The organism is Chloroflexota bacterium (assembly GCA_026706485.1).
Classification (GTDB): domain Bacteria; phylum Chloroflexota; class UBA11872; order UBA11872; family UBA11872; genus JAJECS01.
Genome location: JAPOYR010000002.1, coordinates 345,821 through 390,552 on the forward strand (window position 1 = coordinate 345,821; position 44,732 = coordinate 390,552).

Here is a 44,732-nt window from a genome sequence, read left to right on the forward strand (position 1 = left end):
CGATCGCGATAGGTTCCGCGGGAGAACCGGGGCGCGTGTCTGCTCGCATCATCTTCTTCCGTTAGGCACCGCTACCGCCGCGATGCCGGTTCATGGCTTCCTCGCACGTCGGCTCCCCGACGCCATCGTCGAGGCATTCAGGGCTGGGAGAAACCCATCGGAGATGGCCGACCAAGACCAACGATAACCGAAGATCGAAGGCCCTCGGACGAGCGGGTGCTCACACTAGCCTTCGTGACGGCGTCGGCCCCAAGCGGTGCCAAGGGCTACTCCCAGGGCAACTCCGATCGCCACGCCGACGCCGACGTTGCCCAGTGCCGCGCCGATGCCCACGCCTGCACCGGCTCCGAGTGCGATGCCTAAGCCGACGTGCCTACCTGAGCGCATGCCGCGTTGCCTCCATCGCCGATGGCGACATCATGCCCTCTTTCGGATAGACGCCCTGGACGCCGCCCGCCGCTCAAGTCGCGATAGCGCCGGGCAATTCGGACCCGGCGAGCGCGTTCATCCCGCCATCAAGCCGTTCATCCCGCCATCAAGCAAAGCCGAGAATGCGCTTCGGATTCTCGAGCAGGATGGTGTCGATCTGCTCTTGGTCGAAGCCTCGTTGCCGCATCATCGGCACCACATAGTTCAAGATGTGGGGAAAGCCCCAGCCACCGTAGCGAACCCGCGTCGACTTGCGGCAAATGTCGTGTGAGACCAGGATCTGCTCGAGGTGGCCCGCCTCCAGCAGCGCCAGGATCTCGTAGATGCGCTGGGTGTCGTTGGGGATATCCATGTAATCGTCGGCGGTCCAGTACGAAGGGAAGTGGCCCTCCCAACCGAAGACGTCGTATTCGAGGTAGCACCCGGTCCGCGCCAGTCGCAGGCGCTCCTCGGGGGTGCGCAGGCGGACGTCAATGTGGCACATGATGACGCGGCGCAGATCGGCGCCGGCGGCGGAGATGATATCCACTATTTCGAAGGGTGCGGCGCGGTTGCGGCCCGGATGAATGCTGAGGCATGCGCCGGTGTGCCGCTGCGCCCGGGCGGCGGCGCGCAGCACCTTGCGCTCGTTGTCCTCCAGCGGCCAGGAACAGCCGATCTCGCCGACGATGCCGGCCTTGACGCCGCTGTCGCCGACGCCGATTTCGATGTCCCGGACGATTTCCGCAAACACGTCGTCCTCGCTCTTCGCGGCAAGCTCGGGGGGATGACTCGGGGCGGTGTAATATCCCGATCCCATGATGATGTTGAGCCCAGTGGAGCGGGCGATCCGCGCCAGGCCTTCCGGGTCGCGTCCGACGCCGTTGATGGTGCAGTCGACGATGCTTTTGCCGCCCGCCACTTTGAAGAGCAGGGCTTCGTCTATGGCCTCGCGCTCGTCCAGCAGGCGCAGGTTGTCCAGATTCTCAAAGGAGTGGTAGCGCAACCAGCCCAGGTTCTCGATGCCGACCGGCTCGAAGGCCCGCCCCCGCTGGCTCGCCGCGGCGGGCAGCGCAAAGGCGCAGGACAGATCGACGAGCAGGTGTTCGTGAGGCAAGGTAATGCCCAGCTCGTCGCCGCATATCAAGCCCAGGACGGTCTGGACTTTTCCAACTCGTGAGGCATCGGCCATATCTGCACGCCTCCGCTATGTGCCCGCGAACTTCGCGAAGCCGGCACGAAATACCGCCCGCATAGCCGACGTTTTCAGGCTCTTGGGTCTGTCAAAGGCGGTGGGCGCGAGGGGACTCGAACCTCTGACCTCCACGATGTCAACGTGGCGCTCTAACCAGCTGAGCTACGCGCCCGCGGTGCAACCCGCCCGGCGGGTGCGCGTAGCATACTTCATCGGTTTCAGGCGCCAGACAGGCGCGCGGCGCATACTTGGGGTCTGCGAGATGGGGAATCTGCACGCATGAACACCCGCGATCCGGCGCCGGTGTCGGTGGCCGATCTGCGACGCCGGATTTCGGCCCTGCCGCGCTTTCACCTCACCGACCTGCCCACGCCGTTCGAGGAGCTGACCAATCTCCGCCAGGCGATCGGCGGGCCGCGTGTCTTCATCAAGCGCGACGACCTGACCCACAGCGCCCTGGGCGGCAACAAGAACCGCAAGTTCGAGTTCGAGGTGGCCGACGCCCTGCAGCAGGGCTGCGACGTGATCATGTGGGGCGGTGGCGTGCGCCAGTCCAACCATGCGCGCCAGTGCGCGGCGGCGGCGCGCAAGGCCGGGCTGGACGTCGTGTTGGTGCTGAACCGCGGCATCCACGGCGACGACCGGCAGGGCAACCGCCTGCTCACCGAGCTGCTGGGCGCCGACGTGCGGCAGGTGGACAGCGACGAGATGTTCGGCGTCGAGGAGGAGATGGACCGGGTCGAGCGGGAGCTGCGCGCCAAGGGCCGCCGTCCCTACATCGTCGGCTACAGCCCGCTCACCGCCGTTGGATATGTCGAGTGTCTGATTGAAACCGTGGAGCAGGCGGCCGAGCGCGGCGTCTCCCTCAGCCATGTCTACGTCGCGTCCGGCGGGGGCACGCAGGCCGGGCTTGAGCTTGGCGTGCGGGCGCTGGGCCTGGACCTCCAGATCCGGGGCTTCACGCCGCTGCGCGTGCCCGGCGGGCGCACGCCCGAGCAGGCCCGGATGGCGAACATGACAGCGGAACTCCTGGGGCTGGACTTGACGCTCGATGCCGCCGAGATTTCGAACACCGACGCCTACATGGGGCCGAGATATGCAGGGGCCACGCCGGACGGCATCGAGGCGATCAAGCTGCTCGCGCGGATCGAGGGCGTGTTCCTGGAGCCGGTCTATACGGCCAAGGCCTTCGCCGCGCTGCTGGACGACGTGCGCAGCGGCGATCTGAGCGAGCAGGACGCCGTGGCCTTCATGCACACCGGCGGCACGCCGCTGATCTTTGCCTACGCGGAGGAGCTCAGCGCCGGGTAGTCGCTCGCTTCATCATTCGGATGCGACCTGGCGGCCCAGCACGATGCGCTGCGTCCTTGGTTTGGCCGCAGGCGAATTGGCGGTGGATTCCCGCCTCCGCGGGAATGACTGAGGGGGCAATACCCTCACTCCAGCCCTTTCCCCACGGAGAGTCTTTCGTCGCCCTTCGTCATTCCGGCGGAAGCCGGAATCCAGGTCCGCTGAACCTATCCGCCCTGCCGTAGGGGCGACGCATGCGTCGCCCCCAACTTCTTTACGCAACGATCTCCTGCGGAAGCGGGTCTCAGCCCTACAGCCGCTCGGTGAACTCGATGACGTTGCTTTCGGGGTCCTTGGCGTAGACCACGCGCTTCCACGTGTCCGGCCAGTCCTGCGGCGATCCCCAGTAGTCCAGGCCCAGGCCCTCCAGGGCGGCGAGGATCGGGTCCAAGTCGTCGACGATGAAGTGGATGTGATTCATGCCGTGGCCATTGGGCCCCTTGGGCACGATGGCCGAGGGATGATTCGGATACTTGATCAGCTCGACGCCGTTGGGATGCTCCGGCGTGCCCAGGATCACGGCCTGCAACACAACGCCGGTGAGACCCGTGATGCCGTCGATGAACGGTCCCTCGCGGACGACGCGGCGGGTTTCCTGCAAGCCCAAGATCTCGCCGTAGAACCGCTCCATGAGCGGCAGATCGCGCACGACGACTCCCGTATGCCCTATCGTGATTGCCACAGCGTTCCTCCTGCACCCGTCTGTCGCCATTGTGGCGCACGCGGGTGGGATTGGCTTGCCTGATGGCCCTGTCGCGTGCGCACTTGCAGCTTGCCGTCGAGGCGGTCGACCGCATGGGCGGACCGCTGCGGCGAGTGATCGACGCGCACTTCAGCAACTTTTGCGTCGGCGCGGTGGCTCCTGACGCGCGCGATCGCACCGCGACGGGCCGCGCGGCCACCCACTTCTTTGAGTTTCGCGAGCCGTCCACCTGGGGACGCGCGACAGCGGAGCTGTTCGCCGCCCGGTCTGCGCTGGCGCGACCTGACCACGTAGCCGACGAGCAAGCCGCCTATGTAGCCGGCTATCTGGCACATCTTGCGGTGGACGAAGTCTTCGTCCTCTTCTGCGGTGAGTATGCGCGGCGCGCCGACAGGGCCGCTACCGTGGGACTCACCTACGCCCTGGAGCGCGGCTGGGACGACCCATCGGGGGCTCTGGCGCGGGCGGCGGGCTCGGTGCATCCGTTCGATCCGGGCGGGATCGACCTGATCGTCGCCGCGGAGCCACTGTCGAAACTGACGCGGTGGGTGCATCTGCTGGCGCTCGCGACCAGCCCGGCGGAGATTGTGCGTGTGTTCGACCGCGCCGACGGACGACCGGACGATCCAGCCGAGGCCGAGCGCATCGCCGCCGAGCGTGTGTCCACCGGGCGGGAGCTATTCGGCAACGACGTGGCGGAGCGGTTCGCGGCGCTGGCCGCGGACGAGATCGACCGGCGCCTGACGGCCTACGAGCGCGGCGACGGGGCGCGCTACGATTCGCCATCCCTGCGGGCCGGTTTCGAGACCGCGCCGCCAGCCGCATCCGGAGACGCCCGTGCATGACCTGGTGATTCGTGACGCGAGCATCGTCGACGGCACGGGCGCGCCCGGCTACCGCGGCAGCGTGGCCATCGACGGGACACGCATCGCTGCCGTGGGGCTGGTCCCGGATCGAGGCACGCGTGAGATCGACGCCGGCGGCCGCGTGGTCTGCCCGGGATTCATCGACGTGCACACGCACTCGGACCTGATGCTGCTGGCCGAGCCGGCGCACGAACCCAAGGTGCACCAGGGCGTCACGACCGATCTGCTGGGACTTGACGGGATCGGCTACGCGCCGCTGGCCGACGACTTGCAGACTTCCTTCCGCGACTACTTCGCCGCGCTCAACGGCGATCCGCCGATCAGCTGCGACTGGTCTACCGTCGCCGGCTGGCTGGACACGTTCGAAGGCGCGGCGGCCTGCAACGCAGCGCATCACGTGCCGCATGGATGCGTGCGGGCGGCCCTGGTCAGATGGGAAGACCGGCAAGCCACACCCGAAGAGCTGCGCGCGATGCAGCAGATCACGCACGAGGCGTTCCAGGACGGGGCCATCGCGCTCTCGACGGGCCTCGACTACAAGCCGTGCGCCTTTGCCGACACCGATGAGCTCGTGGCGTTGAGCGAGGTGGCGGCCGAATTCGGCGCGCCCTACGTGCCGCACATGCGCTACATCCTCGGCATGCGCGACGCCATCCGGGAGACCATGGCCATCGGCCGGCGGGCGGGATGCCCGGTCCACATCTCGCACTACATCAGCAGCGGTCAGCGCTGGTGGGAGAACCTGGACGAGGCGGACCGCGGCATCCGCGCCGGCGTGTCGCTGTCGTTCGACACCTATGCCTATCCCGCCGGCAGCTCGCTGCTGCACTTTTCGTTCCCTGACTGGGCGCTCGAAGGTGGGCCGCAGGAGATGCTGCGCCGCCTGGAGGACGCCGATACGCGGGCGCGGATCGCGACGGAGATGGCCAATCGCGCCGGCGACAACGCGCTTGAAGTCGACCGCGCGCTGCTGTCGAGCATGCCGGCCGGTCCCAATCGCCACCTGGAGGGCCGCATGCTCGGCGAGGTGGCCGACGAGCGGGACCGGGAGCCGCATGCGTTCCTCGTCGACCTGGTGCGGGAGGAGCGCGGGCGCGCGGCGTCGGTGTTCTTCAACGACCAGACGGACGACGACTTCGCGCAGATCATGCGCCATCCAAGCCACATGGTGGGCAGCGACGCCATCCTGCTGGGCGACGCGCCGCACCCACGCACCTACGGCACCTACCCGCGCTTCCTGGGTCGCTGGGCGCGCGAGCTTGGCGTCGTTTCGCTCGAAGCCATGGTGCGGCGCATGACGGGCATGCCGGCGGCGCGCTTTGGCCTGGTGGACCGCGGAATCCTTGCCCCGGGCATGGCGGCCGACGTGGTGGTATTCGACGCGGACACCGTCATCGACAACGCCACCTTCGAACAGCCGCGGCGACTGCCGACCGGCATCGACTACGTGATCGTCAACGGCACGCCCGTGATCGACGACGGCCGGCACACGGGCGCGACGCCGGGTCGGGGCTTGCGCCGGGGCCGGCCCACCGAGTGAACGACTCCGCGCCGGGCTACAAGGGCGGCGGTTGGTTCATGCGCCTGTGGTGGGCCGCGTGGCGCCGCGTGCTCTCGCGGCGCTGCGCCGCTTGCGACGGAGGGGGTCTGGAGGCCGGTCATTCCGGTCCGTTGCCCAGCGGGCGCCCCCACCGCTGCCCCCGCTGCTACGGCACCGGACGCGTCGCCTGGCCGTAGACCGCTCCGTTTGCCGGCGACCGCCGGCGATGCATGCGGCTTCGGGGTGCGGGCCGGTTGGAAACCGGCCCCTACCGGCCACGGCCCCATCGGGTCTGCGGTAGGGGCGAGTCTCCGACCCGCCCGCCCAGCGCCACGCCCGGCGTAGGCGCGACGCATGCGTCGCCCGGCCGTGCGTCTCGAATCGCGGGATCGTCACGGCGAGGGTGTCCGAAAACGTTGTTCAAGCGACCAATCGGGCGGTATAGTTGACATAACCGCGCCCCCAGGCGCGTCTTCCTTGGAGCAGGCGGATGTGCGGCATCGTCGGGTATCTCGGCCACGAGCCCGCCTCCGGCCACATCCTCACCGGCCTGCGCGCCCTGGAGTACCGGGGCTACGACTCGGCCGGCCTAGCCGTGCTGGGTCCGGACGGGATAAGCGTGCGTCGGCGGGCGGGTCGCCTGCACGACCTCGAGGCCCTGGTCGAGGCCCAGCCCGTCGAGGGCACGATGGGCATCGGCCACACCCGCTGGGCCACCCACGGCGCGGCGACCGACGCGAACGCGCATCCGCACCGCGATGGGTCGGGGCGCGTGGTCATCGTCCACAACGGCATCACCGATAACTTTGCCGATCTCCGCGACCGGCTGCTGGCATCCGGCCACGCGTTCAGCTCGGAAACCGACACCGAGGTCATTGCCCACCTGATCGGACTTGAGCTGGAGGCGGGCGCCGACCTGGCCAGCGCCGTCGGAGCCGCCGTGCAGCAACTCGAAGGGGCTCACGCCATCGTGGCGCTGTCGCCCGACGTGCCGGACGTGCTGGTCGCGGCGCGCCGGGGCGCGGCCGGGGGTCTCGTCGTGGGCCGCAACGGGGAAGCTTCATGTATCGCTTCGGACCTGGTGGCGGTGATTCGCCACACGCACAGAGTCCAAGTCGTCGAGGCCGACGAGATGGCCGTGGTGCACGCCGACCGTGCGGCGCAAATCACCGACCTCCGGCTGCGGCCGCGCACGCGGGCCATGATCGACATTCCCTGGGACCCGCTCTCGATTGCCAAGGCCGGCCACAAGCACTTCCTCGCCAAGGAGATCCACGAGCAGCCGACCACCCTGGCGTCGGTGATTCGCCCACGCATCACGCTCGATCCGATCGAGCTGAGGTTTCCGTCCTTCCGGCTGCCCATGCCCGCCGCCGAAATCGAGCGCGTGGTGCTGGTTGGCAGCGGCACGGCCTGGCACGCCGGTTTGATTGGGCGGGACTACATCGAGGACTTTGCCGGCTTGCCCGCGACCTGTGAGATCGCCTCGGAGTTTGCCTATCGCGCGAGCCCGCTGAGCCCGCGCACCCTGGTCGTCGCGATCACGCAGTCCGGTGAGACCGCGGACGTGCTGGCCGCCATTGGGCGCGCGAAGCGGGGCGGGGCAACGGTGGTGGGCATCGTCAACGTGGTGGGCAGCGAGGCGACGCGCCAGGCGGACGCGGTGATGTATATGCACGCGGGCCCGGAAGTGAGCGTGGCCGCGACGAAGACCTTCACCTCCCAGTTGGCGTCGCTACATTTGCTGGCGTGCCAGCTCGGCGTCGCCCGCGGCGTGCTCAGCCAGGAGGAACTGCGGCACCACCTCGCCGCGTTGGCGCACGTGCCGGAGCACGTCGAACGCGCGCTGACCTGCGAGCCGCAAATCGAGTCCCTGGCTCGCCGCTTCCACCGCTTCCGCGACTTCCTCTATATCGGGCGCGGTCAGGCGTTTCCGCTGGCGCTCGAAGGCGCGCTGAAACTCAAGGAAATCTCATACATCCACGCGGAGGGCTACGCCGCCGGCGAGCTCAAGCACGGCCCCATCGCCCTGGCCGAGTCCGACGTGCCGGTGGTCGCCGTCGCCACTGCGGGTCCCCTGCGGGACAAGACGCTCAACGCCGTCGAGCAAGTGCGGGCGCGCGGCGCCCCGGTGATCCTGATTGCCACCGAGGGCGACGAGCAGGCGGGCGCGACGGCCGACGAGGTGGTCTACGTCCCCAAGACGGCGGAGGCGGTGGCGCCGATCGTCACCGCGATCCCGCTCCAGTTGCTGGCCTATCACGTGGCCGTATGGCTGGGAGCGGACATCGATCAGCCGCGCAATCTCGCCAAGTCCGTGACGGTCGAGTAGCCGCCGTGCGAACGCAATGCACCTGGACCCGGGTGCCTGACTTGTCGCGGCCCGCGCCCGCGAAGCGTTGCATCGCGCTGGACCGGCGGGACTAAGTGGCCTCGCGGACGCAATTCCTGCTCCGGTCGCTGGCGATGCTGGCGCTGATCGCCGTCCTGGTGGTGATCATCCAGGAGGCCAGCGGTTCATCCACCCAGCAGGTGGCTCAGCAGCGCGTCGAAGAGTTGCAGCAGCGGATCAGCGCCGCCGAACTCGAGAATCAACGCCTCGACGAGCAGTTGCAATACGCCCGCTCATTGCCGGCGTTGCGGGAGATGGCCAAGCGCGAGCTCGGGCTGGTGAACCCCGGGGACCAGGCCGTGGTGCTTCAGGGCCAGGTGGAGGACCGCCCCCGACCGGCGCCGCTGCCGATCCCGACGGTGCCTCCGCCCGAGCCCGAGCCGATCGAGCTTGGGTATCTCGGCGGTTGGATGGCGCTCCTGTTCGGCGGCGACTGAGCCGGGCAGCCCCGCTAGACTGACCGACTATGCGCGTGCCCATTGCGCGGGTCGATCCGACGCTTCCGCTGCCGCGCTACGCCACGGGAGGTTCCGTCGGCTTCGACCTGATCACGCGCGAGACCACGCGCATCGAGCCCGGCGCGATCGGCCTTGTGCCCGCGAACGTCATCATCGCCGCGCCCCCCGGGTATATGGTCCTCGTCGCCGCCCGCAGCAGCACCCCGCGGCGAACCGGCCTGGTCGCGGCTCACGGCGTCGGCATCATCGACCGCGACTATTGCGGGCCCGACGACGAGATTCACGTCCAATTCTGGAACCCCACCGACAAGCCGATAGCAGTGGAACGCGGGGCGCGCATCGCGCAGGCCATACTGGTTCGGGTGGAGACGGCGGAGTGGGTGGAAGGCGAACCGGAGGGTGCGGAGAGCCGTGGAGGATTCGGCAGCACCGGCGACTAGCGATTTCCAAGATGCCGCGCCGCTAACCCGCCGTCAGGTTCGGCAGGTGCAGGATCGCGTCTATGCGGCGTTGGCGAACGCCGGCCTGGGTCCCGACGACCTGATCGTCGCCGCCGTCTCGGGCGGACCGGATTCCATGACCTTGCTCGACTGCCTGGTCGCCGCCCGGCGCCGGGGCGGGCCGGCCGTGCACGTGGCGCACCTGAACCACGGACTGCGCGCCGAAGCCGCGCAGGTGGCGGAAGCCGTCGTCGGCCATGCGCGCGACGCCGGCCTGCCGGTGACCGCCGGCACACCCCACGACTATCCGGTTGGCGAGACGGGGCGCATGCCGTCCGAAGACGCCGCCCGCCGCGCCCGCTGGATGTTCCTCAGAGACGTTGCACGGCGCGTGGGGGCCGTGCGCATCGCCACGGGCCACACCCGCAACGACCAGGCCGAGACCGTGATCATGAACTTGGCTCGCGGATCCGGGCTGCGCGGGCTTGCGGGAATGCGGGCGAACGATGGCGAGATCCTGCGCCCGCTGCTCGCGGTTTCGCGCCGCGACACCGCCGCCTACGTGCAGGCCCGGCACCTGGTCGTCGACCGTGATCCGCTGAACGAGACGCCAAGGTTCCGACGCAATCGCATCCGACATGAAGCTCTGCCGCTGCTGGACGACATCTATCCGGGGGCGGTGAACGCCATCGCCCGCGGCGCCGAAGTTCTCGCGGGCGAGATCGACGGGCTTCCGCTCTACGTGCAGTCCGCCGACGGCCGGCGCATGCCGCTGCATCCGGAGCGCGCGGCGGTGCCGGAGGGTTTGTTTCCCGCGACGTTGGTCGCCGCCGTTCGCGCTTTTGGCGGCCGGCGACAGCTTGGAGCGGCGCCGCTGGGCGCCGTGGCCCGTGCGCTGCGCGAGGACACTCATGGGCGTTGGGTCGATCTGACGGCCGACACGCACGCCTTTGTCCGCGACGGGGCCGTGGTGCTGTACCCGGAGCGGGCGCGCGACGCGACGTGGCGACCGCCGGTTTCGCTGACCGTGCCTGGCGAGGCGCGAGTGCCCGGCGGCTCGGTCGTTGCCGAGCTGATCGCGGGCGGCCCACCTTGGGGGCATGGCGTGGCAGTGGACGGGAGCACGCTCGACCACCAGCGGCTGCAGGGCCGCACGCTGACGCTGCGCGCCCCGGCGCCGCATGAGCGCGTGCACCCGGCTCGCGGCGAGGACACGCGCGACCTCGCACGGCTGCTCCGCAGCCGCGGGGTGACCGCCGACATCGCCGCGAGTATTCCGGTGCTCGACGTCGACGGCGCGGCCGTCTGTGTGCCCGGCGTATGGCGGGACCATGGCTTTGCGCCGCGTCCGGACGCACGCACCGTCGTGGCGCTGCATGCGCGCTGGGATGCGATTCGCCCGCCGGAAGCACGGGCGTGAATCCTACGGATGGCAGCGTTGGACTGCGCGAGACTCGAACCGTGGTCACCGCGCCGCGCATAACATTGCGAGCCGCTGCCCTGATATACAGTAGGCTGGGCTAAGTGCCCGCGTTAGCGCCGCGGCCCGTCGCATTCCCGCACGAAAGATTCTCGATTCATGAATAACCGACTCGTGCGCAACGGGTTCATGTATCTCGTGCTGGCCGTGGCGATCCTGGTCGTGCTGTTCGTCATGTTCAATCCGGGACAGCCGAATCAGCAGGTCGTGCCGATCAGCGAACTGCTGAGCCGGGTCGAAGCCGCCTCCGACAGCGGCTCGCTGCCCCGAATCATGGTGAGCGACACGCGCATCGTGGCCGCGTTCGACGGCAACGTCACCATCAGCGCCGTGGTGAACGAACGTTTTGACATCGACCAGGCGCTCGCCAACCGAGGCCTCAACGTCAACGGCCAGCAGGTCGCCGTCCAATACGAGACGCCCAGCCCCGCCCCAACCATCATCAGCATCCTGACCTCGATCTTGCCGCTGCTGATTTTCGTCGGGTTGCTGGTATTCATGATGCGGCAAGCCCAAGGCTCGAATTCGCAGGCGCTGAGCTTCGGCAAGAGCCGCCCCCGCATGGTGACGGGCAACCGCCCGCGCGTGACGTTCAAGGACGTGCAGGGCGTGGACGAGGCGAAGCAGGAGCTGGCCGAGGTGGTCGAGTTCCTCAAGTACCCCGAGAAGTTCACCAAGATCGGTGCCGAGATCCCGCGCGGGGTGCTGCTGGTGGGCCCGCCGGGAACCGGCAAGACGCACTTGTCGAAAGCCGTCGCCGGGGAGGCCGGGGTGCCGTTCTTCAACATCAGCGGCTCCGAATTCGTGGAAATGTTCGTGGGCGTGGGCGCCTCGCGCGTGCGCGACCTGTTCGAGAAAGCCAAGCAGAACTCGCCGAGCCTGGTGTTCGTGGACGAAATCGACGCCGTGGGCCGGCAGCGGGGCGCGGGCCTGGGCGGGAGCCACGACGAGCGCGAGCAGACGCTGAACCAGATTCTCGTCGAGATGGACGGCTTTGACACCGATCAGACCGTGATCGTGCTGGCCGCGACCAACCGCCCGGACGTGCTGGACCCGGCGCTCCTGCGGCCCGGACGATTCGATCGTCGCGTGGTGCTGGATCTGCCGGACATTCGCGGGCGCGAAGCCATCTTGCGCGTGCACGCGCGCGAGAAGCCCATCGAACAGGACGTGGACCTGGGAACCATTGCGCGACAGACGCCCGGCTTCTCGGGCGCCGACCTGAAGAACCTGCTCAACGAGGCGGCCATTTTGGCCGCGCGCCGCAACCGCACGACGGTGGGCATGTTCGAGCTCGAGGAGGCCATCGACCGAGTGATCGCCGGTCCCCAGCGCAAGAGCCGGGTGATGAGCGAGCACGAGAAGCGCGTCACGGCCTTCCATGAGATCGGGCACGCGCTGGTGGCCCATCTGCTGCGGCGCGCCGACCCCGTCTACAAGGTCACGATCCTGCCCCGCGGTCAGATGGGGGGCTATACCCGGTTCCTGCCGTCGCAGGATCGACACCTGTTGACCAAGTCGGAGTTCGAGGACCAGCTGGCGGTGGCCATGGGCGGCCACGCCGCCGAAGTGCTGGTCTTTGGCGAGATGACCACCGGGCCGAGCAACGACATTCAGATGGCCACCGAGATCGCCCGTCGCATGGTCACGCAGTACGGCATGAGCACCAAGCTCGGTCCCCGGGCGTTTGGTCGCCGGGAAGAACTGGTGTTCCTGGGACGGGACATTGCCGAGCAGCGCAACTACAGCGAGGCCGTTGCTGAAACCATCGACCGCGAGGTCTCCCAGTTGATCGATGACGCCCACCACCGGGCCCAGGACATGCTGGCGCGAAATCGTGGCCTGCTCGAGAAGCTGTCGGAGACCCTGATCGAGGTCGAGACACTCGACGCCGAGGCCTTCGAGCGCTACGTCGACGAATACCAGGGGCGCACGCCGGCGACGCAAAGCGATCCGCAACCCGCGCCGCCAGGTCCGTCGCCGGCGCCGGCAGCGCCGGCATCTCCCCCGGACCCGCCGGCGGAGCCTACACCCGCGCCCAAGCAGCGGCCCGCGGAGGGCGCCGCCGGCTAGCCGCCTGGCATCGGGGCACGGGCCGGCGGCCCGCGCCGGATTACTCCGCGTCGGCTCGACGGCGCCATAGCAGCCACATCAGCCCGTTGGCCAGCGCGTAGCAGGCCGCGGTGACCATGACGGCAACCGCCAGCGCCCGCTGCTCGGCCAGCACGCCGCCGATGGCGGCCGCGCCGGCCCAGGCCAGGTTCCACGCCAGCAACAGGCAGGCGTTGGTGGCGGGACGCGCGGCCTCGGTGACCCGCTCCATGTAGAGGGCGCCGCGCACCGGGGCCGTCATGTTCATAAGTGCGCCGCGGGCAAGAAACGCGAGGGAGCTTCCCAAGGGCCACGGCAGCAGGCCCATGGCCAGCAGCAGCGGAATCGAGGCCGACTGGGCAACCACAATGGCCGCGACCTTGCCCAGATGCCGCGCCGCGATTGGGCCGAACACCGACGCGCCCAGCCGCGTCATGAGACCGGCCCCGGCAAGCAGGCCGAACTGCGCCTCCGTGAGACCCAGTTGGCGGGTGAAATACACGTTGAGGAATGGAATGGTGAGACCGGCCCCGACGGCGATGACCACGTGCACGACGAGCAGGCGAGCGATCGCATTGACCTGGCCGCGCAGGGCGCCGAACGCCGATCGATCGATCCGAGCCGAGGGCGCGCGCAGCGCCAACAGCGGAAAGAACCCCAGCCCGCCGTAGAGCGCCGCCGCGCTGAGCACGGCGAAGAACCCGAGCCACACCGGCCATCCCGTCGCGTCCGCCAGGGCGCGCGGCGCCCACCCGCCGACGGCGTTTCCGGCAAAGCTCATGCCGAGGAACACGATGGCCGCCACGGTGAATAGGTAGCTCCGACCCTCGTCGTCGGCGCTGCCTGCGTACAGCGGGGCGATGACGACGTTCCAGAGCGCGCCGCCCAAGCCTCCCAGGGCCGCGCCGGCCACCAGGTAGCCGTAGCCGAACGGCGTCACCTGCAGCGCCGTTCCGACGCCAAGGAGCACGGCGCCGCCGAGGATCACCGGCTTCGCGCCTACGCGAAGCGCCAGCAGTCCGGCCGGAATCGCCGCCAGCCCGGCGGCCAGGCTGGCGCTGGTGACCAGACGACCGGCATCGGCGGCGGTGAAGCCCAGCTCCAGCACATAGAGGTTGTAGGCCACGCGGAAGACGCCGGCGCTGAACGCCCCGAGCAAGGTGCTCAGCAGCAGCAGGCGCGCATTGCGTGAGAAGCGACGCATCTCCCGCGCATACACCGCGCCGTCCGCGACCAGGGCGCGCCACGTGCGCCGGACGTGCGCCGCCAGCCGCCGGGGCGGCGGTGAGGCTAAGGGCCCGTTGCGCGGCGCTGGCGCCATAGGGTACGGGCGCGCATGACCGGCAGCTTGACCAGACTTCGATACTGATTGCGCGCGTGGTCGGCCAATGCCGGGCGCGGGTGCTGAACGCCGCCGCGCGCGGGCACCGTGGCGCGTGCGCCGATCGCGGCGCGAAGCTCGGCCGCCGTGTGGCCGGGAAACAACGTCAGGGCGCGGCCGAGATCTCCGAAGTGGGCGTCGGTGGCGCCAAGGGCCGCGCCCACCCGCTCGGCATGCGTCTCCTGAAACCGGCGCGCTTCGGCGCGGGCGCCTTCCCGAAAGTACTGGTTCTCGGTCTCAATGCCGTCGAATCGGACGTGCGCCAGCGCGCGCAGGAGTCGCTTGGCGGAAATGGACGTGGGCACGCCCAGAAACGGGTGCGCCACGATGGCCAATCCGCCCTGCGCCTGGATGGCCTCCACGGTCTCGACTAGCGGGCGGAAGATCGGGACCGGGCGCTCCAGAAACAGCCCCACCACGTGATCCTGCCGCCGGGTGGTGACCTCCATCCCCACGATGATCTCGACCCGCGCGTCGGCGGCGGCCGCGATGTCGCGTGCTCGCAGCGCGCCGTCGATCGTGTCGTGATCGGTGACCGCCAGTACGTCCATTCCAAGCGCGTCGGCCCGTCGGACCAGGGCGCCCGGGGACGGCACGCCGTCACTGGCGCACGTGTGGGCGTGCAGCTCGGCCAGCCCCCAGCCTTGCGGCGGCGCAGGAGGCGCGTCACGCGGAAAGATGGGCCGCGGATCGGCCGGCCGCGAGTCGCCCGCCACTAACGTACGATCCGCATGTCGCGTGTCGCCCAAGTTGCCGCCCCGCACATGACCACCATGGAGCCTGGACCCCCTTGGAACGTCGAGGATTGTCCCGCCGCATATAACGGCACGCCCATTGCGTGGGACCCGGAACGGTATGACACCGCGGCGATGCCCTTCATTGTGGCGATCAAGCAGCATTTCTGGTCGTGGCGCATCCGACAATTCGCGGTTCGCACCGGCGTGCTCGAAGTTGAGGTGGACGTGCCCAGCGTAGCGCCGGACGGGATGACGATGATTGCGTTCGAGGCGGGCGACGCCACACCGGCGGATGTGAGTCAGGAGTTCCAGAGAGTGGTGGAGGCCATTGGCGGGGTGCTGCTCGACCACGTATGGAGATTTCGACTCGTCTTTTCGGATGGGAACCGCACGGAGGAGTTCAACTGGCGCGTCGGTGGGTGAGCCGCCCATAGCCGCCACGTAGCCGCTCGGGATTCTCGCGAGCGAGTACGATGCCATCGCCCGCATCGTGCGGGTGATGCCTCGTGCGGGGCCGGTGAAAGCACGTCGCGCGCCGTCTGCGCCATTGGGTCGTGTTGCCGCCAGGATTGGGCGCGCGCCGCTGCGCCTCCCGAACATGGGCGATCTGAATGCAGCGCTGGCCCCGGACGTGCGCAGGAACTTCCGCGCCACGCTCGTGCATTGGATCCTGGCGGGGGTCTTCGTCGGCAGCGTCGGCAGCTACATGACGGTCGTCGTACGCCGGATCGGCGGCGACGAATTCACGGTGGCATTGGCCGTTGCCGTGCAATTCATCGGCGGGATCCTGGCCATCGCCGGTCCTTACCTCCTTCGAGGATTTCGGCCCGAACGAGCGGTGGCTGCACTCTGGACGGTCGGACGCCTGGTCCTGGTCGCCGCACTGTTTATCGACGAGGCCGGCCCGTTTCTCGTGATGCTCCTTGCCTGGTCGATCATCGCCATGATGGGCGTCCCGCTTTACGTGGGCGTGACCCAGGCCGCGTTTCCCGCCCGGCTGCGGGGTCGGATCATCGGCGCGGGCCAGGCTGCCATGGCGGTTGTGGTGCTGCTGGTGTCGCCGGTGGCCGGCCGACTGATGGACGCGGTGGGCTACGGCCCGGTGTTCGCCGGCGGCGCCGTGGTCGGCGCGCTCGGGGCGCTGGCCCTCTTCCGCATCCGCGCGTGTCGCCGTCCGCCGATCGACCGCCCACCCCCGTGGCGTATGTTTCGGCAGACCCTGGCGAACCGACGCTTTCGCAGCTATACCGCAAGCTCGACCGTCGCCCTATTCGGCGACTTGCTGATCCAGCCAACCATCGCGATTGTGCTGGTCGACACGTTTGACGCCTCCTTCACCATCGTCGGCGTGCTGGCGCTGATCCAGAGCGTCACCTGGGCGGCGGGATATCTCCTCTGGGGCGCCGTGAGCGACCGGCGCTCCGGGCCGTTCGTCGTCTGGATGTCCAATCTGCTCAAGCTGGTAGTCGCGGCGCTCTTCATCCTGGCCATCCAGGCGGACAATCTGTGGCTGCTGGTGCCGGCATACGCGGCCATCGGGCTGAACTTCGCGGCCGGGGACGTGGGCTGGCAGACGTCACTGGCGTCGCTGGCGCGACCCGAGGACGTGGATGCGTTTGCCTCGAGCTTTTGGCTCATCCTTGGCGTTATGGGCATCGCCGGCCCGCTGGTCGGCGCCGCCGTGCTCGTGGCCGGCGGTCCGGTGGCGGCATTCGCCTCGGCGCTGGGTCTGGCCGCGGTGGGCAGCGTGCTCATGGCTCGCGTGGCGCATGGCTTTGTCCCCGCCGAAGAGCCCGAGCGCGAGGCCGCGGCCAGCGCCGAGGACTCTCGGCTGGCACACTGAATCGGCCCGCTGCTCAGCCCACCAGCCAGGCCCCGGAGGCGCCATGACCACCATCGCAGACCTGAAGCAACGCGTGGCGGACGCGATCGACGACCGACAGGACGAGATCATCGCGATCGGCGAAACCATCATGGGACGGCCCGAGTTGGGCTTCAAAGAGTTTGAGACCGCGGCGCTCGTGGCGCAGACATTCGCCGAACTGGAGCTGGAGCACCGCACGGGCCTGGCGATCACCGGCGTCTCCGCGCGGATCGACACCGGGCGTCCGGGTCCCACGTTGGCGCTCATCGGCGAGCTCGACGCGCTGACGGTGCCGGGACACCCGCGAGAAGATCCGGCTACCCACGCCGCCCATGCCTGCGGGCACAACGCCCAGATCGCGGGGCTCATGGGCGCGGCCGCGGCGTTGAGCGACCCGCGAGTTCAGCGTGAGTTGAGCGGCACGATCGTGCTCATGGCCGTGCCGGCGGAGGAGTATGTCGAGGTCGAGTACCGGTATGGTCTCCAGCTCGCGGGTGAGCTCGAGTTCTTGGGCGGCAAACCCGAGCTCATCGCCCGTGGCGAGTTCGACGACATTGATCTCGCCATGATGATTCACACCCACGCCCAGCCCGACCAAAACGGCATGGCCGCCGTGACGGCCTCGAACAACGGCTGCGTGGTCAAGCAGATTCGCTATGTCGGGGTGGCGTCGCACGCCGGCGCCGCGCCGGAACGGGGCGTGAACGCGCTCTACGCCGCCCAGCTTGGCATGGCCGGAATCAACGCGCTGCGCGAGACGTTTCGCGACGAGGACGCGGTGCGCGTGCACCCGATCATCACGCACGGCGGCGACCTGGTGAACGTAATTCCCTCGGACGTTCGGTTGGAAACCTATGTTCGCGGCAAGACGACCGACGTCATCGACGCGGCCTCGGCCACGGTCGACCGCGCCCTCAGAGCGGGGGCGATGGCCCTAGGCGCCGAAGTCGAGATCCGCAGCTTGCCCGGCTATCTGCCGCTGGTGAACAGCAGCGCCATGGCCGAGCTGTTTCTCGCCAACCAGCGGGATGTCCACGGCGAGGACGGGATAAAACGGTTGGGCCACCGCACCGGATCGACGGACATGGGCGACGTGTCGCACATCATGCCGGCCTTGCATCCCAGCATGGCGGGCGCCACCGGCACCAACCACGCCACCGATTGGGACATCGTCGATTCACAGATGGCCTACGTGGAGCCGGCCAAGGCCTTGGCCTGGATGGCCGTGGATCTGCTGGGCGACGGCGCGGGCGCCGCGCGGCGCATTGTGGACGACTTCGAACCGCTCATGACGCGCGACGAATACCTCGCGTACCAACGCAGCGTGATGCGCGAGGAGCGCTGGTCGCTCGGCGGGTAGCCGCCCGCCCGGCCCCGCGCCCGCGGGGCCGGCGAGGGCCGATCCCCTCAATTGCCGACCGTTGCCGGCTCGTTAGGGCCTGTGGAAGGTGATGTCTTGCAGCAGGTTCCCGTTCGTCCAGACCACCCAGAAGCCGCCGTCTCTGCCCAGACCCGGATACTGCGCGCCGCGCAACAAGAACGACGGACAGTTGAACGACGCTTGGTAGACGCCGTCGTGCACCCGCCAGTCGCTTCTCGTGCTACAGCCGGGCACCGGCACGTCGACTTCCGAGAGATCGTCGACGATCGAGGTCGCTTGAATGCCGACCCAGAGCCGCCAGGCGCCCTGTGCGTCGACCTGAACACTATGAATCCCAGCCTGGGCAACATTGATCGTCAGATTCGTCCGATACCCAACCCTTGCGCCATCGAGGGGGCGGATTTGCCCGCCGCCGGGCGATTGAAAGGTCACCGTGATCGGAGCCTGGGACCAGTTGCCGTACTCGAGCGAGATTCTGACATCGCCGGCAGGCAACCTCAGATCGCCGGTGCCGCCGTTGAAGCCGCTGATTTCTTGATAGGGAATCGTCGGATCAGCAGCCTCGAAAACGGTTCCCGTCGACGTTACGGCAAAGAACCTCCCGCTGCGGAACCAAACCGCCCAGAATTTCTCCTTGGTGTTGATGTCGGAATACGACGTACCGTCCAGCTTGGTACCGCGACAGTCGAAGTTGGCCCGGTGGACGCCCGGGGAGTCCTCGTGCCACTGCACCCTGGTCCGACAGTCGTTGAGCGGCAGCGGCACGGATGGGAGTCCGGGCTCATGGCCAACCCAGATTCGCCAGTCTCGGATGGCGCTCACCTGAAAGGCGTAGGAGCCGGCCTGCGGCACGTTGATGTCGATCTCACTGTAGTAAGGCACTCGGACGTTATTGAGCAAGGGGGTCGCTGCGCCGCCCTGGATCCCGTAGTTCACCGTCACCGGGCCGTCGCCCCAGCCGCCGAATTGAAGCCTGAGCGTAACCGTGCCCTGGGGCAGGATGAGGGTTCCAGCTCCGACGTTGAAGCCGCTGAAGTTTTGGTAGGGGATGCCAGCCGACGCTGGCGTCGAGGGCGTTGCGGGCGTCGTGCCCATGGAAGGCACTGCCGCCGGCAAGACTGCTCGCTGGAGGCTGGCCACGGAAATGCCGTACCGCGCCTCCCAGGTGGCAACGTCGAGGACGAAGTTGCCGTAGTTGGTCTCATTGATGCCGAAGATCTCCACGTCGGCGATGGACTGGATGTGGAACAGGCGCGGCTGCGGCCATTCGGTCTCCCACTTGACCAGATAGATCGGATCGCCCTGTTTCAACAGGCCGGCCGAAAGCCACGGATCGCCCTTCGGCAGGGCGCGCAGCCCCTCCAAGCTGACCTCGATGCGGGCATTCCAGTTGATATGCCGGCCGGACAAGGCGCGGGTGTCGCCGCCCCAGTGCAGGACGCCCTGGTCGTCGGCAATCCACAGATGCGGCGTGCCCTGCAGCGCCACCACGGTGCCGGGCAGAAAGACTTGCTGCGCGTGCGCTACCGGCAGCGCCATGAAGGCGCCGACCGCGATTGCCAGGACAATAAGGCTCTTGCGCCACCACCTTGGCTTCCGCATGCCAATCTCCTTTTTGCGTGGGTTCGAAAGAGCCAAGCGGCGCGCTGGCCCACGATCAGACCGACGGTGGAAATGCGTCAGGTCGCTTCTCACCCGTACGTCAGCACTCTCGCCGTTTAAGTAAACGCGAGGACACCTTGGTAACGTTCTAGTGCAACAGTTTACACAGCCGCCAAGCTACCACATGAACATGGCGAGGCCGCGAGACCCGAGACCTGGGAATCAACGGCACGCGAGGCCCGGGCAGCCCTCGCAAACGGCTAGAATCGCCGGAGTGGATTGGAGCCTGCGGAGGGTCGGTGAGGAACATCGGCCGCAGCCTGCTGGCGCTCGGGGTGCTTGTCGCCGTTGCCTGCGGCGAGGCCGAGGCGCCGCCCACGGGAGATTCTGAACCAACACCCAAAACCCAGGAGCGCGTGTTGACGTACGACGCCTATCCAGAGATGCAGATCGATTCCGAGGAGTCATACACGGCCGTGGTGACGACCAATCTCGGCCAGATGACTTTTGAATTGCTGCCGGCGGAAGCCCCGCTGGCCGTGAATAACTTCGTGGTCCTGGCGCGCAACCGGTACTACGACGGTGTGGTGTTCCACCGGCTGATTCCACGGTTCATGGCCCAGAGCGGCGACCCGACCGGCCTCGGCACCGGCGGGCCTGGCTACACCTTTGCCATCGAGCCGCCTCAACGCCCCTATGTCCGCGGGAGCCTCGCGATGGCCAACACGGGTCGGCCGCACTCGAACGGCTCGCAGTTCTTCATCGTGTTTGACGATCTCACGGCCCTGGGTCGGCTGTCGCCGGACTACTCGCTGTTTGGGCAGATGGTGGAAGGCGAAGACACGCTGGCGAAGATCGAGGCGGTCCCCGTTGGAGTGGCCGGCACCGGCGAACGATCTCGGCCGCAAGAAACCATCACCATCACGTCCATCGAGATTCACGAAGGCTAGGGCGGCCACGCTGGCATCGGTTGCCGCCGGATCCCCGGGTCGCCAGGCGCACCCGCACGAGACACCGGCGGCGCCACCCATGGTCGATGTCGAGCGAAGGACGGTATTCGGACTCGAATCGCCGCGCGGCGAAGCAGCGGAGGGACCGAATGGCTAGTCGCGCCCACGCGAGGCGTGCACGTCTGGCGACCTTTGGCCTGGGTCTCGTCGTGACCGGCGTGGATCAGGCCATCAAGCTCATGGTGGACGCGGTGCTCCCGCCCGGCGGGGCCACGATCGGGCCGGTGTTCACCCTGCGGCGAGTGAACAATCCCGGCGTCAACTTCGGGCTGTTCAGCGACCATCCCGCACCGATCCTGATCATCACCGTGGCAATCGGCGTGGGCTTCGCCGCCTACGTCGCCGCGCGGCCGCCGCGGCGGTGGTGGCAGATTGCCGCCTTTGCGCTGCTGATCGGCGGCGCGTTCGGCAACGTGATTGACCGTCTGCGCATCGGCGCGGTCTTCGACTATCTCAACATTGCGCCGTTCGTTGGCTTTTTGAATTTCGCGGACCTGGCCATCGGCGCAGGGCTGATCGTGCTGGTTGCGGACAGCCTGCGCGAGCGGCGGCCGGCGGCCAATCCTCCGGCCGGCGCCAACGGGGGTCCGGCCCCACCGGGCTAGGCTATGGGTACCCCCGGCGCGATTCGAACGCGCGCGCCCGGCTCCGGAGGCCGGCGCTCTATCCACTGAGCTACGGGGGCTGCGCTGTCATTCTAGACGGCGCAATCCGTGACGAAAGGGTCCGGAGCGCATGGAGACATGGCGGCTGCTCGTTGACCCGGCAGCGGCCGGCGCGCGGAACATGGCGATCGACCAGGCCATGGCGGAAGCCGTGCAGCGCGGCGACGCTCCGCCCACGCTGCGCTTCTACAGCTGGCGGCCGCGCGCGCTTTCCCTCGGCTATCACCAGCCGCTGCACCTCGTGGACCGCTCGCTGGCGCGGCAACGCGGCATCGATGTCGTGCGCCGGATCACCGGCGGCGCGGCCCTGCTGCACAGCGACGAGCTGACCTATGCAATCGCGGTTCCGCGGCGGCATCGGTTGGTGCGAGGCGGGGTGCGGGCATCCTATGCGGCGCTCACGCAGGGGCTTGCCGCCGGACTGGAAGCCTTGGGGCTGGCGCCGGAGGCCGGCGCTCCCGCCCATGCGGCCGAGGAGACGCTGCCAAGCCTCTGCTTTTGGTCACCGAGCGGGCACGAGCTGTGGGTGGCCGAACACAAGATGGTCGCCAGTGCCCAGGGCCGAGTGCACGGCGGCGTGCTGCAGCACGGCAGCCTGGTGATGTCTCACGACCTGGACCTTCACCCGCTCACCCGCACGACGGCGCCCAACGCTTGCCCGCCGGGTCTGCGCGATGTCTTGCCGCAGCCCACGACGATTGGCGAATTGGTGCAGACCCTCACGCAGGGTGTGGCCGAGCGGCTGCGCATTGCGCCCCAGCCGGGCGCGCTTTCGCCCGCCGAGCGCAATCGCAGCGACGAGCTGGTCAAGGTACGGTACGCGCACGATGCCTGGCTCGCCCGCTGCTGACTCGGGATCTCAAGTGTCGGTGCTCGCCCGCGGGATGGCGGTGCTCCGCTCGGCGCAGCTCATTCTGGATGCGGGCTGCGGCGCCGGTCGCGCCGCCGTCGAGCTAGCCGCCGGCGCTCAGGTGATTGCCATGGATCGCGACGCCGAGGCGCTGGCGCAGGCGCCGCGGCATCCCAACATCTGGTACCTGCGGGCCGACGCCGACCGGGCGCCGATTGCCACCGACGCGCTGGACGCCGTCTTCAGCTTCGGGCTGCTGCAGATGCTCGGTGTCGATGGCAACGAAGACATCCGGCGCGCGCTGCGGGAGTTTCAGCGCACGCTGCGACCCACCGGCGTGGCGGTGATGGGCACGCTGGCGGACTTCAGAACCCATGACTCCCCATTTCGCAGCCTCACCGGCGCCGAGGTGTCGCAAGTCATGCGCAACACCTTTAACCTGCGCGAGCTCATCGGTCTGATGGATAGCGATGCTGCGGGGATTCGCTCGCGCTATTGGTACATCCACGCCGTACCAATCACCGGCCCGACGCCCCGCCGGCGGTCGGCAAAGCCGCATCGGGCTCGCGCTGGCGCCAAACGGCGCCAGTAACCGCGTCGCAGATCCACAACCGGCCCTGCCGCAGCGTGAGCCCGTGCGGCTCGAACGGGTCGCCATCGAGATCAAGGCGCTCAAGCACGGCGCCGTCCCGCGCGCTGAGCCGCAGCACGGTGCGATCCGAAGTGAAGGCGCACCATAGCGCCTTCCCGTCCCAGCCCAGCCCGTGGGCGCGGTCCATGGGCACCGGAATGACCCGGCGCGGCGCCAGCGATTCGGCGTCAACCAGCGTCAGGGCGCGCTGATCCAGCGTCGTGAGCCACAAGCCCTCGGCGGTCCACTCCAGGCCGTGCACGTCGCTATCGCCGGGCGCGCGAAACTGGGCCAGCATCGCGCCTGTATGGGGATCAGTTTTGACGATCCGAGTGTGCGCCGTGTCCATGGCCGTCGGCGGGCGCGTTTTCGGCAGGCCGTTGGAGCACATCCACAGCGCGCCGTGGCCGAAGGTCACCCCACTCGACTTTCCGGCGCCCGTGGCGAACGACCGGATGACCGTGCCGTCGTCGGGCGCGACCAGAAACGCTCGGCCCTGGTCCTGATCGGCGATCCACAGGCCCTCGGCGGTGGCCTGCAGCCCGTTGGGATGCGCCACCGGCGCCTGGAACGCGTGGTCGAAACGCCGGGTCACGGCGAAGCTTCGGCAGCCAGCGTCTGGATGGCGCGGCGTCCGAGGATGCGCACGTCCTCGCTGATGTGGCTGGCCCCAAGGTCTTTCGACGAGAACCAGCGCTGCTCGCTGTGCTCCGCCGCGGCCAACCGAGGCTCTCCGCCCACGGCGTGACCGAAATAGATGAGGTCGATGTGAAAGTGCCCGGGTTCGATGGTCTCCAACAGAATCGTTTCGGGTCGCGGCAGGCCCCGCACGTCATCGTCGTCCACGGGCAAGGTGTCGCCCACGATCGCAATGTCGAGGCCAGCCTCTTCGCGCACCTCGCGGCGCAGAGCCTGCGTGGGATCCTCGCCGGCCTCGATGTGCCCGCCGATGGGCAGCCACTTCTTGAGCTTGCGGTGGTTGACCAGCAGCACCTTGCCGTCACGCACCAGGAATCCGGTGGCGGTGAAGTGTTTGTCCGGAAGGGCAGGGCGGCTCACGCCGCGATTGTAGGCAGCCGCCGCCCCGCCATGGTGGAGATGGGGGCGAGTCGAACGCCCCGTCCAGAGGCCGTCACCCCGCCGCGTCTACAGGCATAGCCGATCGCTATGGTTCTCGCCGGCTTGCCCGCCGTTCGGCCGCGGGCAACCCGACCAGTCCGCGTGTCTTAGCCGGCATATGCGGACGCCTCTGCCGGCGCAGCCTAGAGTGTTGGCGCCTGGTCCGGCCCGCTAGGCACGAGCCGGGCAGACGTCACGGCGCTTAGGCCGCGAGTGGGAGCGCTTCTTGCTCGCCAGTTACTTGGTTTGCCGCCTTTTTTTCGAGCGTGACGGCGTGCTCGACCTGCAGCAGCGGACCTCGGACTTCTGTCGAAACCCGGCATCCCCAGCGATTCAATGCTAGCGCATGCGCCGCGCGATCTCACGCGCATCGTCGCGAGCGCGAATCTTCTCCCGTTTGTCATAGGCGCGCCGCCCCCGCACCAGGCCAATCTCGACCTTGGCCCACCCTTTCTCAAGGTAAAGCCGCAGGGGCACGGCGGTCTGCCCGGCCTGGTTGGTGTGGCGCGCCAGCTCGTCGATTTCGGCCCGATGGAGCAGCAACTTCCGGGGACGGTCGGGATCGTGATTGGCGTCGGCGGCCGGCTTGTAGCGCGCGATATGCACGTCGCGCAGAAAGGCCTCGCCATCCTGGACGGCGACATAGCCCTCGCGCAGCGAAACCGATCCGGTGCGCAGGCTCTTGATTTCGGTGCCGCGGAGCTCCAGGCCGGCATCGAACGTGTCCAGCACCACGTAGTCGTAGCGGGCGCGCCGGTTGACGGCAAGAGTGCGATTCCGGCTGGTCGGGGGCGGCGTCGCCTGCCGCCGCCGGCGTTTACGCGCCATGCGAGTCCGTGCCGGACCGTGCGCGACCCTCGCCCGCAGGCGGGCTGGGCGCGGGGCTAGCCGGCGGCCGAGGCGCTTCCGACCGGGACCATGCCTTCAAGCAACTTCTCGAGCGCCATGGTGTGGCTGCACGTCTGCCAAACCATGAAGAACTCGCAGTCACAACTCCACGCACCGTCGGCCAGCCTGATCACATGATCGTTGTTGTCGCCATCGAACCGCACCGTCAACGCCTCGAAGTGGATGCGATGCGGTTCCTGGGCGTACTTGTGGGCTTTCTGGACCTTGCTGATCAGACTCGACTGCACGCGAGACCTCCTTAGACCGCCCCACTCCAATGAAAAAGCGCCCGGACGTGACCGGGCACCCAAGGCTCAGCGGCTCGATGCGTTGAAAACCGCACGCAAACCAAGCGCTGCTGATGCATGGACGATTATAGCGCCGAGCGTTCGCGCCGTTCCGGCTACCACCCATATTGCAGGCGAATGGAGAGCCGCTCCGGCAGGCCGAGGTCCGTCATGCGGCGCTGGACCTGGGCGACGTCATAGGTCGCGCGCTCGACCTGGAGGGTGCGGGCCTCGGGATCGAACAGGGCAAAGGCCGCGCGCGGATCGCCGTCCCGCGGCTGACCCACGCTGCCGGGATTGACGATCAGTCGATCGTCGTCGACCACGATGCGCTGCCCCGGCGTCGGGACCTCGGTGGTGAAGGCTTCGCTGCCGGTGGCCCCACTGCGCCACCGGAACACCAGCGGGACGTGCGTGTGCCCCACGAGGCAGATGTCGCTGGCGAAATAGCCGAAATTGGCAATCGCGATGCGCGCGTTGGTGATGTATTCCCACACCGGATCTTGGGGGCTGCCGTGGGCGACCGCGACGTCGCCGAACATTCCGGCCGGCTCGAGGTCGGCCAGATACTGCCGGTTGACCGGCGTGAGCACGCCGCCGGTCCACTCGCAGGCCGTGCGGGCATCGGCGTTGAACCGAATCAGGTCGGCCTTGCCGATGGACCCCCAATCGTGATTTCCGACCAGCGAACGCAGGGGCAGCTCCCGCAGGCGCTCAACGACCTCGTTTGGGGACGGCCCATAGCCAACCAGATCGCCCAGGCACCAGACCTCGTCGACGCTGCCGGCGGCACGGAGCACGGCGTCGAGCGCGGTGAGGTTGCCATGCACGTCGGCAATGACCAGGATCGTCAGGAGCGCGCTCCGTCATTCGGTGCGCCCAAGGCGGCGCTGGGGCCATTATGCGCGGGCCTCCCCAACGTGTACGGCGCACCGTCGATCGTCGATACTGGAGGCGCTGCCGTTGCGCGCGGCAGCCGGCGTGGAGGTGGAACCGTGCGACGCAATTCCGGGCAAGTCCTGGTCGGGCTGATCATCATCGCGGTTGGGCTGGCCCTGCTGCTCGACAACCTCGACGTGGGCGGCAGCCCGTGGCGGTTCTTTCCCTCGGTCATTGCCCTGATCGGGCTTTGGGCGCTCGCGCGCACCGGCTTTCGCCAGCCCGTCGCCCCGCTGCTGCTGATCGCGATCGGCGTGACCGTGCAGCTTTCGATCCTGGATGAAGTGCCGGAAGGGGTGCGATCGGCAATCTGGCCGGTCCTAGTAATTCTCTTCGGTCTGATGCTCATCTTTTGGCGCACGTCGCGCAGACGTGCCGTCGCCGGCGCCGGCGACAGCGGGAGCTATGTCGCCATATTCCACGGAGTGCAAGACCGGGTGAACGGTCCCCTTGGGCAGATTCAGGCCACGGCGGCTTTTGGCAGCGTGGAGCTCGACCTGCGCGAGGCCCGCATCGAAAACCCGCCGGCGAACATCGATGTCTCGTGCCTCTTCGGCGGCATCGAGATTCGACTGCCGCCGGACGCGGCGGTGCAGAACGACGTGCTGGGGCTGTTCGGCGGCGTCGAAGATCAGCGTCGGGCCGGCGCTGCCGATGCCGTCACGATCAACCTGCGGGGAGCCGTCATTTTCGGCGGGCTGCGGATACTGGACTAATCTCCAGCCGCCAGAACTAGCCTTCGCTCCGAGCCGGAGGCGTGAGTCCCCGCGCCTCGACCGCCGCGATGAACTGCGCCCCGCGGTCGAACTCGTGCGCGAATAGTCCAAACGAGGCGCACGCCGGCGAGAGCAGCAGCGCGTCGCCGGGCTCGGCCATGTCGAGCGCGGCCGTGACGGCGGCGTCCATGTCGTCAACCGCCACCGGCGCCAGCGATCCCAACTGTGGGATCAAGCGATCGGTGCCCGCGCCCGGAAGCAGCACGACGCCGCGTATGCCGGCGTCGCTCTCCAAGCGCCGCGCCAGCGCGCTGAAGTCGAGCCGCTTGTCCGACCCGCCGGCGATGAGCGCCCAGGGCCCCGGAATGGTGTCGAGGGCCGCCAGGGTCGCGTCCGGAATGGTGGCGGTGGTGTCGTTATACACGCGGACCGAGCCGATGGTCCCAAGAAAGTCCTGACGGTGCGCCACGCCGGTGAAGCCAGCGACGGCTCGGCGAATCGCTGCCTCCGGCACGCCGAGCTCCTGGGCGGCCAGCGCCGCCGCCGCCAGGTTCGCGCGGTTGTGCGCCCCGCGCAGCGCGGCGTCGCTCCAGCCCGGCGGCTCAGCCCCGGCGGGAACCCGGACGACGCGGCCCCGCGCGCGGTTCGCGAACCAATCGCCCCACCCCGGACCGGCGGGCAGCACGGCCCAATCGCCCGGCTGCTGGGCGCGGAGCAGCTCGGCCTTGGCGGCGGCATAGGCCTCCATCGAGTCATAGCGATTGAGGTGATCGGGCAGCAGGTTGGTGACAATGGCGCCCGATGCGCGCGCGCCGGCTCCCGCCAGGCCCTCCGTTTGCCAGCTCGACATCTCGAGCACCACCACCTCGTCGGGTTGAATCTCGTCGAGCTGGGTCAGCGCCGAGACGCCCATGTTCCCCGCGAGCCGCGTGGGCCGTCCGGCGGCGTGCAGCATGGCATGCACGGCGGCAGCGGTGGTCGTCTTGCCGCGGGTGCCGGTCACGGCCACCACTTGCGACGCGGGACACCAGCGCAAGAACATGGTGAGCTCCATCTCGATGCGCGCGCCGGCCGCTCGCGCCACGGCCAGCGCCGGTGCATCCAGCGGAACCGCGGGGTTGCGCACCACGATCTCGGCGTCGCGAAAGTCCTGGAGATCGTGACGTCCGAGGACGTAGCGCACGCCGCGCGTCCCAAGCTGCTCCAGGCTCGGCGCCAATTGGGACGCGTCGCGCAGGTCCGTCACCACCAGCGACGCGCCATGGCGCCGCAAGAACTGGGCCACGCCCAGCCCTCCGCCGTGCAATCCCAGCCCCATCACCACCACGCGCCGACCGGTCAGCGCGCGCGGGCTGTCAATCGGCAGCGGTCGTGGCCGGTCAGTCATGACGCACATCCGGCCGGACAAAGACCATCGCCCGGCGGCAGCCCTGAATTCGGGCTGTCACGACAAACGCTTATGACAAGTCGCGCGGCGCCTATCTGAAACGATAGAGACGGGCTGCATGCACGGCGGACATCGGTCGAACAGTTTGACATATTTTGATGCTTCAAAATAGTTCGCCATCGTCGATGCCCGACTCGCGAACGATAAACTTCTCGCCTTTCGCGAAGGTGAACTATTGACATTGGCGTAGTAAGGCTTACAGTTGAAGCAGCTTACGGCCCCGGCCGTAACGTTGCTGCATTTTCGGGCTTGGGGAGGCTCGCTCGTGGTCCGTCATTCCGACCGCTTCGAATAAGGCACCGCCGTCGCCCATCCATTTTGGATGGGCGATTGTCTTTATGTGGGCAGTCGGCCAGGACGAGGTCCGCGGGCACAAGTTGTCAGGGGGAGGCAATCAATGGCAGCGGAGTGCACCAGTTTTCGGACCGCCCTCGCATGGTATACGGAGCAGCTCAGCCGGCGTCGGCGTCTGCCCGCTCGCGACGTGCGGCGCCAGATCGGATGGATTGACGACTTCCGCACCTGCCTGCCCCGACGAACGAGTCCCATCGAGGTCAGCGTGCGAGACATCGTGCTCTACTTCGCCGACCACTGCGACTCGTTCGACGACCCGGTTGAGTGGTTCCACCGCTACAAGGCCATCGAGTCGTTCTACGAGGAAATGACCCGCGAGTTCAACCTGCCCTCCAATCAGATTCGCGGCCTCTACGACGAGTCGGACCTGGACCCCGAGCTGCTGACCCGCATGCCGACCACGCCGAGCTTCGCGCCGGTGGACTGGTCGCGTGAGGAGCGGTACGCCTACTAGCGACCGCGGTCCTGCCAAGGGCGTACCATCAACGCATGGCGCACGAGGCAGATTCGAGTGAGGCGCCGCTAACCGCCAGCGGTTTCCGAGCCCGCAAGGGCGGGGCTCCGCTTGTGTGCGTCACGGCGTACGACGCCCCATTTGCCCGCCTCGCCGAAGCGGCAGGGGTCGACGGGATTCTCGTCGGCGACAGCCTGGGACCCAACGTGCTGGGGCACGCGCGCGAGTTGCACGTGACCGTCGATGACATCGTGCACCACACCGCCGCGGTCACCCGCGCCGTCTCCGCCACCCTGGTCATCGGCGACCTGCCGTTCATGTCCTACGCCACGCTCGACGACGCCCTGCACAACGCCGCGCGGCTGGTGCGCGACGGCGGCGCGACGGCGGTGAAGCTGGAAGGCGGAACCGAAGTCGCCGGCATCACCGAAGGGCTGACGGCCCGCGGCATCCCGGTCATGGCGCACGTGGGCCTCACGCCGCAGTCCGTGCTCGCGACCGGCGGCTATCTGGCGCAGGGCGTCAACCTGGCGGGAGCGCAGCGCGTGGTGGACGGCGCGCGTGCCCAGGAGGCTGCGGGCGCGTTTGCGGTAGTCCTGGAAGCCATTCCGGCGCGTCTGGCCGCCGTCGTGACGGAACAACTGTCGATTCCGACGATCGGCATCGGCGCCGGCCCGAACTGCGACGGCCAGATTCAGGTGCTGCACGATCTGCTGGGGCTGACCAGCCGAACGCTCCCGCGCCACGCGCGGCGCTATGCCGACCTGGCCGGCGCCGCCCGCGAGGCGTTGACGCAGTACCGCGACGAGGTCACGCAGGGCGCGTTCCCGACCGCCGAGCATGGATTCAAGATCCGCCGCGGGGTGATCGACCGCCTGGAGCTTGACTAGGCCGTCTCAGCCCGCCAGCAGAATCCCGGCGTCGCGAGCAATCCTGCGGCGCAGCCCGCGCACCCAGGGACCATAGGACGCCGCGTCAGCCACGACCGCGTTCGAGGTGACGATCATCACCGCCGCGCTGGCCGCATAGCGCAAGGCCGCGCGCACCACGGCGACCGGGTCCACGATGCCGGCCGCCAGCGGGTCGACGTATTCGCCGGTCGTGACGTCGAACGCGCGCGGCGGATCGGCCGCCGCGACGGCATCGGCCACGACGGCGCCCTCGAAACCGGCGTTGCGGGCGATCGTCGCCACCGGAGCCGCCAGCGCGCGCCGCACCACGCGCCAGCCGTAGGCCTCGTCCGCGTGCGCGTCGGGCGGCGCGGTGAGGTCCCGCGCGGCGCGGGCCAGCGCGGCCCCGCCGCCGGCCACGATGCCCTCCTCCAGGGCCGCGCGGGTTGCGGCCACGGCGTCCTCGACGCGCTGCCGCGCTTCCTGGCGCTCGGCATCCGTCGCCGCGGCGACGTGAATCTCCGAAACCGCTCCGGAAAGATTCCGGATGCGCTCTTCCAGCTTCTCGCGGTCGAACTGATTCTTCGCGCGGTCACGGTAGAGCCACAGCAGCTCCGCGCGATCGGCGACGGCCTGCGGCTCGCCCGCGCCACCCATGACCAACGTCTCGGTGGTGTCGCTGCGCACCCGCGCGGCGTGTCCCAGGACGCTCACGGGCACCGATCCCCATGGGTCACCCGACTCGTGCGCCACCAGCGTGGCCCCGGTGAAGATCGCCAGGTCTTCGAGCATGGCGCGCTGGCGTTCGCCGAAAACCGGCGCGCGCACCGCGATCACGGACATTCGGCCGAGACGGTGGTTCTCGACAAGGGTGGCGAGGGTCTCACCGCCGACGGTCCTCGCCACGACGAGCAAGCGCTGTCCGCCGCCGGCCACATAGGCCTCCAGGAATGGGAGCATCGGCCCCACGCCCCCGAGCTCGCGGTCGGTCACGAGCACGTCGCAGTCTTCGAGCTCCGCGCGCATGCCGGCGCCCGCCGTGGCCAGTTGGCGCGAGGCCAGCCCGCGCTCCAACCGCATTCCCTCGACGGTGCGCGCCTCGGTGTTGAGTCCCTGGCCGAGCTCGACGGTCACCGCCGCGCCCAGCCCATAGCGGTCGAAGATTCCGGCGATGATCTCCCCCAGGTCGGCATCGTGCGCCGCCAGCCCGGCCACCCAGGCCGTCTCGCGCCTGGTGGTAATCGGCCTGGCCTGCTCGCGCACGGCCTGGTCGACTTGCAGGACGGCGGCCGCCAGCCCCCGTCGCAGGCGCATCGGGTCCGCGCCCGCGGCCACCAGCCGCTGCGCTTCATGGGTCAGGGCCTGCGTCAGCACGGCGGCAGTGGTCGTGCCGTCGCCGGCGGCGGTGTTGGTGAGCCGGCAGGCCTCCGTGACGATGGCGGCGCCGGTCTGCAGAAATCCGTTGCGGAGCTGGATGTCCCGCGCGACTGATACCCCGTCATGCGTGATCTTCGGGGGGCCGATCTCTCCCCGGTAGGCCACGTTGCGTCCTCGCGGGCCCATGGTGCACTTGACGGTATTGGCGACGATGTCGACCCCGGCCGTGAGCGCCAGCCGCGCCTCGAGGTCGTGCAGGATCGCGACGTCGCTCACGGGTGCGCCTCATTGGCATCGTCGGACCGGTCCAATTCGAAGTCGGCCAGCTGGCGTCGCTGCGCGTCGGTGAGGTCGCATTCGGACAGCAAATCGGGCCGTCGGTCGAGCGTGCGCCGCAGCGCGTGCGCCCGCCGCCAATCCGCCACGCGCCCGTGGTCGCCGCTGAGCAGCGTGGCCGGCACGCGCCGACCGCGAAACTCCTCCGGGCGGGTGTACTGCGGGTGCTCCAGCAAGCCCGCGGCATGGGACTCATCCCGCACCGAGTCTTCGCATCCGACGACGCCCGGAATCAGCCGCGAGGTTGCCTCGATGAGCACCAGCGCGGGCACCTCGCCGCCGGCGACGACGTAGTCGCCGATGCTGACTTCTTCATCGATGACCAGGTCGCGCACCCGGTCGTCGACGCCCTCGTAGCGCCCGCAGACGAGGATCAGGTGTCCCCGCTCGGCCAGGCGCCGCACGGCCGGCTGGGTGAGGGGCGGAGCCTGCGGCGAGAGCAGCACCGTCCACGAGTCCGCGGTGCGCAGCTCTTCGACCGCGCGCACGATCGGCTCCGGCTTCATGAGCATGCCCGGCCCGCCGCCGTAGGCGTAGTCGTCAACCTGTCGATGGGGCGGCTCCGCCCACCGTCGCAAGTCGTGGACGCGGACGTCGATCAGCCCGCGTGCGCGCGCCTTGCCCAGCAGGCTTGCCTGCAGCACAGGTTCCAGCATGCCGGGAAAGATGGTGACGACATCGAAGCGCACGGACGCCCTCCGGCTTTCTGACCTAGCAGCGGTCCTTCAAGCGTACGCCGGAAATCGGTGGCGCCGCGACGCGCCTCGGGCGGGCGTCCCGGCGTCGGCGACGATCGCGCCTAGCTGGCTTCCTGGATATCGAGCGCCAGCCGGCGTCCCTGGCTGATGGGCGCCGCCTGCATGACGGCCCGGATCGCGATGGCCACCCGGCCCTGCCGCCCGATCACCCGCCCCATGTCCTGCGGATCGACGAACAGCTTGTACACGTGCAGGTGGTGGCGGCGAAAGCGCTCCACGCGCACCTCGTCGGGCACCGTGGCCAGGTTTCGGCCGATGAATTCGATCAGCTCGTCCACGGGTCCGGGCTACTCGCCGTTGCCGGCCGGCGCGGCGGCCGCGGCCTCGCGCGCGATCTCCAGCAGCTTGCGCACGCGCTCGGTGGGCTGGGCGCCCTTGCGGATCCACTCCTCGGTGCGCGGGACGTCCAGCACCACGGTGGATGGCTCGGTGAGGGGGTCGTAGTGACCAAGCTCGTCGACGCGGCGGCCGTCACGACCCGAGCGGCGTTCGGCCACGACCACCCGATAGTGCGGGCGGTTTCTCCGACCAAGCCGCGCCAGGCGGATTCGCAACATACGACCGTGCTCCAAACATGAAGGCGAGAAAAATCGAGCAGCCGCAAGGCTGCCCTGGGCCGCCATTATGCTACATGGCGGCTACGACTGGGCGGACGACCCCCCACTGTCGGCCGGCGCCTCGCCGTCGTCGGGGGGCCTCGCCGCCGGGGGGCACGTATTCGGGAATCTGGCTCGTGTCCAGCGAACCGTCCTCGTTCGGCCCGACCTCCCACCGCTCGGGCCAGGCTAGGAAAAGCGACGCGAACTGGTCCTTGAACAGCACCTGGTCGCCGAGCGCCACGTGGCGGTAGATGACGGTTTTCATGCCCTCGCGGGCTGAGTCCGTTTGCTTGACCTCGCCTGGTTCAAGCTCGGGGTTCGCCACGACCACCGGCGGCGGCGGCTCGGCAATTTCCCCGCGCGACGAATCGAGCGTGACCTTGCGCCCGATGGGCGCGCCGAAGATCTTGAATCGCAGGATCAGCCGCACCGGGTCGAACTCGCGTCGAATCAAGAGGTAGTGGGGGGTGTCGTTCGTCGCCCGAAGGTCCTGCCGTGGCTGCCAGATCGCCGCATCGAATCCGGGCGGACTGTCTTCGCCCAATTCGTAGTACCCAACGCGATAGACGTGCTGCCAACGCTCATCGATCGGCAGCCCGGCCCAAAACAGCGCCCGGAAGAGCGTGGTGGAAACCTGGCAGATGCCGCCACCCACGCCAGGCTCGGTGCGCGTGGGCGCGATGACCAGGCCCTCCACGAAGCCGTTGGCAACCGTGATCGGCCCCACCGTCTCGTTCAGGGAGAAGGACTGACCGGGCGCGATGATTGCGCCGTCGATGAGCCGAGATCCGTGGTCGATGTTGTGGATCCGGTTGTCTTCGGAGCCCCAGAAGATCGACTCGCCGACGGCGATGACGTTGTCGAACTGCAGCGCCTTGGCCGTCAGCCGACTGATGTCGGGCTTGACGATGACGATCGGCGCCTGCACCGCCGACTCGCCGCTGGCGAATGCGGTCTGCACGCGCGTCCAGAGTTTCTCGACGTCGACCTGCCGGCCCGCGCGGCCCTCGTCGAGCGGGACGACTTCACCCGACGCGCTCATCTGAATGCGCGGGTCGGCCGGAGCGACTCGGAGACGATCCGCAACTTGCCGCGCGAGGCGCTCGAAGGACGCATAGTCCAGCGAAATCTTGATCTCCGGATCGGCGGCGGGGCCGTCGATCGCGACATCGGCAACCAGCGAGTCCCGCGCGACCTTCCAGCTCGCCCACGGCGTGTTGATCCCGATGTTCCCGTCGAGCAAGCCGGCGGCATCGGCGGCGATTGGTTCGAGCTGATCTTCAACCACGGCGGGCGCGATGGCCTCGGGCGCCAGGTCGACGACCAATCGCGTCGGCGGCCGCAAATTGGCGGCCACGCTTTCCGCATAGCCCGCGGGCGCGAGCTGTCGGCCCTCGCGCGACGGGTCGACGACCAGGCGGCGCCGGCCCGCCTGCTCCTCGATCCGCAGCACGCTGTCCACCGGGTCGAGGTGCACCGAGACGGCGATACGCTCCAAATACGCCTCAAACACCGTCGGGTCGAAGTTGACCACCGTGTGCCCCTCGAAACCCTCCGGTCCGGTGGCCGCACGGCCGAGGACCTGATCGGTCAGCGCCGCCTCGCGACGCCAGGCGTAGGCTTCACGAATAGGCGTCATGAAGTCCACCGAGATGCCGATTTCATGGGCGGCGGGCGTCCAGGTCCGCCCGCCAAGGCGCAGGACGATGGGACTCTCGATGTAGGGCGCCCACCGGGCCCGCGCGCGCGCCACGGCCTCGTCGAAGGTGAGGCCGGCCAGATCCTCCCCGTCAACGACCGCGCCGGGGCGAAACTGGCCGGCGAGCGTTGCTTCCCGCACGGCCACGAACGCGGTCCAGCCTGAGGCGGCAGCAGCGGCGGCGCCAATGCCACCGGCAGCGGTGGTGATGAGCATCTGGCGACGGGTCATGGAGCAGGTGGGCTCACAGCGCCATGGATGAATTCAGTATAGGAACGATGTCGCCGTTTAAGGTGTTATTTGTAACTTGAACGGTGGCCCGCGCTGCGCGCAGCGTGGGATCCGCCGCGGATGAGTCGCCCCGGCACATCGTTTTCTCCGCCCAGGGTCCGGCCCCCTCTCCGTGGAGAATTCCTCTGCAGAATCCAGCCGGACTTGGGGATGACCGAGCGCATCCTGTCCGCCCCCAGATTCAATGAAGGGTGGATTCCCGCCTTCGCGGGAATGACGAGCTGCTCCGGCTCCCTCTCCCACGGGGAGAGGGTTGGGGTGAGGGGTCCCGCCGCGCCCCCTTTCAACGCCTCAACGCCCGCCTTGTGGTAACGTGGCGTCCCGCGCCCAGCATGGGCGCAGCGGTTTCCTGTGCCATCTCCCTGGTGGGCAGATGGCGTCCCGGCAAGCAGCAATCGCATGGCAAGCCTCATCGACGAGTTCGAACGCGCCCAACTGCGGGACGAGATTCCCGAATTCCAGGTCGGGGATACGGTCCGCGTCCACGTGACGGTGCGCGAAGGCGACAACGAGCGCGTGCAGGTCTTCGAGGGCACGGTGATTCGCCGCCGCGGCGGCGGGGTGAATGAAAACTTCACCGTGCGGCGCGTGACCCACGGCCTCGGCGTCGAGCGCACGTTCCTGCTGCACTCGCCGATCGTGCGCGACATCGAAGTGACGCGCCGCGGCAAGGTGCGACGCGCCAAGCTGTACTATCTGCGCGACCGCGTCGGTCGGGCCGCTCGGGTCAAGGAGCGGCGCGCCTAGCAACGTCCGAGGGGGTGAGTGGTTCCCGCCTCCTCCCAGCCTCGGATTCGCGACCTCCCCCACGAGCGTGCGCTGTTGCAGCGCGGCGTCCGGCGCATCGCCGGGGTCGACGAGGCCGGCCGCGGAGCCTGGGCGGGGCCCGTGACGGCAGCCGCGGTGATCCTTCCGCCAGCCGCCTATCAGGACCGCCGATTGCTCTGGGGCCTGACCGACTCCAAGCAACTCAGCGCCGCCGATCGCCGCCGCTGGAGCGCCCGCGTGCGCACCACCGCCATCGCCGCCCGCGTGGCCTATGTCTCACCGCGTTTGATCGACCGCATTGGCATCGCCGCGGCCTCGCGACTTGCCATGCTGCGGGCACTGGACGCGCTGCCGGTGGCGCCCGACCACGTGATCGTGGACGCCTTTCCTCTTCCGGCCGATTGCCGCTACGCCAACGCGCAAGACGCCATCGTGCGCGCCGACGCCACCTGCCTGTCCGTCGCCGCCGCCTCGGTGTGCGCCAAGGTCGCCCGCGACGAGTTGATGCGGCGCCTCTGCATCCAACATCCGGCCTACGGCTTCGGTCGTCACAAGGGCTACGGCACGGCGGCGCACCGCGAGGCGCTGGCCGCCGAGGGGCCGTCGCCGCTGCACCGCGCCAGCTTCCGCCCGGTGGCCGAGTGCCGGCGCGTCGCCCCGGCCGCATAGCCAACGACGCGCACCCGTGATCGCTTGGGCCGCTCGGCTGTTCGCCAGGCTGCGTCGCGCCTTTCCGACCCGCCGGGCGCCCATCGAGGATCGGGCCGCACTGGGCCGGTGGGGCGAAGACCTGGCCGCGCGCGAGCTACGGCGACGCGGGTATGACGTGCTCGAGCGCAACCAGCGCGTCGGCCGCGGCGAAGTGGACCTGGTGGCGCGCCAGGGCGAAACCGTGGTCCTCGTCGAGGTCAAGACACGCCGCACGGGCGCCTTCGGCGAGGCGCGGCATGCCATCTCCACCGCCAAAGCCCGCCGGCTCGTGGCCCTGGGCCGGCGCTACGCCCAGTCCGTCGGCGCGACCGATTGGCGCATCGACGTGGTCGCCATCGACGTCGCGCCCGACGGCAGCCATTCGGTGGACGTCATCGAAAACGCCATTGCGGGCTAGCGCCCGCCCACGGGCCGTGCCAACAACGGCAACCGAGGTGTCGCGGACCGCCCCACCGATGAATGCGCGCGCGACTAGTCGGCCGAGGCGAGGACCAGGTTTGCCGAATTCAGAGACCCTCCGGCTGACAATGCCAAAGCGCCCCGGAGTAGCGGAAGGTCCGGGGCGCTTCGGCTCAGCCGTCTGATCTACTGCTTGGTGAGCAAGAGCGCCCAACGGCCCTGCGATCCGGCATCGACGCTGACAACGGCTTCCCCAGGGCTAAGCTCCAGAATCCCGGATCCGACACGCAGAGAGGTGTTGCCGCCGACCCACCTGCTGGTCGCGTCGGCGATCAACTCGCTGCCACCGCCCACGGCCTCGACCTTGACGATGAAATTCGCTGCACTGCCGGAGTCATCCTGATTGTCGGCCACTTGGTATATGACGGCCCAGTGTCCTTCAGTGAGCGTGACGCTGCGGGTCGCGGTTCCCTTGCCGACAAGCGTAATTACGTTGCCGGCGATTGGTAGTTCGCCTGGGGCGGTGACGGTATAGCCCAGCTCGCGGAGCCCACGGATGGCGGAGTTGCGCTGGTCAGTGGCCCACGTAACGCAAGGGTCCCAGCCTCGTCGCTCGGCAAACCCGCGGTAAAAGTCGGAGTGGTAGGGGTGCATTTGCCCCAGGTAGGTGCCGTTAGGCCAGGCCGGCGAGTCTTGGCAGAAGTCCTCGCCTTCGTAGTTCAGCGCCAGCACCACGCCCGCCGTCAAAACAGCCATCAATCCCGCAATAGCCAGCGGCACAACGATTCGTCGCATCTCCGTCTCCCTACAAGTCAGCGGCCCCCAGGAGACCGCCAAGCGACTTCCCATAGCGCCAGGGTTCCCCGAAAGGCAGGCCGACCGCAAACGTAGGGCGCGTGCTGCCAGTGCGGAAGCCCACGAACCTGATGCTGAGCGGAGTGTTGGCAGCAACTCCCGCGACGGCTTGTCAGAGCGCTGAGGCCACCCGGAGCGTGCCAGGCTATCGATTCAGTCCTCCGCGAGAGCCGCCTGCCCAGAGGCAACCCACCGCCGTTGTACACGCCGCGGTTACGCTCCAGTCGTTACCATCGCGGCATGGTCCGGGCGACAGTTGCGCGTTGGTGGCGCCTCGGGGCCGTGCTCCTGGGCCTCGCGGTCTGGGCCACGGTCAGCCCCGCGCTTGCTCAAGATGCGGACTACGCGGTGCCCGGCGGTCATGTCTACACGCAGGCCGCGGGTGACGCCCCGCCCGGCGCCGGATTCCTCGTGAGCGATGCCGACGGCATCCCCTTCTGGACCCGTTTCCAGGAGCTGGGCGGACCGCACGTCGTGGGCTATCCCGTGAGCCAGCGCTTCGAGTGGCTCGGCTTCACCGTCCAGGTGATGCAGAAGCTGGTGTTCCAGTGGCATCCGGCCACGTCGGAGGTGATGTTCATCAACGTCTTCGACGAGCTCAATCGCGCGGGCCTCGACGACGAGCTGGCTCGGCTGCTCGTGCCGCGGCACCAGACCTTTCCCGAGGAGCAGGGGCTGTCCTGGAACGAGGTCATCGGCCGCCGCTGGGGCTTCATGGATGCCAGCCCGCCGATACGGGACGCGTACTTCGGACCCGACGACCCCTTGCGCTGGTTTGGCCTGCCGACATCCGAAATCGTGCACTACGACGGCATGAGCTCCATCCGTGCGCAGCGGGCCGTGATCCAGCTTTGGCACATCGACACCCCCTGGGCGCGCGCGGGGGAGGTGACCATCGCCAACGGCGGCGATCTGGCAAAGCAGCTTGGCCTATTCCCGGAATCGGTCTTGCAGCCGCGCCGCGAGGGTGCCGAACCCGCCCCAACGGCCGCACCTGAGCCAACGGCCACACCTGAACCAACGGCCACACCTACCCCAACGGCCTCACCTGCCCCAACGGCCTCACCTGCCCCGCCGGTCAGCGTCAGCGGGGACGCGGTCGTGGACCGCATGAACGAGGTGCGCGCCGACCTGGGGTTGCCGCCGCTGACGGCGCACCCGGCGCTGATGCAGGCGGCGCAGGCCCACGCCGACTACTACGTGATCAACCGGAACGATCCCAACTCCGGCGGCCTGCACACGGAAGTGGCCGGAAAGCCGGGCTTCACCGGACGCACCATCGGCGACCGCGCGGACGCCGCCGGATATCCGTTGGGCTGGGTGGACGAGACGTTCGGCTTCCTGCCACCCGCGCGCACGCTGGAATGGGCCTTGGGCACCGTGTTCCACCGCTACATGTTCGTGCACCCGTCGGCGGTCCACGTCGGCTACGGCTGGGCCTCCGCCGAGGGCACGCGCGCCGCCGTGTTCAACGTGGGGCTCTCGCCGCGCCACACCGCCGACGTTCCGCTGCCGTCGGTGATGCCGCGCAGCGCCGCCGTCAATGTGCCCCACACCTGGGACGGGGCCGAGTGGCCCGATCCCGCGCCCGGCGTTACTCGACCGCTGGGACCGCCCATCACCCTCATCTTCGGCCTCGGCGACCGAGTCGCGTGGGGCGAGGCCACCGTCACGCCGGACGGCGGCGCGCCGGTCGCGCTCACGCGCTCGGTCAGCGAGTGGCGGCGCGCCCTGGCCCTCGTCCCGAACGACCCGCTGGCCCCGAACACCCTCTATCATGTGCGGGTCACCGGCCAGCGCAACGGCGAACCGTTTGCCGTGGCGACGCATTTCACCACCACGTCCTGAGGACCGCACCATGCCCTGCCTCCGCCATCCCGCACGCCCATGCAGCTGATTTCCGACCTCGGCCACTGGGTGCTGGACTGGGCCGACACGCCCTGGGGCGCGCTGGCGCTCTTGGTGCTGGCGTTCTGGGAGTCGAGCTTCTTCCCCATTCCGCCCGACGGTCTGATGATCGCGCTGATGGTGGGCAATCTGCCCTTCACGTTCGGCTTTGCCGCCATCGCCACCGTCGGCTCGCTCACCGGCGCCATGCTGGGCTATTGGATCGGACTCCGGGGCGGGCGGCCGATTCTGAATCGACTGTTCGCGCAGGACCGCATCCTCTACGTCGAGCGCCAGTTCCAGCGGCGCGACGTCTGGGCCGTCTCCATCGCGGCCTTTACGCCCATTCCCTACAAGGTCTTTGCCATTGGGGCCGGTGCGTTCCGGCTGGACTTCAAGCGGTTTCTGCTGGCCTCGCTGATCGGGCGCGCGGGCCGGTTCTTTCTCGTGGGCGGGCTGATCACGCTCTTCGGCGATCCCATCGAGGCGGCGATCGATGAGTATTTCGATGTGCTGGCCCTGGCCTTCGTCGTGGCGCTGATCGCCGGAATCGTGGTGCTGCGCCTGGTCACCCGGCGGAGCCACGCGGCTTCCGAGTCCGCCGAGTAGCGCCGTGCCGCCTCCGCCCCGCTATCCCGTCGGCGCCGACGCGGTGATCATCGCGCCGTTCGAGGACGGCGATCGCGTGCTCCTGGTGCGGCGGGGCACTCCGCCGCCGGGGTGGGCCATTCCGGGCGGGTTCGTGGAGCCGCACGAAGACTTGCCGGATGCCGCACGCCGCGAGCTGCGGGAAGAAACCGGCATCGCGCTGGACTCGCTAGTGCACATCGGCGCCTACGGCCACCCGGACCGCGATCCCCGCGGACGCATCATCGGCATCGTGTTCGGCGCCCGGTTGGACGCGCCGCCCGCGGTCACCGCCGGTGATGACGCTGCCGACGCGCGCTGGTTTCCAATCAACGCGCTGCCCGACGACATCGCCTTCGACCACCGCGACGCGCTCCTGGACGCGATCGAGCAACTCTGCTGCGGCTGCTGCGACCCCTAGTCCGCCGGCTGCTCCCTAGGACCGTCCACGTGCTCCAGGAAAGCCTCACGCACTCCCCGTCGGCGCATGGCATCCGTGTCGGCGTCGCCGGACCGCAGGACGTAGAGCCGGGCGAGGCGTTCGGGCTGGCCACCGGCACCCTCGAGCGCGGACCCCGGCGCCTCGCTAATCGGTCGTAGGTTTCCGCCCGGGTCGCCCACCAGCGGCGGCTCTCCGGCACCGAGTCCGCCGTTGCCACTCGATGCGCCCGTGACGACCTGGTCGGTGAGGAAGATCTCCGCGGCATCCACGCCGGCCGCGCGGGCGATCGTGCGCCTGGTCGCGTTGAACTCCTCCAGTAAGTCGGACTGCGCCTGCGTCCCGCGAGCGCGCTGCTCCCAGGCCAGCAGCGGGGGCTGCCGATCGACCAGGGCCGAGGCGATGCGCGCGGTCATGCCGCGGCCGGCCGGATCGGCGCGGCGCGCGGCTTCATTCCAGAGCCAATGATCGTCGAAGCTGCGGAACGTGCCGTCGTCGAGCGCCTGGTGGAGGCCCTCCAGGGAGGTGAACGGCAATCGATCACGAGTGGCCAGCGATACCCAAAAGGCGGCCACGAGCACCGAAAAAGCCGTGACGGTCTTGTGAAAGATCACCTGGCTATACATGAAGCGGCGGGCCAGCAGGTAGTGCTCGAGCGCCGGCTGACCCCGCGTCTCGACGTAGACCACGTGGCTCCCCGCGACGTCAGGCCCCAGCCGCATGCGGCGAATCAAATGGTCGAGCTCGACCCCGCCATAGCGCACGCCAGCGTTGTGCGCGTCGCGCAGCAGATAGTCGAGGCGGTCAACGTCGAAGTGCGACGCGACGAGCTGGCGGCGGTAACGCGGACCGTTACGGCCTTGCAGGAGCGCCCGCACCTCGGCGGCGGCATCGTCCCTGCCGACATACGCGTCGATGCGGCGCTGCAGCGTCGCATCGCGCCTGATGATTTCGGCGGCCAGGCGCTCGTGGTGCATGTCGGACGCCGGGGCCGGATGTGAGGCGGCTGACGCCGCAAGCTGCAGCCAGTCCGACTCGCAAGCGGTGTCCAATCCGAGATCGAGGCCGGGGGACGGTGAATGGTGCAGCCACGCCGCGATCGGCTCGACGACGTGCGATAGCGGGTAGTGCCCCAGGTCGTGCAGCAGAGCCGCCGCGCGGAGCAGTCGGCCCTCGGCGTCGAGGTCAATGCCCGGCGGCGGCTCCGTGGCCTCCAGGCGCCGCCACACCCGGCGCATGATCTCCTGCGCCCCGATCGAATGCGCCAGGCGCGTATGTCGTGCGCCGGGGAACACGAGCGAGGCCGTGCCCAGCTGCTCCAGTCGCCGGAGGCGTTGCATCGCCGAATGGTCCACCAGCGCGAGCAAGGGCGCCTCGAGCTCGATCGGCCCGAGCACGTTGTCGTGAATGACCGTCGCCATCGCGTGCAGCGCATCCCCAGCCGGTATCGCGTCCGCGCCAGAGTATCGGCTTCACGCCCCCGCGCCCGTCACCAACGTGCGCGCCGGCGTTGCGAGTGCGGCCTGGTGGTCGTAGCGTAGAGGCACCATGGCCACCGCGACCTCGACCTTCAGCGTGGGCCGGATTGCCCTTGCCGGCGCCTTGCGTCGCGCCATCGGCGACGACTGGGTCATGTCCGAGCCCGACGAAGTGGCCATCTACGCCTATGACGGCTCGGTGGAGCATGCGCTGCCCGACGCGGTCGTGTTCCCGCGGGACGCCGCCGAGACTCAGGCGGTGGTGCGCATCGCCCACGAGCTTGGCGTGCCCATCATCGGCCGCGGCGCGGGCACCGGGCTGAGCGGCGGCGCCATCGCCGCCTGCGGCGGCATCGTGGTCAGCACCTCGCGCATGAACCGCATCCTCGAGGTGGACTACCGCAACATGCGCGCGGTGGTGGAAGCCGGCGTGGTAAACGCCGACCTCAGCGCCCATACCTCCGGCTACGGGTTCCACTACGCCCCGGACCCGTCCAGCCAGGCGGCCTGCACCATCGGCGGCAACATCGCCACCAACGCCGGCGGCCCGCACACCCTGCTCCACGGCGTGACCACTAACCACGTGCTGGGGGTCGAGTTCGTGACCCTCGACGGGCGCATCGTCACCGCCGGCGGCGGGGCCCTGGATCATCCCGGCTACGACCTGGCGGGGCTCTTCTGCGGCAGCGAGGGCACGCTGGGCATCGCCACGAAAGCCGTGGTGCGATTGGTGCGCACGCCGGACCAGGTGCGCACCATGCTTGCGTCCTTCGCCGAGGTCGCGCAGTCCAGCGCCGCGGTCTCCGGGATCATCGCCGCGGGCATCGTGCCGGCCGCAATGGAGATGATGGACCAGATTTCCCTGGAGGCCATCGCGCAGTACGTGCCGGCGGCCAACCTGCCCATCGACAAGGCCGCCGTGCTGCTGATCGAGCTGGAAGGCGTGGCCGCCGAGCTGGAGCCCCAGGAAGCGGCGATCCGCGGCGTGTTCGCCGAGCACGGGGCGGCCGAGGTGCGCGTGGCCGCCGACGCGCGCGAGCGGGCGCTGCTCTGGTTGGGGCGCAAGAGCGCCTTCGGGGCGATGGGGCGAATCTCGCCGAACTACTACGTCCAGGACGGCGTGATCCCGCGGACGACGATCACCGACGTGCTGGCGCAGATCGCGGGCGTGAGCGACTTCTTCAAGATCACCATCGCCAACGTGTTTCACGCCGGCGACGGCAACTTGCACCCCCTGCTGTTGTTCGACGACCGCGAGAACGGCGCGTTGGACCGCGTGATCGAGTGCGGCACCAGCGTGCTCAAGGTGTGCGCCGACGCGGGCGGCATGCTGAGCGGCGAGCACGGCATCGGGATGGAGAAGCACCGCAACATGGGGCTCGTGTACAGCGACGCCGACCTGGAGCGCATGCAGTGCCTGCGGCACGTCTTCAACCCGCGCAACCTGTTCAACCCGGGCAAAATCTTCCCCACCGCGGTCTCGTGCGCCGAGGTGAACAACCTGCGCCGCGGCACGGTCGAGGCCGCCCACTCATAGGCGCCCCGCCCGCGCCCAAGCTCTGCGCGGTGGTGCTGGCCGCCGGTCGCTCCGAGCGCTTCGGCTCGCCGAAGCCGCTGATCCGCTGGGGCGAGGTTTCGCTGGTGGCGCACCAGGTGCGGGCGCTGTCGGCTCTCGATGAGGTCGCTGAGGTGGTCGTCGTCACCGGGCATCGCGCGGAGGACGTGCGGACGGCGCTGGACGGCCTTTCGGCGCGCACGGTGCACAACCCGGACTACGCACAAGGCCGGGCCACGTCCGTCGCCTGCGCCGCCCGAGCATTGCCCGAGGACTGCGACGGCATCCTGCTGGTCAGCGTGGACCAGCCGCTGCATGCCGACGCGCTCGCCGACCTGGTGGCTGTGTGGCGCGACGCACCGGGGGACATCGTCAGGCCGCTCCACGAGGGACGGCACGGGCATCCGGTCATCTTTCCGGGCGACCTGCGCGCCGAGCTGGCCGCCGTCGACGACGCCACCGAAGGCCCCCGCGCCGTGGTCCGCCGCCACGCCGCCCGCCTGCGCGACGCGCCCACCGAATATCCCCACGTGCTCCTCAACCTGAACACCCGCGCGGCCTACGACGCGGCACTGGCTGCGTTTGGTCTGCGGTAGTGGATCAGTCTGCTTTCTTCGGTGTGCATGAGGCGGAAGCGTCCCCTCACCCCGACCCTCTCCCCGTGTTTAGACCGGGTAGATGGTTTACGGGTGTTCGGAGACATCGTTTACACATTTAGGCGGGATCCCGCAGGTCCACGACGTCCAGTTCATCGGTCAGGAAGTGGATGGTCCAGCGACCGTCGATTGCCGTGGGGCGGAAGGCCACGGGCTGCC

The 44,732-nt window shown here is 68.9% G+C and carries 46 protein-coding genes, 2 tRNA genes and 1 other RNA gene (1 of these 49 cut by a window edge); 27 read left to right on the forward strand and 22 right to left on the reverse strand.

Annotated elements, in window-relative coordinates; genetic code table 11:
• Nucleotides 1-49, reverse strand: the beginning of a protein-coding gene (locus OXG79_01820; GenBank protein ID MCY3782505.1) for an SDR family NAD(P)-dependent oxidoreductase. 10,220 nt of this gene lie to the left of the window's left edge; 49 of the gene's 10,269 nt are visible here — the first part of the coding sequence; its start codon is at nucleotides 47-49; its stop codon lies off the left edge, out of view.
• Nucleotides 50-216: 167 nt separating this feature from the next.
• Between OXG79_01820 and OXG79_01825 the strand changes: the two genes are divergently transcribed.
• Entirely contained in the window at nucleotides 217-363 is a 147-nt protein-coding gene (locus OXG79_01825) for a hypothetical protein (GenBank protein ID MCY3782506.1), read from the forward strand.
• A gap of 172 nt (nucleotides 364-535) precedes the next feature.
• On the opposite strand, the gene OXG79_01830 is transcribed toward OXG79_01825, so the two are convergent.
• Entirely contained in the window at nucleotides 536-1,600 is a 1,065-nt protein-coding gene (locus OXG79_01830; GenBank protein ID MCY3782507.1) for an aryldialkylphosphatase, read from the reverse strand.
• Nucleotides 1,601-1,701: 101 nt separating this feature from the next.
• A tRNA-Val gene (locus OXG79_01835) sits at nucleotides 1,702-1,775 on the reverse strand.
• A 107-nt stretch (nucleotides 1,776-1,882) separates the two neighbouring features.
• On the opposite strand from OXG79_01835, the gene OXG79_01840 reads away from it, so the two are divergent.
• Complete coding sequence (locus tag OXG79_01840) at nucleotides 1,883-2,914, forward strand: D-cysteine desulfhydrase family protein (protein ID MCY3782508.1); 1,032 nt, start codon at nucleotides 1,883-1,885, stop codon at nucleotides 2,912-2,914.
• Between the two features lie 289 nt (nucleotides 2,915-3,203).
• Here the strand turns inward: OXG79_01840 and OXG79_01845 are convergent, their stop codons facing one another.
• Nucleotides 3,204-3,635, reverse strand: coding sequence for a VOC family protein (locus OXG79_01845; protein ID MCY3782509.1), 432 nt, complete (start codon nucleotides 3,633-3,635; stop codon nucleotides 3,204-3,206).
• A 62-nt stretch (nucleotides 3,636-3,697) separates the two neighbouring features.
• Here OXG79_01845 and OXG79_01850 point away from each other — a divergent pair, with 62 nt between their 5' ends.
• From OXG79_01850 to ftsH, 7 genes are all read left to right on the forward strand, one after another.
• Nucleotides 3,698-4,501 (forward strand): zinc dependent phospholipase C family protein, encoded by an 804-nt coding sequence (locus OXG79_01850; protein ID MCY3782510.1) that lies wholly within the window; start codon nucleotides 3,698-3,700, stop codon nucleotides 4,499-4,501.
• Nucleotides 4,494-6,062: a D-aminoacylase gene (locus OXG79_01855; protein ID MCY3782511.1), complete on the forward strand. Its 1,569-nt coding sequence runs from the start codon at nucleotides 4,494-4,496 to the stop codon at nucleotides 6,060-6,062. The genes OXG79_01850 and OXG79_01855 overlap by 8 nt, the downstream gene beginning before the upstream one ends.
• A gap of 490 nt (nucleotides 6,063-6,552) precedes the next feature.
• Complete coding sequence (glmS, locus tag OXG79_01860; protein ID MCY3782512.1) at nucleotides 6,553-8,394, forward strand: glutamine--fructose-6-phosphate transaminase (isomerizing); 1,842 nt, start codon at nucleotides 6,553-6,555, stop codon at nucleotides 8,392-8,394.
• Between the two features lie 95 nt (nucleotides 8,395-8,489).
• Nucleotides 8,490-8,891 (forward strand): septum formation initiator family protein, encoded by a 402-nt coding sequence (locus tag OXG79_01865; protein ID MCY3782513.1) that lies wholly within the window; start codon nucleotides 8,490-8,492, stop codon nucleotides 8,889-8,891.
• Between the two features lie 29 nt (nucleotides 8,892-8,920).
• Nucleotides 8,921-9,352, forward strand: a complete 432-nt coding sequence (gene dut, locus OXG79_01870) for a dUTP diphosphatase (GenBank protein ID MCY3782514.1) — start codon at nucleotides 8,921-8,923, stop codon at nucleotides 9,350-9,352.
• 46 nt (nucleotides 9,353-9,398) lie between these two features.
• On the forward strand, nucleotides 9,399-10,772 hold the full coding sequence (gene tilS, locus OXG79_01875; protein ID MCY3782515.1) for a tRNA lysidine(34) synthetase TilS: 1,374 nt from the start codon (nucleotides 9,399-9,401) through the stop codon (nucleotides 10,770-10,772).
• A 159-nt stretch (nucleotides 10,773-10,931) separates the two neighbouring features.
• Entirely contained in the window at nucleotides 10,932-12,905 is a 1,974-nt protein-coding gene (ftsH, locus tag OXG79_01880) for an ATP-dependent zinc metalloprotease FtsH (protein ID MCY3782516.1), read from the forward strand.
• Between the two features lie 40 nt (nucleotides 12,906-12,945).
• On the opposite strand, the gene OXG79_01885 is transcribed toward ftsH, so the two are convergent.
• Entirely contained in the window at nucleotides 12,946-14,244 is a 1,299-nt protein-coding gene (locus OXG79_01885; protein ID MCY3782517.1) for an MFS transporter, read from the reverse strand.
• Nucleotides 14,214-15,020 (reverse strand): PHP domain-containing protein, encoded by an 807-nt coding sequence (locus OXG79_01890; GenBank protein ID MCY3782518.1) that lies wholly within the window; start codon nucleotides 15,018-15,020, stop codon nucleotides 14,214-14,216. The genes OXG79_01885 and OXG79_01890 overlap by 31 nt, the downstream gene beginning before the upstream one ends.
• A 15-nt stretch (nucleotides 15,021-15,035) precedes the next feature.
• On the opposite strand from OXG79_01890, the gene OXG79_01895 reads away from it, so the two are divergent.
• The 3 genes from OXG79_01895 (at nucleotide 15,036) to OXG79_01905 (ending at nucleotide 18,265) form a co-directional block, all read left to right on the forward strand.
• On the forward strand, nucleotides 15,036-15,464 hold the full coding sequence (locus OXG79_01895) for a hypothetical protein (GenBank protein MCY3782519.1): 429 nt from the start codon (nucleotides 15,036-15,038) through the stop codon (nucleotides 15,462-15,464).
• A 175-nt stretch (nucleotides 15,465-15,639) separates the two neighbouring features.
• Complete coding sequence (locus OXG79_01900; protein ID MCY3782520.1) at nucleotides 15,640-16,884, forward strand: MFS transporter; 1,245 nt, start codon at nucleotides 15,640-15,642, stop codon at nucleotides 16,882-16,884.
• Between the two features lie 43 nt (nucleotides 16,885-16,927).
• Nucleotides 16,928-18,265, forward strand: coding sequence for an amidohydrolase (locus OXG79_01905; protein ID MCY3782521.1), 1,338 nt, complete (start codon nucleotides 16,928-16,930; stop codon nucleotides 18,263-18,265).
• Between the two features lie 72 nt (nucleotides 18,266-18,337).
• Here the strand turns inward: OXG79_01905 and OXG79_01910 are convergent, their stop codons facing one another.
• Nucleotides 18,338-19,888, reverse strand: a complete 1,551-nt coding sequence (locus OXG79_01910) for a hypothetical protein (GenBank protein MCY3782522.1) — start codon at nucleotides 19,886-19,888, stop codon at nucleotides 18,338-18,340.
• Between the two features lie 443 nt (nucleotides 19,889-20,331).
• On the opposite strand from OXG79_01910, the gene OXG79_01915 reads away from it, so the two are divergent.
• On the forward strand, nucleotides 20,332-20,838 hold the full coding sequence (locus tag OXG79_01915; protein ID MCY3782523.1) for a peptidylprolyl isomerase: 507 nt from the start codon (nucleotides 20,332-20,334) through the stop codon (nucleotides 20,836-20,838).
• 149 nt (nucleotides 20,839-20,987) lie between these two features.
• Nucleotides 20,988-21,503, forward strand: coding sequence for a signal peptidase II (lspA, locus tag OXG79_01920; GenBank protein MCY3782524.1), 516 nt, complete (start codon nucleotides 20,988-20,990; stop codon nucleotides 21,501-21,503).
• An 8-nt stretch (nucleotides 21,504-21,511) separates the two neighbouring features.
• On the opposite strand, the gene OXG79_01925 is transcribed toward lspA, so the two are convergent.
• A tRNA-Arg gene (locus OXG79_01925) sits at nucleotides 21,512-21,583 on the reverse strand.
• A 50-nt stretch (nucleotides 21,584-21,633) separates the two neighbouring features.
• Between OXG79_01925 and OXG79_01930 the strand changes: the two genes are divergently transcribed.
• Complete coding sequence (locus tag OXG79_01930) at nucleotides 21,634-22,413, forward strand: biotin/lipoate A/B protein ligase family protein (GenBank protein ID MCY3782525.1); 780 nt, start codon at nucleotides 21,634-21,636, stop codon at nucleotides 22,411-22,413.
• A gap of 13 nt (nucleotides 22,414-22,426) precedes the next feature.
• Complete coding sequence (locus tag OXG79_01935; protein MCY3782526.1) at nucleotides 22,427-23,005, forward strand: class I SAM-dependent methyltransferase; 579 nt, start codon at nucleotides 22,427-22,429, stop codon at nucleotides 23,003-23,005.
• On the opposite strand, the gene OXG79_01940 is transcribed toward OXG79_01935, so the two are convergent.
• From OXG79_01940 to OXG79_01965, 6 genes are all read right to left on the reverse strand, one after another.
• On the reverse strand, nucleotides 22,932-23,639 hold the full coding sequence (locus OXG79_01940; protein ID MCY3782527.1) for a hypothetical protein: 708 nt from the start codon (nucleotides 23,637-23,639) through the stop codon (nucleotides 22,932-22,934). The two genes, OXG79_01935 and OXG79_01940, sit on opposite strands and share 74 nt — an antisense overlap.
• Complete coding sequence (locus OXG79_01945; GenBank protein ID MCY3782528.1) at nucleotides 23,636-24,103, reverse strand: NUDIX domain-containing protein; 468 nt, start codon at nucleotides 24,101-24,103, stop codon at nucleotides 23,636-23,638. Before OXG79_01945 ends, OXG79_01940 begins: the two co-directional genes overlap by 4 nt.
• 31 nt (nucleotides 24,104-24,134) lie before the next feature.
• Nucleotides 24,135-24,490: a transfer-messenger RNA gene (gene ssrA, locus OXG79_01950) on the reverse strand.
• Nucleotides 24,491-24,502: 12 nt separating this feature from the next.
• Complete coding sequence (gene smpB, locus OXG79_01955; protein ID MCY3782529.1) at nucleotides 24,503-24,991, reverse strand: SsrA-binding protein SmpB; 489 nt, start codon at nucleotides 24,989-24,991, stop codon at nucleotides 24,503-24,505.
• A gap of 56 nt (nucleotides 24,992-25,047) precedes the next feature.
• The gene (locus tag OXG79_01960) at nucleotides 25,048-25,299 is read right to left on the reverse strand and encodes a hypothetical protein (GenBank protein MCY3782530.1); all 252 of its coding nucleotides are present in this window, start codon (nucleotides 25,297-25,299) and stop codon (nucleotides 25,048-25,050) included.
• 155 nt (nucleotides 25,300-25,454) lie between these two features.
• Complete coding sequence (locus OXG79_01965) at nucleotides 25,455-26,192, reverse strand: metallophosphoesterase family protein (protein MCY3782531.1); 738 nt, start codon at nucleotides 26,190-26,192, stop codon at nucleotides 25,455-25,457.
• A 141-nt stretch (nucleotides 26,193-26,333) separates the two neighbouring features.
• On the opposite strand from OXG79_01965, the gene OXG79_01970 reads away from it, so the two are divergent.
• Nucleotides 26,334-26,993, forward strand: coding sequence for a LiaF-related protein (locus OXG79_01970; GenBank protein MCY3782532.1), 660 nt, complete (start codon nucleotides 26,334-26,336; stop codon nucleotides 26,991-26,993).
• A gap of 16 nt (nucleotides 26,994-27,009) precedes the next feature.
• Here the strand turns inward: OXG79_01970 and OXG79_01975 are convergent, their stop codons facing one another.
• Nucleotides 27,010-28,380 carry a Mur ligase family protein gene (locus tag OXG79_01975; protein MCY3782533.1) on the reverse strand — a complete coding sequence of 457 codons (1,371 nt, stop codon included), beginning with the start codon at nucleotides 28,378-28,380 and terminating at the stop codon, nucleotides 27,010-27,012.
• A gap of 457 nt (nucleotides 28,381-28,837) precedes the next feature.
• On the opposite strand from OXG79_01975, the gene OXG79_01980 reads away from it, so the two are divergent.
• Nucleotides 28,838-29,248, forward strand: a complete 411-nt coding sequence (locus OXG79_01980) for a hypothetical protein (protein ID MCY3782534.1) — start codon at nucleotides 28,838-28,840, stop codon at nucleotides 29,246-29,248.
• Between the two features lie 35 nt (nucleotides 29,249-29,283).
• Nucleotides 29,284-30,138, forward strand: a complete 855-nt coding sequence (gene panB / locus OXG79_01985; protein MCY3782535.1) for a 3-methyl-2-oxobutanoate hydroxymethyltransferase — start codon at nucleotides 29,284-29,286, stop codon at nucleotides 30,136-30,138.
• Between the two features lie 6 nt (nucleotides 30,139-30,144).
• Here the strand turns inward: panB and groEL are convergent, their stop codons facing one another.
• From groEL to OXG79_02010, 5 genes are all read right to left on the reverse strand, one after another.
• Nucleotides 30,145-31,791, reverse strand: coding sequence for a chaperonin GroEL (gene groEL / locus OXG79_01990; protein MCY3782536.1), 1,647 nt, complete (start codon nucleotides 31,789-31,791; stop codon nucleotides 30,145-30,147).
• The gene (gene trmD, locus OXG79_01995; GenBank protein ID MCY3782537.1) at nucleotides 31,788-32,540 is read right to left on the reverse strand and encodes a tRNA (guanosine(37)-N1)-methyltransferase TrmD; all 753 of its coding nucleotides are present in this window, start codon (nucleotides 32,538-32,540) and stop codon (nucleotides 31,788-31,790) included. Before trmD ends, groEL begins: the two co-directional genes overlap by 4 nt.
• A gap of 110 nt (nucleotides 32,541-32,650) precedes the next feature.
• Entirely contained in the window at nucleotides 32,651-32,887 is a 237-nt protein-coding gene (locus OXG79_02000; protein ID MCY3782538.1) for a KH domain-containing protein, read from the reverse strand.
• Nucleotides 32,888-32,896: 9 nt separating this feature from the next.
• Nucleotides 32,897-33,166, reverse strand: coding sequence for a 30S ribosomal protein S16 (gene rpsP, locus OXG79_02005; protein ID MCY3782539.1), 270 nt, complete (start codon nucleotides 33,164-33,166; stop codon nucleotides 32,897-32,899).
• 70 nt (nucleotides 33,167-33,236) lie between these two features.
• Entirely contained in the window at nucleotides 33,237-35,138 is a 1,902-nt protein-coding gene (locus OXG79_02010) for a VanW family protein (GenBank protein ID MCY3782540.1), read from the reverse strand.
• Between the two features lie 459 nt (nucleotides 35,139-35,597).
• Between OXG79_02010 and rplS the strand changes: the two genes are divergently transcribed.
• Genes rplS through OXG79_02025 form a run of 3 tightly spaced genes read left to right on the forward strand, consistent with a single transcriptional unit; the run spans nucleotide 35,598 to nucleotide 37,074 of the window.
• On the forward strand, nucleotides 35,598-35,945 hold the full coding sequence (gene rplS / locus OXG79_02015; GenBank protein ID MCY3782541.1) for a 50S ribosomal protein L19: 348 nt from the start codon (nucleotides 35,598-35,600) through the stop codon (nucleotides 35,943-35,945).
• A gap of 18 nt (nucleotides 35,946-35,963) precedes the next feature.
• Nucleotides 35,964-36,635, forward strand: a complete 672-nt coding sequence (locus tag OXG79_02020; GenBank protein ID MCY3782542.1) for a ribonuclease HII — start codon at nucleotides 35,964-35,966, stop codon at nucleotides 36,633-36,635.
• Nucleotides 36,636-36,651: 16 nt separating this feature from the next.
• Nucleotides 36,652-37,074, forward strand: coding sequence for a YraN family protein (locus tag OXG79_02025; protein ID MCY3782543.1), 423 nt, complete (start codon nucleotides 36,652-36,654; stop codon nucleotides 37,072-37,074).
• A gap of 188 nt (nucleotides 37,075-37,262) precedes the next feature.
• Here the strand turns inward: OXG79_02025 and OXG79_02030 are convergent, their stop codons facing one another.
• On the reverse strand, nucleotides 37,263-37,871 hold the full coding sequence (locus tag OXG79_02030) for a hypothetical protein (GenBank protein MCY3782544.1): 609 nt from the start codon (nucleotides 37,869-37,871) through the stop codon (nucleotides 37,263-37,265).
• Between the two features lie 342 nt (nucleotides 37,872-38,213).
• Between OXG79_02030 and OXG79_02035 the strand changes: the two genes are divergently transcribed.
• The 3 genes from OXG79_02035 to OXG79_02045 are packed head-to-tail and all read left to right on the forward strand — an operon-like array spanning nucleotide 38,214 to nucleotide 40,866.
• Nucleotides 38,214-39,779, forward strand: a complete 1,566-nt coding sequence (locus OXG79_02035; protein MCY3782545.1) for a CAP domain-containing protein — start codon at nucleotides 38,214-38,216, stop codon at nucleotides 39,777-39,779.
• Between the two features lie 39 nt (nucleotides 39,780-39,818).
• Nucleotides 39,819-40,427 (forward strand): VTT domain-containing protein, encoded by a 609-nt coding sequence (locus OXG79_02040; GenBank protein MCY3782546.1) that lies wholly within the window; start codon nucleotides 39,819-39,821, stop codon nucleotides 40,425-40,427.
• A gap of 4 nt (nucleotides 40,428-40,431) precedes the next feature.
• Complete coding sequence (locus tag OXG79_02045) at nucleotides 40,432-40,866, forward strand: NUDIX hydrolase (protein ID MCY3782547.1); 435 nt, start codon at nucleotides 40,432-40,434, stop codon at nucleotides 40,864-40,866.
• Here the strand turns inward: OXG79_02045 and OXG79_02050 are convergent.
• Nucleotides 40,863-42,305, reverse strand: a complete 1,443-nt coding sequence (locus OXG79_02050) for an HD domain-containing protein (GenBank protein MCY3782548.1) — start codon at nucleotides 42,303-42,305, stop codon at nucleotides 40,863-40,865. The genes OXG79_02045 and OXG79_02050 overlap by 4 nt on opposite strands.
• A gap of 127 nt (nucleotides 42,306-42,432) precedes the next feature.
• Here OXG79_02050 and OXG79_02055 point away from each other — a divergent pair, with 127 nt between their 5' ends.
• Together OXG79_02055 and OXG79_02060 are read left to right on the forward strand one after the other, a co-directional pair.
• Complete coding sequence (locus tag OXG79_02055; GenBank protein MCY3782549.1) at nucleotides 42,433-43,899, forward strand: FAD-binding protein; 1,467 nt, start codon at nucleotides 42,433-42,435, stop codon at nucleotides 43,897-43,899.
• A gap of 29 nt (nucleotides 43,900-43,928) precedes the next feature.
• Nucleotides 43,929-44,513 carry a nucleotidyltransferase family protein gene (locus OXG79_02060; protein ID MCY3782550.1) on the forward strand — a complete coding sequence of 195 codons (585 nt, stop codon included), beginning with the start codon at nucleotides 43,929-43,931 and terminating at the stop codon, nucleotides 44,511-44,513.
• Nucleotides 44,514-44,732 lie beyond the last annotated feature (219 nt).

Bases quoted from the DNA above. Each gene is read 5' to 3' on its own strand.
- OXG79_01915 (MCY3782523.1), top strand. From the start codon at position 20,332: ATGCAGATCGATTCCGAGGAGTCATACACGGCCGTGGTGACGACCAAT.
- OXG79_01830 (MCY3782507.1), bottom strand. From the start codon at position 1,600: ATGGCCGATGCCTCACGAGTTGGAAAAGTCCAGACCGTCCTGGGCTTG.
- OXG79_01980 (MCY3782534.1), top strand. From the start codon at position 28,838: ATGGCAGCGGAGTGCACCAGTTTTCGGACCGCCCTCGCATGGTATACG.
- OXG79_02040 (MCY3782546.1), top strand. From the start codon at position 39,819: ATGCAGCTGATTTCCGACCTCGGCCACTGGGTGCTGGACTGGGCCGAC.
- rpsP (MCY3782539.1), bottom strand. From the start codon at position 33,166: ATGTTGCGAATCCGCCTGGCGCGGCTTGGTCGGAGAAACCGCCCGCAC.
- OXG79_01905 (MCY3782521.1), top strand. From the start codon at position 16,928: ATGACCACCATCGCAGACCTGAAGCAACGCGTGGCGGACGCGATCGAC.
- rplS (MCY3782541.1), top strand. From the start codon at position 35,598: ATGGCAAGCCTCATCGACGAGTTCGAACGCGCCCAACTGCGGGACGAG.
- OXG79_01910 (MCY3782522.1), bottom strand. From the start codon at position 19,888: ATGCGGAAGCCAAGGTGGTGGCGCAAGAGCCTTATTGTCCTGGCAATC.
- panB (MCY3782535.1), top strand. From the start codon at position 29,284: ATGGCGCACGAGGCAGATTCGAGTGAGGCGCCGCTAACCGCCAGCGGT.
- OXG79_01895 (MCY3782519.1), top strand. From the start codon at position 15,036: ATGTCGCGTGTCGCCCAAGTTGCCGCCCCGCACATGACCACCATGGAG.
- OXG79_01885 (MCY3782517.1), bottom strand. From the start codon at position 14,244: ATGGCGCCAGCGCCGCGCAACGGGCCCTTAGCCTCACCGCCGCCCCGG.
- glmS (MCY3782512.1), top strand. From the start codon at position 6,553: ATGTGCGGCATCGTCGGGTATCTCGGCCACGAGCCCGCCTCCGGCCAC.
- OXG79_01930 (MCY3782525.1), top strand. From the start codon at position 21,634: ATGGAGACATGGCGGCTGCTCGTTGACCCGGCAGCGGCCGGCGCGCGG.
- OXG79_02010 (MCY3782540.1), bottom strand. From the start codon at position 35,138: ATGACCCGTCGCCAGATGCTCATCACCACCGCTGCCGGTGGCATTGGC.
- OXG79_02050 (MCY3782548.1), bottom strand. From the start codon at position 42,305: ATGGCGACGGTCATTCACGACAACGTGCTCGGGCCGATCGAGCTCGAG.
- OXG79_02055 (MCY3782549.1), top strand. From the start codon at position 42,433: ATGGCCACCGCGACCTCGACCTTCAGCGTGGGCCGGATTGCCCTTGCC.
- lspA (MCY3782524.1), top strand. From the start codon at position 20,988: ATGGCTAGTCGCGCCCACGCGAGGCGTGCACGTCTGGCGACCTTTGGC.
- OXG79_01975 (MCY3782533.1), bottom strand. From the start codon at position 28,380: ATGACTGACCGGCCACGACCGCTGCCGATTGACAGCCCGCGCGCGCTG.
- OXG79_01840 (MCY3782508.1), top strand. From the start codon at position 1,883: ATGAACACCCGCGATCCGGCGCCGGTGTCGGTGGCCGATCTGCGACGC.
- smpB (MCY3782529.1), bottom strand. From the start codon at position 24,991: ATGGCGCGTAAACGCCGGCGGCGGCAGGCGACGCCGCCCCCGACCAGC.
- OXG79_02030 (MCY3782544.1), bottom strand. From the start codon at position 37,871: ATGCGACGAATCGTTGTGCCGCTGGCTATTGCGGGATTGATGGCTGTT.
- OXG79_01900 (MCY3782520.1), top strand. From the start codon at position 15,640: ATGGGCGATCTGAATGCAGCGCTGGCCCCGGACGTGCGCAGGAACTTC.
- dut (MCY3782514.1), top strand. From the start codon at position 8,921: ATGCGCGTGCCCATTGCGCGGGTCGATCCGACGCTTCCGCTGCCGCGC.
- ftsH (MCY3782516.1), top strand. From the start codon at position 10,932: ATGAATAACCGACTCGTGCGCAACGGGTTCATGTATCTCGTGCTGGCC.
- OXG79_01850 (MCY3782510.1), top strand. From the start codon at position 3,698: ATGGCCCTGTCGCGTGCGCACTTGCAGCTTGCCGTCGAGGCGGTCGAC.